At 42.6% G+C, this 57,671-nt stretch carries 55 protein-coding genes, 1 other RNA gene and 2 pseudogenes (1 of these 58 running past the window's edge); 27 read left to right on the top strand and 31 right to left on the bottom strand.

Annotated elements, in window-relative coordinates; all coding sequences use genetic code 11:
* From ACQEXU_RS11090 to ACQEXU_RS11100, 3 genes and pseudogenes are all read right to left on the bottom strand, one after another.
* Window positions 1–662, bottom strand: a pseudogene (locus ACQEXU_RS11090) (hypothetical protein); the annotation flags it as partial.
* A gap of 951 nt (window positions 663–1,613) precedes the next feature.
* An RNA gene (gene ffs, locus ACQEXU_RS11095) (signal recognition particle sRNA small type) lies at window positions 1,614–1,710 on the bottom strand.
* A gap of 180 nt (window positions 1,711–1,890) precedes the next feature.
* A complete protein-coding gene (locus ACQEXU_RS11100; protein WP_427010871.1) occupies window positions 1,891–2,631 on the bottom strand; it encodes a hypothetical protein in 741 nt (246 codons plus the stop codon).
* Between the two features lie 94 nt (window positions 2,632–2,725).
* On the opposite strand from ACQEXU_RS11100, the gene ACQEXU_RS11105 reads away from it, so the two are divergent.
* Entirely contained in the window at window positions 2,726–3,028 is a 303-nt protein-coding gene (locus ACQEXU_RS11105) for an MGMT family protein (protein ID WP_427010872.1), read from the top strand.
* Window positions 3,029–3,061: 33 nt separating this feature from the next.
* Here the strand turns inward: ACQEXU_RS11105 and ACQEXU_RS11110 are convergent, their stop codons facing one another.
* On the bottom strand, window positions 3,062–3,493 hold the full coding sequence (locus tag ACQEXU_RS11110) for a YbaY family lipoprotein (RefSeq protein ID WP_367988680.1): 432 nt from the start codon (window positions 3,491–3,493) through the stop codon (window positions 3,062–3,064).
* Between the two features lie 217 nt (window positions 3,494–3,710).
* On the opposite strand from ACQEXU_RS11110, the gene tesB reads away from it, so the two are divergent.
* Entirely contained in the window at window positions 3,711–4,574 is an 864-nt protein-coding gene (tesB, locus tag ACQEXU_RS11115; protein WP_367988679.1) for an acyl-CoA thioesterase II, read from the top strand.
* Between the two features lie 30 nt (window positions 4,575–4,604).
* Here tesB and ACQEXU_RS11120 read toward each other — a convergent pair whose 3' ends face one another.
* Window positions 4,605–5,063, bottom strand: coding sequence for an Lrp/AsnC family transcriptional regulator (locus ACQEXU_RS11120; RefSeq protein ID WP_427010873.1), 459 nt, complete (start codon window positions 5,061–5,063; stop codon window positions 4,605–4,607).
* Window positions 5,064–5,187: 124 nt separating this feature from the next.
* Between ACQEXU_RS11120 and ACQEXU_RS11125 the strand changes: the two genes are divergently transcribed.
* The 3 genes from ACQEXU_RS11125 to ACQEXU_RS11135 all read left to right on the top strand — a co-directional run bounded on the left by ACQEXU_RS11125 (window position 5,188) and on the right by ACQEXU_RS11135 (window position 8,101).
* The gene (locus ACQEXU_RS11125) at window positions 5,188–6,258 is read left to right on the top strand and encodes a PLP-dependent cysteine synthase family protein (protein WP_427010874.1); all 1,071 of its coding nucleotides are present in this window, start codon (window positions 5,188–5,190) and stop codon (window positions 6,256–6,258) included.
* A 390-nt stretch (window positions 6,259–6,648) separates the two neighbouring features.
* On the top strand, window positions 6,649–7,599 hold the full coding sequence (locus tag ACQEXU_RS11130; RefSeq protein ID WP_427010875.1) for a copper resistance protein NlpE N-terminal domain-containing protein: 951 nt from the start codon (window positions 6,649–6,651) through the stop codon (window positions 7,597–7,599).
* A gap of 160 nt (window positions 7,600–7,759) precedes the next feature.
* A complete protein-coding gene (locus tag ACQEXU_RS11135; protein ID WP_427010876.1) occupies window positions 7,760–8,101 on the top strand; it encodes a hypothetical protein in 342 nt (113 codons plus the stop codon).
* A 63-nt stretch (window positions 8,102–8,164) separates the two neighbouring features.
* Here ACQEXU_RS11135 and ACQEXU_RS11140 read toward each other — a convergent pair whose 3' ends face one another.
* Together ACQEXU_RS11140 and ACQEXU_RS11145 are read right to left on the bottom strand one after the other, a co-directional pair.
* Entirely contained in the window at window positions 8,165–8,482 is a 318-nt protein-coding gene (locus ACQEXU_RS11140; RefSeq protein ID WP_367988672.1) for a DUF1244 domain-containing protein, read from the bottom strand.
* A 115-nt stretch (window positions 8,483–8,597) separates the two neighbouring features.
* Window positions 8,598–9,467 carry a Tim44 domain-containing protein gene (locus ACQEXU_RS11145; protein WP_367988671.1) on the bottom strand — a complete coding sequence of 290 codons (870 nt, stop codon included), beginning with the start codon at window positions 9,465–9,467 and terminating at the stop codon, window positions 8,598–8,600.
* A 186-nt stretch (window positions 9,468–9,653) separates the two neighbouring features.
* Between ACQEXU_RS11145 and ACQEXU_RS11150 the strand changes: the two genes are divergently transcribed.
* The 3 genes from ACQEXU_RS11150 (at window position 9,654) to ACQEXU_RS11160 (ending at window position 13,155) form a co-directional block, all read left to right on the top strand.
* Window positions 9,654–10,244, top strand: a complete 591-nt coding sequence (locus ACQEXU_RS11150; RefSeq protein WP_367988670.1) for a TetR/AcrR family transcriptional regulator — start codon at window positions 9,654–9,656, stop codon at window positions 10,242–10,244.
* 15 nt (window positions 10,245–10,259) lie between these two features.
* Complete coding sequence (locus tag ACQEXU_RS11155; RefSeq protein WP_427010877.1) at window positions 10,260–12,134, top strand: MFS transporter; 1,875 nt, start codon at window positions 10,260–10,262, stop codon at window positions 12,132–12,134.
* A gap of 97 nt (window positions 12,135–12,231) precedes the next feature.
* Complete coding sequence (locus ACQEXU_RS11160; protein ID WP_427010878.1) at window positions 12,232–13,155, top strand: YeiH family protein; 924 nt, start codon at window positions 12,232–12,234, stop codon at window positions 13,153–13,155.
* Here the strand turns inward: ACQEXU_RS11160 and ACQEXU_RS11165 are convergent.
* Both ACQEXU_RS11165 and ACQEXU_RS11170 read right to left on the bottom strand, forming a co-directional pair.
* Window positions 13,141–13,314: a hypothetical protein gene (locus tag ACQEXU_RS11165; RefSeq protein ID WP_427010879.1), complete on the bottom strand. Its 174-nt coding sequence runs from the start codon at window positions 13,312–13,314 to the stop codon at window positions 13,141–13,143. The genes ACQEXU_RS11160 and ACQEXU_RS11165 overlap by 15 nt on opposite strands.
* 99 nt (window positions 13,315–13,413) lie before the next feature.
* Entirely contained in the window at window positions 13,414–14,295 is an 882-nt protein-coding gene (locus ACQEXU_RS11170) for a LysR substrate-binding domain-containing protein (RefSeq protein ID WP_427010880.1), read from the bottom strand.
* A gap of 175 nt (window positions 14,296–14,470) precedes the next feature.
* Here ACQEXU_RS11170 and nagE point away from each other — a divergent pair, with 175 nt between their 5' ends.
* The gene (gene nagE, locus ACQEXU_RS11175) at window positions 14,471–15,931 is read left to right on the top strand and encodes an N-acetylglucosamine-specific PTS transporter subunit IIBC (protein WP_427010881.1); all 1,461 of its coding nucleotides are present in this window, start codon (window positions 14,471–14,473) and stop codon (window positions 15,929–15,931) included.
* Between the two features lie 60 nt (window positions 15,932–15,991).
* On the opposite strand, the gene menE is transcribed toward nagE, so the two are convergent.
* The 5 genes from menE to ACQEXU_RS11200 form a co-directional block, all read right to left on the bottom strand.
* Window positions 15,992–17,362 carry an o-succinylbenzoate--CoA ligase gene (gene menE, locus ACQEXU_RS11180; protein ID WP_427010882.1) on the bottom strand — a complete coding sequence of 457 codons (1,371 nt, stop codon included), beginning with the start codon at window positions 17,360–17,362 and terminating at the stop codon, window positions 15,992–15,994.
* Entirely contained in the window at window positions 17,362–18,348 is a 987-nt protein-coding gene (gene menC, locus ACQEXU_RS11185) for an o-succinylbenzoate synthase (protein ID WP_367989155.1), read from the bottom strand. The genes menE and menC overlap by 1 nt, the downstream gene beginning before the upstream one ends.
* Before the next feature lie 125 nt (window positions 18,349–18,473).
* Window positions 18,474–19,268 carry a 2-succinyl-6-hydroxy-2,4-cyclohexadiene-1-carboxylate synthase gene (gene menH, locus ACQEXU_RS11190; protein WP_427010883.1) on the bottom strand — a complete coding sequence of 265 codons (795 nt, stop codon included), beginning with the start codon at window positions 19,266–19,268 and terminating at the stop codon, window positions 18,474–18,476.
* Window positions 19,258–20,967 carry a 2-succinyl-5-enolpyruvyl-6-hydroxy-3-cyclohexene-1-carboxylic-acid synthase gene (menD, locus tag ACQEXU_RS11195; protein WP_427010884.1) on the bottom strand — a complete coding sequence of 570 codons (1,710 nt, stop codon included), beginning with the start codon at window positions 20,965–20,967 and terminating at the stop codon, window positions 19,258–19,260. Before menD ends, menH begins: the two co-directional genes overlap by 11 nt.
* A complete protein-coding gene (locus ACQEXU_RS11200) occupies window positions 20,964–22,271 on the bottom strand; it encodes an isochorismate synthase (RefSeq protein ID WP_427010885.1) in 1,308 nt (435 codons plus the stop codon). Before ACQEXU_RS11200 ends, menD begins: the two co-directional genes overlap by 4 nt.
* A gap of 218 nt (window positions 22,272–22,489) precedes the next feature.
* Between ACQEXU_RS11200 and ACQEXU_RS11205 the strand changes: the two genes are divergently transcribed.
* From ACQEXU_RS11205 to ACQEXU_RS11220, 4 genes are all read left to right on the top strand, one after another.
* Complete coding sequence (locus ACQEXU_RS11205) at window positions 22,490–23,704, top strand: pyridoxal phosphate-dependent aminotransferase (protein WP_367988659.1); 1,215 nt, start codon at window positions 22,490–22,492, stop codon at window positions 23,702–23,704.
* Between the two features lie 76 nt (window positions 23,705–23,780).
* Window positions 23,781–24,380 (top strand): 5'-deoxynucleotidase, encoded by a 600-nt coding sequence (yfbR, locus tag ACQEXU_RS11210; protein ID WP_367988658.1) that lies wholly within the window; start codon window positions 23,781–23,783, stop codon window positions 24,378–24,380.
* 39 nt (window positions 24,381–24,419) lie between these two features.
* The gene (locus tag ACQEXU_RS11215; protein ID WP_427010886.1) at window positions 24,420–25,742 is read left to right on the top strand and encodes an anti-phage deoxyguanosine triphosphatase; all 1,323 of its coding nucleotides are present in this window, start codon (window positions 24,420–24,422) and stop codon (window positions 25,740–25,742) included.
* Window positions 25,743–25,877: 135 nt separating this feature from the next.
* Window positions 25,878–26,459 (top strand): C40 family peptidase, encoded by a 582-nt coding sequence (locus ACQEXU_RS11220; RefSeq protein ID WP_427010887.1) that lies wholly within the window; start codon window positions 25,878–25,880, stop codon window positions 26,457–26,459.
* Window positions 26,460–26,466: 7 nt separating this feature from the next.
* Here ACQEXU_RS11220 and ACQEXU_RS11225 read toward each other — a convergent pair whose 3' ends face one another.
* Complete coding sequence (locus ACQEXU_RS11225; protein ID WP_427010888.1) at window positions 26,467–27,078, bottom strand: tRNA-uridine aminocarboxypropyltransferase; 612 nt, start codon at window positions 27,076–27,078, stop codon at window positions 26,467–26,469.
* Between the two features lie 3 nt (window positions 27,079–27,081).
* On the opposite strand from ACQEXU_RS11225, the gene rrtA reads away from it, so the two are divergent.
* Window positions 27,082–27,633, top strand: a complete 552-nt coding sequence (gene rrtA, locus ACQEXU_RS11230) for a rhombosortase (RefSeq protein ID WP_367988651.1) — start codon at window positions 27,082–27,084, stop codon at window positions 27,631–27,633.
* An 11-nt stretch (window positions 27,634–27,644) separates the two neighbouring features.
* On the opposite strand, the gene sohB is transcribed toward rrtA, so the two are convergent.
* Window positions 27,645–28,706, bottom strand: a complete 1,062-nt coding sequence (gene sohB / locus ACQEXU_RS11235; RefSeq protein ID WP_427010889.1) for a protease SohB — start codon at window positions 28,704–28,706, stop codon at window positions 27,645–27,647.
* An 89-nt stretch (window positions 28,707–28,795) separates the two neighbouring features.
* Here sohB and ACQEXU_RS11240 point away from each other — a divergent pair, with 89 nt between their 5' ends.
* The 4 genes from ACQEXU_RS11240 to ACQEXU_RS11255 all read left to right on the top strand — a co-directional run bounded on the left by ACQEXU_RS11240 (window position 28,796) and on the right by ACQEXU_RS11255 (window position 34,831).
* A complete protein-coding gene (locus ACQEXU_RS11240; protein WP_427010890.1) occupies window positions 28,796–29,539 on the top strand; it encodes a YciK family oxidoreductase in 744 nt (247 codons plus the stop codon).
* A 127-nt stretch (window positions 29,540–29,666) separates the two neighbouring features.
* Window positions 29,667–30,344 carry a translesion DNA synthesis-associated protein ImuA gene (gene imuA / locus ACQEXU_RS11245; protein ID WP_427010891.1) on the top strand — a complete coding sequence of 226 codons (678 nt, stop codon included), beginning with the start codon at window positions 29,667–29,669 and terminating at the stop codon, window positions 30,342–30,344.
* Window positions 30,345–30,346: 2 nt separating this feature from the next.
* Window positions 30,347–31,747, top strand: a complete 1,401-nt coding sequence (locus ACQEXU_RS11250; RefSeq protein ID WP_427010892.1) for a Y-family DNA polymerase — start codon at window positions 30,347–30,349, stop codon at window positions 31,745–31,747.
* Window positions 31,748–31,759: 12 nt separating this feature from the next.
* Window positions 31,760–34,831, top strand: a complete 3,072-nt coding sequence (locus ACQEXU_RS11255) for an error-prone DNA polymerase (RefSeq protein WP_427010893.1) — start codon at window positions 31,760–31,762, stop codon at window positions 34,829–34,831.
* A 51-nt stretch (window positions 34,832–34,882) separates the two neighbouring features.
* Here ACQEXU_RS11255 and ACQEXU_RS11260 read toward each other — a convergent pair whose 3' ends face one another.
* Both ACQEXU_RS11260 and mlc read right to left on the bottom strand, forming a co-directional pair.
* Complete coding sequence (locus ACQEXU_RS11260; RefSeq protein ID WP_367988645.1) at window positions 34,883–35,830, bottom strand: chemotaxis protein CheV; 948 nt, start codon at window positions 35,828–35,830, stop codon at window positions 34,883–34,885.
* A gap of 132 nt (window positions 35,831–35,962) precedes the next feature.
* Window positions 35,963–37,180 carry a sugar metabolism global transcriptional regulator Mlc gene (gene mlc, locus ACQEXU_RS11265; RefSeq protein WP_367988644.1) on the bottom strand — a complete coding sequence of 406 codons (1,218 nt, stop codon included), beginning with the start codon at window positions 37,178–37,180 and terminating at the stop codon, window positions 35,963–35,965.
* A gap of 267 nt (window positions 37,181–37,447) precedes the next feature.
* Between mlc and pyk the strand changes: the two genes are divergently transcribed.
* Window positions 37,448–38,890: a pyruvate kinase gene (gene pyk, locus ACQEXU_RS11270; protein ID WP_427010894.1), complete on the top strand. Its 1,443-nt coding sequence runs from the start codon at window positions 37,448–37,450 to the stop codon at window positions 38,888–38,890.
* Window positions 38,891–38,957: 67 nt separating this feature from the next.
* Here pyk and topA read toward each other — a convergent pair whose 3' ends face one another.
* Window positions 38,958–41,585: a type I DNA topoisomerase gene (topA, locus tag ACQEXU_RS11275; protein ID WP_427010895.1), complete on the bottom strand. Its 2,628-nt coding sequence runs from the start codon at window positions 41,583–41,585 to the stop codon at window positions 38,958–38,960.
* A 320-nt stretch (window positions 41,586–41,905) separates the two neighbouring features.
* On the opposite strand from topA, the gene ACQEXU_RS11280 reads away from it, so the two are divergent.
* Window positions 41,906–42,154, top strand: coding sequence for a YciN family protein (locus tag ACQEXU_RS11280; protein WP_367988641.1), 249 nt, complete (start codon window positions 41,906–41,908; stop codon window positions 42,152–42,154).
* A gap of 90 nt (window positions 42,155–42,244) precedes the next feature.
* On the opposite strand, the gene aroA is transcribed toward ACQEXU_RS11280, so the two are convergent.
* Together aroA and ACQEXU_RS11290 are read right to left on the bottom strand one after the other, a co-directional pair.
* On the bottom strand, window positions 42,245–43,525 hold the full coding sequence (aroA, locus tag ACQEXU_RS11285) for a 3-phosphoshikimate 1-carboxyvinyltransferase (RefSeq protein ID WP_427010896.1): 1,281 nt from the start codon (window positions 43,523–43,525) through the stop codon (window positions 42,245–42,247).
* A gap of 162 nt (window positions 43,526–43,687) precedes the next feature.
* The gene (locus tag ACQEXU_RS11290; RefSeq protein WP_427010897.1) at window positions 43,688–44,143 is read right to left on the bottom strand and encodes a glycine zipper 2TM domain-containing protein; all 456 of its coding nucleotides are present in this window, start codon (window positions 44,141–44,143) and stop codon (window positions 43,688–43,690) included.
* 23 nt (window positions 44,144–44,166) lie between these two features.
* On the opposite strand from ACQEXU_RS11290, the gene aat reads away from it, so the two are divergent.
* The 3 genes from aat to infA all read left to right on the top strand — a co-directional run bounded on the left by aat (window position 44,167) and on the right by infA (window position 45,884).
* Window positions 44,167–44,889: a leucyl/phenylalanyl-tRNA--protein transferase gene (gene aat, locus ACQEXU_RS11295; protein WP_427010898.1), complete on the top strand. Its 723-nt coding sequence runs from the start codon at window positions 44,167–44,169 to the stop codon at window positions 44,887–44,889.
* Window positions 44,886–45,584 carry an arginyltransferase gene (locus ACQEXU_RS11300; protein WP_427010899.1) on the top strand — a complete coding sequence of 233 codons (699 nt, stop codon included), beginning with the start codon at window positions 44,886–44,888 and terminating at the stop codon, window positions 45,582–45,584. Before aat ends, ACQEXU_RS11300 begins: the two co-directional genes overlap by 4 nt.
* Before the next feature lie 81 nt (window positions 45,585–45,665).
* Entirely contained in the window at window positions 45,666–45,884 is a 219-nt protein-coding gene (gene infA / locus ACQEXU_RS11305; protein ID WP_001040192.1) for a translation initiation factor IF-1, read from the top strand.
* Between the two features lie 94 nt (window positions 45,885–45,978).
* On the opposite strand, the gene ACQEXU_RS11310 is transcribed toward infA, so the two are convergent.
* Both ACQEXU_RS11310 and cysS read right to left on the bottom strand, forming a co-directional pair.
* Window positions 45,979–46,557: a thymidine kinase gene (locus ACQEXU_RS11310; protein ID WP_427010900.1), complete on the bottom strand. Its 579-nt coding sequence runs from the start codon at window positions 46,555–46,557 to the stop codon at window positions 45,979–45,981.
* Between the two features lie 80 nt (window positions 46,558–46,637).
* Window positions 46,638–48,020: a cysteine--tRNA ligase gene (cysS, locus tag ACQEXU_RS11315; protein ID WP_367988635.1), complete on the bottom strand. Its 1,383-nt coding sequence runs from the start codon at window positions 48,018–48,020 to the stop codon at window positions 46,638–46,640.
* Window positions 48,021–48,221: 201 nt separating this feature from the next.
* Between cysS and ACQEXU_RS11320 the strand changes: the two genes are divergently transcribed.
* The 4 genes and pseudogenes from ACQEXU_RS11320 (at window position 48,222) to ACQEXU_RS11335 (ending at window position 51,359) form a co-directional block, all read left to right on the top strand.
* A complete protein-coding gene (locus ACQEXU_RS11320; protein ID WP_367988634.1) occupies window positions 48,222–48,716 on the top strand; it encodes a peptidylprolyl isomerase in 495 nt (164 codons plus the stop codon).
* Window positions 48,717–48,775: 59 nt separating this feature from the next.
* The gene (lpxH, locus tag ACQEXU_RS11325) at window positions 48,776–49,504 is read left to right on the top strand and encodes a UDP-2,3-diacylglucosamine diphosphatase (protein WP_427010901.1); all 729 of its coding nucleotides are present in this window, start codon (window positions 48,776–48,778) and stop codon (window positions 49,502–49,504) included.
* A 79-nt stretch (window positions 49,505–49,583) separates the two neighbouring features.
* Window positions 49,584–50,798 (top strand): annotated as a pseudogene (locus tag ACQEXU_RS11330) (EAL and HDOD domain-containing protein).
* A gap of 60 nt (window positions 50,799–50,858) precedes the next feature.
* Window positions 50,859–51,359 carry a YchJ family protein gene (locus ACQEXU_RS11335; protein ID WP_427010902.1) on the top strand — a complete coding sequence of 167 codons (501 nt, stop codon included), beginning with the start codon at window positions 50,859–50,861 and terminating at the stop codon, window positions 51,357–51,359.
* Between the two features lie 252 nt (window positions 51,360–51,611).
* Here ACQEXU_RS11335 and ACQEXU_RS11340 read toward each other — a convergent pair whose 3' ends face one another.
* The 8 genes from ACQEXU_RS11340 to ACQEXU_RS11375 form a co-directional block, all read right to left on the bottom strand.
* Window positions 51,612–52,139, bottom strand: coding sequence for a hypothetical protein (locus tag ACQEXU_RS11340; RefSeq protein ID WP_427010903.1), 528 nt, complete (start codon window positions 52,137–52,139; stop codon window positions 51,612–51,614).
* Window positions 52,140–52,157: 18 nt separating this feature from the next.
* Entirely contained in the window at window positions 52,158–52,337 is a 180-nt protein-coding gene (locus ACQEXU_RS11345) for a hypothetical protein (RefSeq protein ID WP_427010904.1), read from the bottom strand.
* Between the two features lie 544 nt (window positions 52,338–52,881).
* On the bottom strand, window positions 52,882–53,175 hold the full coding sequence (locus ACQEXU_RS11350; protein WP_427010905.1) for an RHS repeat-associated core domain-containing protein: 294 nt from the start codon (window positions 53,173–53,175) through the stop codon (window positions 52,882–52,884).
* Window positions 53,176–53,306: 131 nt separating this feature from the next.
* Complete coding sequence (locus ACQEXU_RS11355) at window positions 53,307–53,774, bottom strand: hypothetical protein (RefSeq protein ID WP_427010906.1); 468 nt, start codon at window positions 53,772–53,774, stop codon at window positions 53,307–53,309.
* Window positions 53,775–54,366: 592 nt separating this feature from the next.
* Window positions 54,367–55,128 carry a hypothetical protein gene (locus tag ACQEXU_RS11360; protein WP_427010907.1) on the bottom strand — a complete coding sequence of 254 codons (762 nt, stop codon included), beginning with the start codon at window positions 55,126–55,128 and terminating at the stop codon, window positions 54,367–54,369.
* Window positions 55,129–55,795: 667 nt separating this feature from the next.
* Entirely contained in the window at window positions 55,796–56,152 is a 357-nt protein-coding gene (locus ACQEXU_RS11365; RefSeq protein WP_427010908.1) for a hypothetical protein, read from the bottom strand.
* A gap of 255 nt (window positions 56,153–56,407) precedes the next feature.
* Window positions 56,408–56,875, bottom strand: coding sequence for a hypothetical protein (locus ACQEXU_RS11370; protein WP_427010909.1), 468 nt, complete (start codon window positions 56,873–56,875; stop codon window positions 56,408–56,410).
* Window positions 56,872–57,671: the final stretch of an RHS repeat domain-containing protein gene (locus ACQEXU_RS11375; protein WP_427010910.1), read on the bottom strand. It continues 2,758 nt past the right edge of the window; only the last 800 of its 3,558 coding nucleotides appear in the window; the start codon falls outside the window, past its right edge; its stop codon occupies window positions 56,872–56,874. Before ACQEXU_RS11375 ends, ACQEXU_RS11370 begins: the two co-directional genes overlap by 4 nt.

The raw sequence follows: 57,671 nt of genomic DNA on the forward strand, positions 1-57,671 counted from the left end.
TCGTATTCCCAACGATCTCCAATGCCATCATTATCACTATCTTGGTTACATGGGTCACTGACATAACGACCTGTCTCGACTCCCATCTCTATGCCATCCGACAAACCATCGCCATCACTATCGGCATTATTTGGATCGCTGCATATTGATTGTTCCACATGATCTAGCAGTTGATCTCTATCACTATCCAGAGGTATTAGTTTTTTCACTTTCGAAAACAGTTTTTGTCCAAAATTATTAGTCGCAACGATTTGAACAAAAAGTGGAGAAGTATTTGAAGACAAATTTAAAGTAATTGGACCTGATTCGGTTACACTTTTATATAATAATGGGGAGGTATCCTCGGATATATATATGTCATACATCAAATCTAGATAGTAGTGATCTACATTAAAGTTTATGACCACATCACTGTAATTCTGGGTTGTATCGAAATCTAAACTCAATTTAGCATCTTTAAAATGTCCATGAGCATTATCATTAGAAACTGAAAGCAGATTAGATGAGCCGTCATAGTGATAAAAAAATGCTTTATCAACATGATTCAGTGGATTTTCTGCAACATTGGTTAAGCGACCTATTGCGTCATAACTAAATTGAACGGCATGTGCTTGGCTTAGCACACTTATTATCACATTCGCCAAAAATATTCTAAAAAACACAAACAAAGCTCTTAAAATATATTATAAACAATCACTGATTCAACACATAAGAATGCCAAACCCGCTCCAGACCTAAGCTAATTTAACATTCTATCTAATCTAGCCAGATAAAATAACAATTACTATTTTATGAGGAAATAAAATATATTTATACCAGCATTAATTGAAAGTACTGACGTTTAACTAAAACAGAACTATGATATACACAATAAAAGTCCAACTCCTTGATACGAAGTGGTGTATAAGCTTTGGAACATTAAATTCAAAGACGAAAGGCGCTTGTGTTGTATTTGTCAATTAGACAAAAAGCCAGCTTTTATATAGTTGCCAATTACGATTTTAAGATAGATTTTTAAATCTTGATTTCTGATAATAATCTAAGTTGATAAATGGTGGGTTACCGGATTTTGAAGATTTAGGAAAGTTGAAATCATAACCATACCTTCTAGTTTGTGAGAGAAATCTAATGCAAATCTCATCGCAAAATAAATAGACTGACCAAGATTTTGCTTAATATGTCGTGCCATACTCCTTACGCTGATTAACGACTTTTCTTTCTGAATGTTGAGCAAAATAAGTTCTAACATGTTTAAAAGTAAGCGATAGCTGGTTCGAGATTATTTCCTTAACTGTACGATAGGTCTTAGCAAACAAGCTTTGACCCAGCGAAAGAAGATAGATCAACGTTGGCCGAAAGTGCGCCAACAAACAAGATACGTGACTCGTAAACTGGACAAAAACAACTCGCCACAACAACATATGCTTGAAAATAAAAAAACCACCAAGCCAAAAACTTAAACTTGATGGTTTTGATTCTTAACTGCTTGTTCGGCAGGTAGGTTGCTTTCTTCCTAACCTACTCTTAGTTGCCTATGCGGCAGGACACTAACACAGCAACAAATTGAAGCCAGCAATATATGTTCACATAAATTGCTGGCTTCAGATGGGCGAAGGCCCCAGCCACATCCCGGCACACAAGTCACACGCTGCGGCTGCTTCCTTCCGGACCTGACCGAGTTCACGAGCTATTGTTGCGGGAGGACCAGGGCCTCCATCGATTTGTTTTCTTCAGTTTCCCGAAGAGTGCGGAGATTATTCATTATCACGTGATGCAATGCAAGGGCTCAATCGCAATAAATGCCTAATTCAGCGCTAAGTGGGCAGCAAATAAGCAAATTAGACTAATCTAACCACTTCTCGCATGAAACACAGCCGGTATTCAAAAGCATTATTCCCCATCGTACTCTTCAGCAGAGCGCAAAATATAGTCTGTCATCCATGCCGTGCCTAATAAACACAACCAAACAACAAACACGGGATTAGGAACATCGATTGACGGAGTCACAACAAGTGCGGCAAAGCCAACGGTAGGAAGCGTCCAGCACAACAGTTTGTTCCATCGAAAGCTGGTTAGTTTTGTCAAACTTTCCATTGAGGCCATCATACCTGTAATACTTAACGCGACTAATACCGCATAAGACAAATCAGCCAGCCATAAAGGGATTATCAGAGCTAACACCCACCAACTGTGTTTGTATGAAGGCTTCCAATGAGAAGCGGCCCACCAGATCACGATAACAGACGCTACCTGCAATACTGTTACCACTGGGGTACCTGATAATTTTCCCGCAGATTGTGTCACCATAATGCCCACTTCCAACGTCAACACTATTAATGCAGCCGTTAACACAACACCAATGCTACTGCGCCTAGAAAAAACCACCATCAATAATGGGAATAGAATCCACACACTCACAGAAAGGGGAATAGGTTGATAAGGTAGGGTTAGTCCATATAACGTCATAGCCGCAAGCAACACCAAGCCTTTAATACCGCCATAGGGCAGCATCCACAAAGCAGGAATGACCATCGCCAGTACTGGGATATCTCCCTGACTGAGACTAAAAGCTCGAGCACACACGATAGCAAGTAACGTGGTTATCACAAATTGCAGTGTAGAAAATACCATGCCCTCTCCTTTTGATACCCTTTGTGCTTCAATATTCCATCAAAGCGACAAGCCAAGTATCCTTACTTGGTTAACGACTTAGGACAAAACCAGTATGGATCAATTTCTCTCACAAATCTTTGCTGTGATTCACCAAATTCCCTATGGGAAAGTAACAACTTACGGTGATATTGCAAAAATGGCCGGCTATCCGGGCTACGCTCGTCACGTTGGTAAGGCATTGGGAAACCTTCCTAAAGATAGCAAGTTACCGTGGTATCGAGTCATTAATAGTCAAGGACAGATCTCTTTGACCGGAAGCGCAATGGAACGACAAAGAAATGCGCTACAAAGCGAAGGGGTTGAAGTCAGTGAAGTGGGAAAAGTAAGGTTGAAAAACTACAAATGGCAGCCCTAGAGCTGCCATTTTATATCGAAGTAAGGTGTGAGGTTAGCCTCGAACACCAACCAGACGTAAGTCTACTTTCTGCGTCTGGTTTGCATCTGTGATCACAGGGTAAACCGTATCAGTTGTGAAGCGAAGTTTTCCATCAACTTCGATGCGAGCTCGAACGCTGTATGTATGACGCGCTTCGATTTTGTTCTGATCATAAGCAAGATCAAAATTGAAAGGCACCTGCGCACCATTTGTTTCAAAACGATGTTTAGCAATCACTTTTGATGGTGCATCTGCTAAAGAAATATCTTCAAGGGTAACAGTGACGATAGCGCTATCTGGTAAAGCAATACGCTCACGGTATGCAATCGTACCTGTAATAGATTGTACTTTCGCCTCATCAACATTTGAGTCTGATGATGACTGACAACCAAATAGAGCCAAACCAAATACAACCGACATTATTGCTACTAGTGCCTTTTTCATAAAGCCTCTCTTCAATTATTTAATTCAGGCAGATTATAGGTAGAGAATTTGCTCTTGTCATGAACAGTTTTTATCTATTGACGAGATTTTGACTCTGTTATTTTTCTCGTATCAAAAATAAGAACATTCAATCCTGCTACTTATAAATCAAACATTTGTTTTCAACTCGTACAAAACCGTACAATAATAAATAGGTAAAAAGCAAACGAGAATCGACATGAGTAAACCACTAACCGAACTGCTAAACCTGTTACAACTAGAGAAACTGGAAGAAGGTTTATTTCGTGGCCAAAGTGAAAACCTTGGCTTGCCTCAGGTTTATGGTGGGCAAGTCATTGGACAAGCACTTTCTGCTGCCCGTTATACCGTCGATCCCGATCGCACTGTACACTCATTTCATAGCTACTTTCTCTATCCTGGCGATCCTGAAAAACCCATCATCTATGATGTTGAAAATTTAAGAGACGGGAAGAGCTTCAGCACAAGACGAGTAAAAGCAATTCAAAATGGCAGACCCATTTTCTATCTCACGGCCTCTTATCATGGCGAAGCACCTGGATTTGAACACCAAAATGCCATGCCTGATATCCCCGGCCCAGAAAACTTTGCATCAGAATCTGAGCTAGCAGCCCGGATTTCTGATTATTTACCAGAAAAAATCAAGAAAGTATTTTGTGGTGAAAAGCCCATTGAAATGCGTCCTGTAACCGTAGTTAATCCGCTCAAGCCTCATAAGGCGGAACCAAAACAGTATTTATGGATCCGTGCAAATGGCGAGATGCCAGACAACCAATTGATTCATCAATACTTGTTAGCTTACGCATCCGATTGGGGATTTCTGGTCACAGCACTACATCCACATGAAGTGTCATTGATGACACCAAATTTTCAGGTGGCAACGATTGATCATTCTATTTGGTTCCACCGCCCGTTTAAGCTAGATGATTGGCTGCTTTACGCGATTGAAAGCCCGACGGCCAGCAATACCCGCGGTTTAGTGCGAGGTGAAATATACAATCGTCATGGTGACTTAGTTGCGTCTGCCGTTCAAGAAGGTGTTATGCGCTTCAATCATAAATAGACAACGCCCGGCTCATAGCTGGGCACTTTTTTATATCGGCAGTGCGGTGGTGTATTTGAGAGGTTCCATAGCGAATGTTGAAGTTACATTAGAAATTCCGTCTACCGAATTAACCAACTTTTTGTAAAATTCATCAAAACACTTCATATCTCTAACCAGCACCTTCATCATGTAGTCGTATTCTCCTGCCATACGATAAAATTCCATGACTTCGGGGAACTCGGAAGCCGTTGCCACAAATTGGCTATACCACTCGTGTGAATGATCACTTGTTTTTACCAAAACAAATGCTGTAAAGGATAAATCTAGGAGTTCAGGATTCAACAACGCAACCCGCTTTGCAATGACGCCAGATTCTTCCAATTTTTTCAACCGCTTCCAGCAAGGCGTGGTGGTTAGATTTACTGATTCAGCAAGCTCGTTCAGCGACAAAGTACCGTCGTCTTGCAATAGTGCGAGTATTTTTCGGTCAATCTTATCCAATTCCATTCTTCACAACCTCAATAAAAGAGAATATTTTTCTCCATTTAAACCAAACAACAAACAAAGAAGCAAAGTTTTTCTCTACAAGAATAGGTAAATTATCATCATAACGAAGCTTGAGGAAAACATCATGTGTACCGATCATAACTGGATTAACAACGCCGTTCGTAAAATTGAAGCAGATTATCAGCGCTCTGCCGATACTCACTTGATCAAGCTCGACCTTCCTTGCGTCGATGGCATCGACATTTATTTAAAAGATGAAAGTACCCATCCGACAGGCTCTCTCAAACACCGACTTGCACGTTCACTGTTTCTATACGCAATTTGTAACGGTTGGGTTGGTCCAAATACACCGATCATTGAGTCTTCTTCAGGTAGCACAGCTGTTTCTGAAGCGTATTTTGCTCGCTTATTAGGGTTGCCTTTTATTGCCGTCATGCCTAAATGCACTGCCCGTAAAAAAATTGAACAGATTGAATTTTACGGCGGTAAAGCTCATTTAGTTGATCGTTCAGATCAAATCTATGCTGAATCTCATCGCTTAGCGAAAGAATTAAACGGCCATTACATGGACCAATTTACTTATGCTGAACGAGCAACTGACTGGCGTGGCAACAACAATATTGCCAACTCAATCTTTAACCAGATGGAAATGGAAGATCATCCTATTCCAACTTGGGTTGTGATGAGCCCGGGAACAGGAGGCACATCAGCAACCATTGGCCGTTTTATTCGTTATCAAAAACATGATACTAAGTTGTGTGTGGTTGACCCTGAAAATTCGGTTTTCCACGACTATTACAAAACAGGAAATGCTCAGCTTACCGGTCAGTGTGGAAGCAAGATTGAGGGTATTGGCCGCCCACGAGTTGAGCCAAGCTTCATTCCCGGTGTCATTGATGAAATGCGCACTATTCCAGATGCCGCAAGCATCGCAACCATCCACTGGCTAGAGAAAATTTTAGGTCGGAAAGCAGGCGCATCCACCGGAACCAATTTGTATGGTGTATTACAGCTTGCGAGTGAAATGAAGCAACGTGGCGAAACTGGCTCGATTGTCACCCTATTATGTGACAGTGGAGAACGCTACCTCGATACCTACTACAACGATGAATGGCTCAATCAGAATATTGCCGATCTTCAGCCATATATGGCTAAGTTGGAAGTGTTTCAAGCAACAGGACAACTGGAACAGTAAATCACAAGTTTAGTCCTAAAAGGCTCCCTACTGGGAGTCTTTTGTAAAAAGCCCTAACGCCTAAATTCCATAATAGCTAGCCCTACCAATATCCTTTCAGACATTTTGTTCGAAAACTACCACTTCCAAAATCACGCACATAAATTAAACAACAAGCCTACTTTGGCTTTATGAATCAACTAGACTAGTAACATCTAACCAAACATTTCAAAAGTGATACTCTCTGCAGTTTTTACAACGCCTCGCTTTTCTTGACATTCACTCACAACAAACTGACAGGCTCAGAATAATTAATGACAAGCGCATGACGCTGCATATGCCTTCATATAGATAATAAAGTCAACACAATCCATATGATTGGAAATCATTAATAGAATAAGAGGAATGAAGATGAAAAAGCATGCTCTAGCCCTTGCAGTACTGACAATTGCAATTGCAGGTTGCGACACCGCAGCAGATAAACCAGAAGCGCCAGCGACTGAGTCTTCAACAACCATCCTTGAGCAAACACAAGAGATCGCAACCATTTCTGCTGAAAAAGCCAAAGAAGTAGCAGGTGACTCAGTGGATGTGATCAAAGAAGCGGCATCGGATACAGCAACAGCGGTAAAAGATGGTGCAGAAAAAACAGCAGAAGTACTGAAGGAAGGTACGACGACAACGGTTGATGCTGTTGCAGAAACAACATCGGCAACAGTCGACACTGTATCGGAAGCAACAACCAATGCTGCGGATGCAGTTAAAGACACAGCAACAAGCGCAGTAGAAACAACAGCAGCAGCTGTAGGCTCTGTATCAGAAGCGACAGCAAACGCTGCCGATTCAGCACAAGAAACCGCTTCAAACGCAACACAAGCGGTAGCAGAAACAACCGCAGCAGCAGTCGATGCTGTGGCTGAAACCACGACAAATGCAGCAGATGCAGTGGCAGAGAAAGCAGCAAATGTTCAGGAAGCCGTTGTAACAGAAACCGATCAGGTGATTGATAAAATGACACTTGATAATTCAGCGGACTCGGCACGTGTGAGCATCGATTGGGACGGAACATACACAGGTACTGTACCTTGCGCAGATTGTGTAGGTATCCAAACAACATTAACACTAAACCCTGATATGACTTACTCTTTAACTCAAGTTTATCAAGGTAAAGAAAACGCAGAGTTCAAATCACAAGGCCACTTCACTTGGAGTAAACAAGGTAACATCGTGACACTAGAGTCTGAAGACCAAGCTGCAAACCAGTACTTGGTTGGTGAAAATTCACTGATGAAACTAGATGTGAACGGTGAGAAAATCACAGGTGACCTAGCTCCGCTTTACAATCTGAAAAAGCAAAAATAATCATCAAAAAAACGCCGGCATGTCCGGCGTTTTTTCTCTCATAGAGCCACAGGTAAATAATACAAACGGCAGATAACAACAAAAACAAAATAATCCGCATTTATATATAATGCCTTTTTCGCTAATCTGTATGTTCTTACATATGACAAGAACAAAATCTATGCGTCTACTAACCTTAATTTTGGCTTTTCTGATCACTGGCTGCTCTGATGTTGTGACCAGTCACTACAATACTTACCAACAAGCTAAGGAAGATAAGCTATTTGAACGGGGCTGGGTGCCAGATATATTGCCACCAACCGCAGCCCAATTAGAAATTCGTAACGACCTAGACTTAAACACTTCCACTGGCCATTTTACTATTCCTCCTTCTGGAGTCGCTGATTTCCTGAGTAAACTCAAGCCAGTATCAAACAAACCTGATACTTATTATTACCAAAATTGGCAGTTTGAGCTCACTACCTCAGGTGTTTTCGAATATACCTACCCTATAATCCAGTAATGCTGTTGGTGACGACAAAATATACGTTCGCAAACCAAGTTCACTGATTATATAGAGAGGGAACTATTTCTTCTGACGGGCTTCGAATGCAGCAAGCTGCTCTGGTGTGGCTGCAGGTTGATGGTTTTGTTTCCACTCATCATAAGTCATGCCATAAACTCGTTCTCGCGCATCATCAATATCAAGTGATAAGTTTTGCGATTCAGCCTCTGCCTTATACCACTTACTGAAACAGTTACGACAGAAACCAGCTAGGATCATCAAATCAATATTCTGGACATCCTTATTGTCATCAAGATGTTTTAGCAAACGGCGAAACACGGCAGCATCTAGAGAATCCTGTTGTTGTTGAGACAAGTTTTTGTACTTAAATTCAGCCACTTTACTTTCCTTATTTGTTTTGTGTTCTTATTCAGTATGACTAAGCCGTAAAAATACTCAATAAAAAAACGCCCGGATATCTCCGGGCGTTTTTATCACTAACTATCTGCCAAATTTAGCCTTGAATACCAACAATCAACCAAGGTGCATTTGGAGTTGTGAGATCACGCTCTAGGTGCCAAATATCTTCAATATTCTCTTCGATACCTTCAACCGCATCACGGTAGCGGCCACTAAACTGCAAACTCAGTTGGGCTTTATTTGCATCGTAATCAGCACGAACAATGTCCGCATCAACATACATGACGTCAGTATGCTGTTCACCATCAAGTTTTGCACGTTCTGCCTTAAGATCTTCTAATAAGCTCGGCGAAACGTATTCTTCAATTTTTTCTAACTGATTGTGGTTCCACGCACCTTGAAGAATACGGTAATGCTCACGAGCACCTTCAACGAAAGCTGCTTTGTCAAAACCTGGTGGGTAGTTATGTGGAACATCCGTCGTACCACCAAAACCACCGTTTGAAGCACCAGCATTCTGTTCGAAATTATGCACATTTGGCTGTTCAAATTTTGGTGATTGACCACCAAATGCAGGCTGCTGACGATGCTGATTCATACTACCTTGCTTAGCACCTAGCATTCCTCTCATCAATTTAAAGATGACGAAAGCAATCAAGCCAATGATCAGGATATCCATAAACTGGATTCCTTCAAACGCACCACCGAAGAATGCAGCCAATAGACCGCCAGCAAGCAATCCGCCTAGCAAGCCTCCCATCAACCCTTTTTTCGTTGAGCTTTGGGTTTTCGTTGTTTGATCTTTTCCGATGTTATTTGTGTTTTGTTGTTGCTGCTTAGGGGCAGGAGCGGTTTTATAGCTCTTACCAAATGATTTACCACCACCAAACTTCTTCGCTTCAGCGATTGGAGTTATGGCAACTGAAACCATCAGCAAGGCAACAAGGGAAAAAAGCCGTTTCATATTTTTCCTTAGGGTTTAGGTTTACTTTTAGAGGCAGGGTAATCATAGCCCCACACGCTTGATAATGAAATATGCGAAAAGCCAATACATGTATCAGAATATTGCAAAGATTACACTATTCAAGTTGACGCTTCTCTTGATCGGTCATTAAAATATTGAACGTTGTTCATTATTAATAATTTAACCATGGCGCGTAGAAACGATCATACTCGTGAGGAGCTTATTGCCCTTACACTAGACACTGTCAAAGAATTTCTCAACGAACACTCTTATCATGAGCTGAGCTTGAGAAAAATCGCAAATATGATTGGCTATGTACCTAGTACTTTAGTGAATGTATTTGGGAACTATAATCTTCTGTTGCTCCATGCCGTCGCGCAAACATTAGACGAATTATCACAAGACGCACGTAAAGTGGTTGCTGGTTGCCAAGATCCACAATCGGCACTTTATGAACTGGCATATTGCTACCATGATTTTGCCCAGAAGCACCCACATCGCTGGCAGCTGATCTTTGAACACAATATGAATGGTGAGGCATTGCCTGAATGGCAAGCGGAACGTATTGATCATATGACGGCAATGCTGGAAGGGCTATTGAAAGTACTCGCTCCTCAGCGTACCGATTCAGAAGTGCTTCAAGCAAGCCGCGTTTTATGGTCTGGCGTTCACGGTATTACACTATTGAGTGTTGATGATAAGTTCTTTGCCGCCGAACCAATTGATGGAAAAGAGTTAATCGAAAATCTGCTCTCGAATTACTTGGCTAATTGGTAAGCATAAGGAAATGCAATGCCACACCACAATCAAGCCTCTCTGTTAGCGCAAAAGCGCTTCTTACCCTATTTTATTACGCAGTTTTTTGGCGCATTTAACGACAACATTTTTAAGAATGTTCTGTTGTTATTTGTTGCCTTTGCGGGAGCAAATGCACTGCCCGTCTCAAGCCATTTATTTATCAATCTTGCTGCTGGCTTATTTATACTGCCCTTTTTCTTATTTTCAGCCTCAGCGGGTGTTTTAGCCGATAAGTACGAAAAGTCTTGGTTTATTCGCAAAGTCAAACTGGCTGAAATTGGCATTATGTGCCTTGGTGCCATTGGTTTCATCACCGAAAGTTACGCTATTTTATTGCTGCTACTTTTTTTGATGGGGACGCAATCTGCTTTTTTTGGCCCAGTGAAATATGCACTACTACCCCAGCAGCTCAGCCCAAAAGAACTGGTTCCCGGTAATGCACTGGTCGAAACCGGTACTTTTCTCGCCATTTTACTCGGTACTATTGGTGCAGGAATCATTGCCTCCGCCGATAACGCAAAATACATAGCCGCTGGATGTGTAATTTTATTTGCGTTGCTCGGCTACCTATCCAGTCGTTCAATTCCATTAGCACCTGCTTGTGCACCTGAATTAAAATTCCGCTGGCAACCGATTCAACACACCAGAAAAACCATCTCGATTGCCAAATCTGATCGAGTGGTCTTCCAGTCAATCATGGCCATCAGCTGGTTTTGGTTCTTGGGAGCGGCATACTTAACTCAGTTTCCAAATTTCACCAAACTTTATCTCAATGGAAATGAGAGTGCGGTGTCGTTTTTACTCGCACTCTTTTCTATTGGCATTGCCGCGGGCTCATTGGCATGCGACAAACTGTCGAATCATCGTATCGAAGTCGGCATCGTGCCGATTGGCAGCTTTGGCATCACGGTATTCGGTTTTTTAATGGCCACCAGCATTCCTGAGCAACTCCCGACCTTTCAGAGTTTCTCTGATTTTGTCAGTTACCAAGATTTATGGCCACTATTTGCATACCTATTATTACTTGGCGCATCAGGAGGCGTATTTATCGTTCCCTTATATGCACTGATGCAACAACGGGCAAAAGTTACGGAACGTGCACAAGTTATCGCTGCACTCAATATTTATAACTCTCTGTTCATGGTTGGTAGTGCGGTTTTAGGTATTGTCTGTTTAAGCCTCCTTGAACTGTCTATTCCTCAGTTATTTATCACGCTGACATTTTTAAACTTTCTTGTCGCGAGCTATCTCTTCTTGCAAGTTCCTGTCTTTGTGGTTCGTTTCTTGGTTTGGATTCTTACCCATACCATGTACCGCGTGAACCACAAAAATCTACACCACTTACCCGAAAAAGGGGGCGCTCTTGTCGTTTGCAACCATGTAAGTTACATGGATGCATTATTATTAAGTGCCGTGTGTCCTCGATTGATCCGCTTTGTGATGGAAGAAGATTACGCCAACCTCCCTCCTTTAAGGCGCTTTCTTAAGCGAGCGGGGGTTATCCCAATATCAGCGACGCGCAAAGGCTCCATAAGAAAAGCCTTTACTGACGTAGAACAAGCGCTTAAAGAAGGGCACATTGTGTGTATTTTCCCTGAAGGACGTCTCACCGCTGATGGCGAGATGAATGACTTTATGCGAGGAATGGACATCATATTGCGTCGCAGCCCCGTTCCGGTCATTCCAATGGCGTTAAAAGGACTGTGGGGTAGTTATTTCAGCCGCTATAAAGGCAGTGCTTGTAAAGGGCTTCCTACTCGCTTCTGGTCTAAGCTAGAAATTGAAGCAGGGAAACCAGTTCAACCTGAGTTGGCAACCACACAAGTCATGCACGATAAAGTCCTCACCCTACGAGGTGAATGGCGATAACGTTCAGTGTTCCTGAACATTTGTTCAAAACATTAATACTTACTGATTGTATGGCCCTCTGTACAATCGCGTCTCTTTTAGTTTTAGTAATAAGTTAATGAAATCATTAAAACAAGCCATTCCGTTTGTCCTTGCCATCGGGTTTTGTCTTTCGCCCTACGCTTCTTCACCGATGGCATTGGTCATTGGTTTTTTTCTTGCCAGCCTTGGATTGATACCAAGCGGAATCGCATTGTCATCAATCACTAAAAAACTTTTAGCCTACTCCATTGTTGGGCTAGGTTTTGGGATTCACTTTGATCAAGCGCTAGCCGTTACTGAAGATGGTATTGGCTTAGTAGTTGCAACTATTATTGGAACACTTATCTTCGGCTGGGAACTTGCAAAAGCCTTAGGACTGGATAAAAAAACGGGCTACCTTATTTCATCGGGTACCGCAATTTGTGGAGGAAGTGCTATTGCAGCCATTGCCCCAGCAATCAAAGCTGAGGACGAGCAAATTGGCTTAGCCTTAGCCACCGTATTTGTCCTTAACTCTATCGCCCTTTTTGTCTTTCCTGTAATTGGTCATGCGTTAGCTCTCGACCAGCAAACATTCGGGACTTGGGCTGCTATCGCAATTCACGACACATCTTCAGTGGTTGGAGCGGCATCTGCATATGGGGAAGAAGCTTTAACAACAGCGACGACACTCAAACTGGCACGCGCATTGTGGATTATTCCCGTCGCACTGGTGAGTGCCATGATTTTCCGTAATGATTCAAAGAAAATCACCCTACCTTACTTTATTCTTTTTTATTGCATCGCCATCGCGATTAGTGACGTATTACCGCAATTTGAACAAACCTATCAATTGATATTTAGCTTCGCAAAAAAAGCGTTGATTGTTTGTTTATTTTTGATTGGTTGTGGAATTTCAGTAGAAAAAATTAAATCGGCAGGAACCAAACCGCTTATTTTTGGCGTAACGATGTGGGGACTTATCTCGAGTGGCTCATTAGCATGGTTACTCTTCGCTTAACACGCGTTCAGATTGGGGTGGTGTCGTTTTCTTTTTTTCTAGCACCAACATCACTACCAATATAAAGGCCGTCAGTTCGGCAAGCGCGCGCGCAAGCCCTTCGCTCTGAATCGCAATCACAATTTGAATGAGTACCGCCACGATAATCATTGCTTTCATATCCCTGACTCTTATATCTGATTCCATTAAATTTCTAAATCATTATGAGTCAGGGTTATAAGGTTACAAAATTCGCTTTTGTACTATCAAATATCAAAATTAACTAAGTTGTTCCTCCAACCAGTTAATAAATACCTTCACCTTAGGTCTTCCGTCCGCACCCACTGGGTACATCACATCATAACCTAGCTCCGTATCCATATAAGGATAAGGGGAAACTAACTCGCCTGATTCAATAAGAGGCTTTACAAATTGATATCGCCCCATTGCAACACCCAGATGATTGCGGGCACATGTGATCCCCATTTCACGATAACTTACGCTGTATGAATGCTTAAATACGTCCACCTTTAGTTTCATGTGCTCAACCCATTGTTGCCACACTTCCGAGCCTAATGCATGAATGAAGTTCACCTCATGGAGTGACTCTAATCCTTTTTTATATAAACCTAATTCTTCAGCATATTGTGGGCTGCATACTGGGATGTACTTTTCATTCAATAAGCGCTTACGATGCATATTGGCATGATGTTCCGAGGCATAAAAAATCGCAACATCAACGTTATTTCCGACCAAGTCTTGATTGTTTTCCTGCGCAAAGATATTCAGATTGAACTTGGGGTATTGTGCTTTAAAGTCTGCAAGCTTTGGTAACAACCAACCATTTGCAAAGCCGAGAGAGGTCGCAATGTTCAATTCCCCCCCCTCATCTAGCGATTTAATGTCATTTATTTCAGTAAAAATTTTATTTAATGAACTAGACAAGGTGGCCTGAAATCGTTTCCCTTCCTCGGTCAACTCTAATTTACGAATGCCTCGAACAAACAAATTAAAACCTAATTCTGATTCCAGCACTTTTATCCGATGGCTTACTGCACCTTGCGTTAGGTGAAGCTCTTTTGCTGCAAGCGTAAAGCTGAGTGTTCGTGATGCCACATTGAATGTGTGTAGATTTCTAAGAAGTGATTGTTGCTTTGCCATGACATTAACACATTAAAAATTTTAATCCATATTACTCTTTCTTTCGTTTGTTTACAGCGCGAAAAATGTTTCAAATATGCGCCGTTATTAATTTAGCGATGGGTAAAAATCAAAACCAACATTATTACTCATTAGAAAAATAAATGAATAAACAAATAATTCATTAGGGGTAAACATGAATATTCTTGGGTATATGCAAAAAGTCGGCAAGGCGCTGATGGTCCCTGTGGCCACACTGCCTGCAGCGGCAATATTAATGGGGATCGGTTATTGGCTCGATCCAACAGGTTGGGGAGCGGATAATGTATTAGCTGCTTTCTTGATCAAATCTGGTGGTGCCATTATCGACAACATGGCCATCCTATTTGCCGTCGGTGTCGCATTTGGCTTAAGTAAAGACAAGAATGGTTCCGCAGCGTTAGCTGGCTTTATTAGCTTTATGGTTTTGACCACGTTGCTATCCCCTGATTCAGTAACTCAGCTGCTTGGCGTTAGCGCAGACGAAGTTCCAGCAGCGTTCAATAAGATCAGCAACCAGTTTGTCGGTATTATCGTTGGTATTATCTCAGCAGAAATTTATAACCGTTATTCTTCCGTTGAATTACCAAAAGCATTGGCGTTCTTCAGTGGTAAACGTTTGGTGCCTATCCTAACGTCAATTGCTGGCATGGTTTTGGCGTTTATCTTGCTGTACATCTGGCCAATCATCTACGATGGCCTCATCGTCTTTGGTACTCAGCTAGAGTCTATGGGTGCTGTTGGTGCGGGCCTGTTCGGCTTTTTCAACCGACTAACTCTGACTATTGGCATGCACCATGCGCTTTACCCTGTTTTCTGGTTTGATGTGGTTGGTATTAACGACATTCCAAACTTCTTAGGTGGCGCTCAGTCGATTACTAATGGAACTGCCGTTATTGGTAAAACTGGTATGTATCAAGCTGGTTTCTTCCCAATTATGATGTTTGGTCTACCGGGTGCGGCTCTGGCGATGTACCACTGTGCAGACAAAAAGAATAAAGACAATGTCTTCTCTATTATGCTTGCAGGTGCAATGGCGTCTTTCTTCACAGGCATTACTGAACCACTTGAATTCAGCTTTATGTTCCTAGCGCCAGCATTGTACTTCGTTCACGCGGTGCTTATGGGTATTTCAATGTACATTGCGGCAACAATGCAATGGATTGCTGGCTTTGGCTTCTCAGCTGGTCTTGTTGACTTCGTTTTATCAAGTCAAAACCCGTTGGCGACACAGTGGTACATGCTAATTCCACTGGGCCTTGTATTCTTCGTGGTTTACTACTCTGTATTCCGCTTCGTGATCATCAAGTTCAACCTGAAAACTCCAGGTCGTGGTGAAGACATGGCTGGAGACAAAGACGAGTCACCAGAGCAACTTGAAGATCTTGCGAAACAATACATTGCAGCCATTGGTGGTGCGGAAAACATCACAGAGGTGGACAACTGTATTACTCGTCTTCGCCTTGGCGTGAAAGATTCATCACTCGCTGATAGCAATAAACTTAAACAGTTGGGTGCTGCTGGGGTCGTACCGGTCGGTAAAACTGGTCTTCAAGTTATCGTCGGCTTAGGTAAGGTAGATAAAGTCGCTGAGCAAATGAAAAACGTTCTTGCGTAACCATTAAATAAAAATTAGGGCGAGTCACCTTCGCCCTTCCCCCCTGAAGTGCAACTACAACTAGTCACTGTTTTGCACTTCTTTTTCCAACCAATCTTTAACCGCTTGTCGAGATACTTTTATTCCCGTTTCCAATAACGATTTTGGCATGACATAGTACGCCATCGGCCATTTAAACTTCACCAATTTGTCAGAAAGAAACGCATCGAACTCTGCTTTCACTATAGGCATTGGTGTTTGCACAACCGCCACAGGACGAGTACCAAACTCTATATCAGCAACTGGAATCACGATCGCTTGGGCAACCTGTTCATGTGAATTCAATACTGCTTCAATTTCCTCACAGTGGATATTCTCGCCACCAGAAATAAATTGGTTGTCAGCTCGGCCAATGATCACTAGCTCATTATTTCGCCATTCCCCTAGGTCTTTAGTATCGAACCATTCATCAGAGGCTAATGGCGTCACCATACCTTGGTGATAGTAGCCCTTTGCTAACGTCTCACCTTTGATAAAAATGCGTTTTTCCTTCAGCTTGACTCCTCTCCTTGGCAACACGCAACCTGCACTGTGATGATCATTGATTTGCTTTGCTGTCACCGTTGAAGCAGCCTCAGTCATACCGTAACCAAGCCAAGTTTCAATTCCACGCTCCGCCGCGGCTAAACTAAGCTCTTGAGGAACATGACTCCCCCCGAGTAAAACATGGCTCAGTTCGGTGTCGATACCACTTTCTAGCAAACGTTTTAACTGGGTAGCAACCAAGGATGCATGAGTTACGCCCTGAATATCTTTGAGCAATTCCCCACAACCTACCTTTAAGCAGGCTCCAGCAAATAACCAGCGATACACAATCGCCAACCCGGAAACGTGATACAGAGGAAGGCTCAACAACCAAGTGTGCTGCTCAGTAAATCGAAATCTTTCTAATAACCCCGAAGCAGACGCCAGATGTTGTGCCGAAGTATGAAGCACCGCTTTCGGTTTACCCGTAGATCCTGAGGTAAATACTATCGAAGCAGGATTGTCTGGCAGATAACTATTGAATGAAGAATGAGCCGATGATGAGCTGCTAAGTTCAATGCTGTTTGATGTGTTACGAAGAGAAGCGTGCCCCGACCACCATAAATGTGGCGGTCCTGAATAGAGAGTGTCGAGCTTGTTTTGTAGCACTTCATCGGGTTGTGGCATGGTCAGCGCGCAAATCACACCAAGCTCAAGACACGCCAAATAAACCATCATCATTTCAGGCGTATTTTTTCCAATGCAGGTCAGCACATCCCCTTGCTTTAGTCCACGCAGAGTTATTTGCGCAGCATAGGCATCCACCCGCTCCTTCAGCTCCTGCCAACAATACTGGTGGTTTTCTGTGAGCAATGCTAATGAAGATGGGCGCTGTTGCGCCCATTTTGTTAGAGGAGATGTACTCATTAAGACTGCCAAATTAGCGTTTGTTCTGCCAATGGAGAGAGCGGAAGCTCACACCCTGGCCATTCCACTTCAAGCTGCTGAGCAAACAAGCCTACGGTATCTAAACCTGGCACTTCATCTGGCAGTTGCCATTTAGCCAAACGTGCCAGTTGAGTCAGGCCAAAACTTGATTCAATGCTTGAACTGATCACCGACGTGATCCCCAACTCTTTCGCTCTTTCAATAAGTGCAATACAGCGCTCTACTGAACCAATCAAGGTGGGTTTGATCACGATCGCTTTGGCACCTGTTAGATTTTCTAAACGAAAATCATCGCTGCGAATCGCATGCTGCAACGTTTCATCCCAAGCGATTGGAATGCCGGTATCAATCGCAAATGAAAAACTGTCGCCCGGCACTTGGCATGGCTCTTCTATGAACGCTATGCGTTGACGTAATGTAGGAACAACGTGCTTGGCAAATTGCTGCGCTTTCTCTGCCGTCCATGCGCGGTTAGCATCTAAGCGCAATGTTAAGTCTGGAATCGATTCTAAAAACAGAGAAACAATCAAACCATCACGAATGGCTTCATACAAACCTACTTTGATTTTAGCGACCTTCTTGCCCTGCATCTGATCTAACTTAGGAATCAGTTCGTCAGGATCACCACTGCAAAGTGGCGCAGCCGTATAATTGCCTTCTGGCGGTAATTGACCACTTAGCTCAAGCTCTGCCATCGACAAACCAAATGCAACCGATGGATAAAGCTCTTCATAGTCAAATGCCTCGCCAGCAGCCCAGCGCTTAAGTTGCTCAAGAGTCTGAGTACATGCTTCTTCTGCACTTTCAATACTGAAACCAGGTAGAGGCGCAATCTCTCCTCTCCCTATTTTTCCTTCATGTTCTAACTGAACAATAAAGCCTTCTCGTTCAGTTAGTCTTTGTTCTCTAAGTATCACACCGCTGTCCATAGGCAGCAGGTAACGGTACAGTTTCGCTGACTTTATCATTTCTCTTCCCCAATTCTATTGTTGTAGTAGACCTAACGTTATTTATCTATTTTTCATCGAAGGTCTCGAGGGAGGAAAAGAGGATGGTATGGTGGTAGCTCTTGTCATGGAATGTCCCATTTCTATCTGATTGACTCATACGTGAGTCTTATGTGATGGCGAATAATCTCAGAAAAAGCTGCGGGTTGCTCTTGATGAGCATTGTGTCCTGCAGCATTCACTTGAGTGAAGGCAAGTCCGCTCTGTTCTGCCATTTGGCGGAACTTCACGTCTTTATCGCCGAAAATATAATGGATAGGTACCGAAGTTAACTTTAACCTATCCAACAAATAATCCTGTTTAGCCAATGAGGTCGCTTTTAGCATGCTGGCAACTTGAGCCGCATTATTCTTGCTACGTTTAGCGATAACCGCTTGTCTTCGCTCGCAAGTGAGTTCTGCAAATACCGCTTGTTGATACCAATCAGCAAGCACTTGCTCGATAGGCTCACGGCAAAAACGTTCTGCCCAACGCACATCATTTTCCCAACGCGCTTGTTTATCAGACACCGTATCGAGACCAAAGTTGCCGCCCTCAAGTAGTGATAAGCAAATATTGAGCCTTGAAAAGCAATCATGAGCTAAACCATGCATCGCGATGCGTGCTCCCATAGAATAACCCACCAGAATGATGGGCATCTCAGGGGGAAAATGAGAACTGATTGCGTCAACAATCATGTTGCAACAATGCTCAAAGCCTTGGCAGACTACATCATTACTTTGTCCGTGACCCGGCAGATCAATGCATAGGCAAGCATAGTCAGGAAGAAGGTTTAATGTCTCTAGCCAGTCATCACCACTTCCCAATAAACCATGTAGGAATACAACCGCTGGCTGCTCCTGATCCGCTGAAAAATGGTGAAGCTGACTATAGAGCATGGAGATGACGTACCACCTGTTTAATATGGTTTGAAGCTTGTTCAGGAGGCGTCATTACCTCAATTAATAGTGGTCCGTGGCCTGTCCCTAGATGTTGTTCGATCATACTTGAACATTCATCTAATGTTTGAGGACAGCGATAAGGGATCTGAAACTGATTCGCCGCACCAGCAAATTGGTAACCATGAGGCATCTGATACAACGCTTGCTTTTGCACGTTTGGTACTGGCAGCAAATCAAAAATAGCACCGCCATCATTATTCGTGACCACAATAACCGTTGGTGTTGGTTCATGAGTAAACAACGCCAAAGAGTTGAGATCATACAGTAGCGAAGTATCGCCCACTACCACTAAAGTCGGCACTTTAGTATGTCGTACAACCCCACTTGCCGTCGCGATAAGCCCATCAATACCCGAAGCGCCGCGATTGCTGTATACCGCCCTCCCCGGCAACCGACTAAACATGTCGGTTAATCGTACAAACAGGCTATTGCCAATAAAGAGTTGTGCATGAGGAGGCACATTGGCTAAAGACAGTGCCAATACCGCTTCAGATAATGAAGATTCATCCGCTAGCATGGTTTTGGCGGTACTGAGGGTAGCACTGGCAACCTTACGAAGGTCATCAGCCCAACCACGAGTCGTAACACCTTGTTGCCAGTTGTCATTCGCTGCAAGCCATTGCTGGATATCACACACATGATGGTACTGTGGCAGATGATCTTGATTATTTCGACCATGAGCGTGCTCGATGTAATGGTACTCACAATCGCTATTTTCAACTCGCTGTTTGAGCCAGTGATTTAGCCTTTTTGATACCAACCGAGAACCAAACTGCACCACCAAATCACACTCATTAAGCTTGTCAGCCCATTCTTGCCGTTGCAACCACAAATCAAAATGTGCCCATTCACTCGAAATACCAGATTGTGGATCGCACAATAGAGGCCAGCCCGCTTCATTCGCAAGTTGCTGCACTCGCTTCGCTTCCTCAATTGAAACACTACCGACAATCAATAAACCTTTTTTGTCGGCAAATGAAGCCGTATCAAAGAACTGACCGGACTCCGCCAATATACGCTGACAGTAAGGCTGGTTACTTTGCCACCAATGACTAACGGTATCTAAATAGTGTTGAAATATCGATTTAGATTCCGAGCTGTATAACGGCTCAGGAAAAGGACAATTGATATGGATACTGCCACTGTCTTGTGCTTGCTTTTGCATGACTTGATCAATCGAAGTGAGCAACCATTTCAACGGTGTATGCAAAGCTGGGGTTGGCAAATTAAGGGCTGCTGTCACATGAGATGAATAAATGCCTTGTTGGTCGATGGCTTGATTCGCGCCGCACCCGACTAATTCCACGGGGCGATCGGCAGTCAACACAACTAACTTCTCACCCGTTAGATGTGATTCCGCAATCGCTGGTAATAAATTAGCTACTGCAGTACCGGATGTGACGACAACTGCGACAGGACGCTGACTTGATTTGGCAAGCCCTAACGCTAAAAAGCCTAAACCACGCTCATCAAAATGTGTGTGCATGGTTAATTTGGGGTTTGCAGCCGCTTCCAAAGTAAGAGGGGTTGAGCGAGAACCTGGCGCCACACAAATATCACAGACACCTAATCGACTTAACTCTTCAAGAATGGTTTGTGACCATATACGGTTTAATACCGCTTGGTTGGTACTCATGAAGCCACTCCCAGCGGGGCATTCTCCGAGATCAGCGACAATAAGGTCGACATTTTTTTATCTAATTCCTGCCATTCATGCTTCGCAACCGAGCCGGGAACAATGCCAGCTCCGGCAAACAATTGGAGCTGCTCATCAACAATCAACGCACTTCGGATTGCGACGCAAAATTCTGCTTTTTTATGACTGATATAACCAATCGAACCTGCATACCAACCTCTGGCAAAAGGTTCATTCTGACGAATAAAATCGATAGACTCTTGCCGAGGTAAGCCAGCAACAGCTGCCGTTGGTTGAAGCGCACTAAGTAGCTGAACACCATTCACCCCAGGATTAAGTGTGGCATGAATACTGCGTTTTAAGTGCTGCACTTTGCGCAAACGAACCAAGCGAGCTTCTGATTCAACATGAACCTTTTCTGAGTGTGGCGTAAGGCGCTCAATAATATCATCCACCACATACTGGTTTTCATTCAAATTCTTACTGTCTTGCGACAACCAGTTGGCCAGATCCATATCTTGTTGCGCATTCACCCCACGACCAATCGTGCCAGCCAACGCTTCAGTATGTAATTCTTGACCTTGACGAGAGTATAGACGCTCAGGCGTTGACCCAATAAAAGCATGTTTTTGGTCAAGAGCCAGAAGAAAGTGGAAACTATGATGGTTATTTTGATAACTGGCTTTCAACAGTTGAGCCGGACACAGTGGGCCATCGAGATCAACGGTTGTTTTACGTGCCAACACCACCTTTTTAAACGCCTGTTGCTCAATCCCGGTTAATACACGTTCCACTAACTCGTTCCACTGTGGCTGTTGTGGTACATGCGTAATATTGCAGATATGTGCGGAAACAGGAGCCAGAGGGGTCACATCAACTTGTAGTTTATTCAGACTTGATAAGGTGCGATGCCGCTCTCCATTGAGATTCACCGCAATAGACCATGTATCATCAAAGCGGATCAACTCCACTTGCGGTAAGAAGAAAAATGAAGACATGCAGCGGCGATTTTTATCTGTCTGACCGTCGAAGGAACGGCCTCCCCAAACTCGCTGATCTTCAGCAAGTACAGTATAAGCTGGTGCAGGGTCAGTAAATGTGTGCAGTTGTCCTAGTGCAACAACCTCTTCACGAGTATCACGAGATTGCCAGTAAAATTTGGGAAATATCGGTTGCGCGTCCAACCAATCAATAAAGGCAAAGTCAGGTTTTTCCTTAAGAACTTGAACCAAACGGCTAGTGCCGTCTTTTGCATCCTTTACACGCTCAATAAGTTCAATGACGGCTTGATGAAAGTGTGACAAATCAGCCTCGTCTTACAGGAGATTTCGATAGAATTTGAACGCTACTCTATTGTTAGACCCTTCTCAAATCAAGGATGTACTCAATCTTTTGCAGAATCCTGTGATAGCCACCAGATAAAGGGACGTTTAAATAACGCTACAAAGTAGATTTTTATTCTATCAAACCTTTTTTTGTTGTAGTTTAATAAAGAAATTAATTCATTTTTGGGTTTTACACAATGCAAAATATCGGAATGTCGTCAAAACTCGACAATGTCTGCTATGACATCCGCGGACCAGTATTGAAACATGCTAAGCGCATGGAGGAAGAAGGGCATAATATACTGAAGCTAAATATAGGTAACCCTGCCCCATTTGGTTTTGACGCCCCTGATGAAATCTTGGTTGATGTCATCCGTAACCTCCCAACATCTCAAGGTTATGCGGATTCGAAAGGCCTTTATTCTGCGCGTAAAGCCGTTGTGCAATATTACCAACGTCGAGGTATCCGCTCTTTAGACGTGGAAGATGTTTACATCGGGAACGGAGCATCTGAGCTAATTGTGATGGCGATGCAAGCTCTGCTCAACAACGGTGATGAAATGCTGGTACCAGCACCAGATTACCCACTTTGGACTGCCTCAGTTTCGCTTTCTGGTGGTAACGCCGTTCATTACCTCTGTGATGAAGAATCTGACTGGTATCCCGATCTCGACGATATCAAAAAGAAAATCACACCGAAAACGCGTGGCATCGTCTTGATCAACCCAAATAACCCAACGGGTGCGGTATATAGCCGTGACTTCTTATTGGAAGTGATCGAAATTGCTCGCCAACATAAGTTGATCATTTTTGCAGATGAGATTTACGACAAGGTTCTGTACGACGGTGCGACCCACACTTCTGTCGCTAGCCTTACAGACGATGTACTCGTCGTCACATTCAACGGCCTATCTAAAGCCTATCGCGTTTGTGGTTTTCGCAGCGGCTGGATGTTCCTAACCGGACCAAAACATTTGGCCCAAGGTTATATTTCTGGCTTAGAAATGCTGGCATCCATGCGTTTGTGTGCCAATGTTCCGATGCAGCATGCAGTGCAAACGGCACTGGGTGGTTACCAAAGCATTAATGAATTGATCTTGCCTGGTGGTCGCTTACTTGAACAACGCGATCGTGCTTGGGAGCTGGTAAATCAGATTCCGGGGATCTCTTGCGTCAAGCCCAAAGGGGCAATGTATCTATTTCCTAAAATTGATACCAAGATGTACAACATCAAAGATGACCAAAAAATGGTCCTCGATTTCTTGATTCAAGAAAAAGTACTGCTGGTACAAGGCACTGGCTTCAACTGGCCAAAGCCGGATCACTTCCGTATTGTGACATTGCCTCATGTTGAGGATCTCGAAATGGCGATTGGTCGCTTTGAGCGCTTCTTGTCAACTTATCGCCAGTAGTATTCAGATTCGATCTCTCATATGCTAAAAGGATACTCTTTGGAGTATCCTTTTTCGTTTAGAAGGGAGTCAAACGATGTCCGAACCCACACTGAAAGAAAGCCATTTTTTTGCCCACCTTGCTCGTATGAAGCTTATCCAGCGCTGGCCCCTTATGCGCTCAGTTTCCAGTGAAAATATCTCTGAACACAGCCTGCAAGTTGCATTTGTTGCTCACGCTCTGGCACTCATTAAAAACAAAAAATTTGGTGGTAATCTGAACCCGGAACGAATTGCCATTTTAGGCATGTACCACGACACCAGTGAAGTCTTGACGGGCGACCTTCCCACTCCAGTAAAGTATTACAGTCCTGAGATCGCCAAAGAATACAAAAAAATCGAAGCTGCAGCGGAAAAAAAACTACTTGGTATGCTGCCTGATGAATTCAAAGATGATTTCGCACCCTTTCTGCTCAGCCATCAAGCAAATAGTGAAGACGCTGCAATAGTGAAACAAGCTGACACCATTTGTGCATACCTAAAATGCCTAGAAGAGCTCAGCGCTGGGAACCACGAATATGCACTGGCCAAAAAGCGCCTTGATATTTCGCTGAAAGAACGTGAAACAGAAGAAATGCTCTATTTTCTTAATGTCTTTGCACCAAGTTTTGAATTATCACTAGACGAAATCAGCTAACAGGTTGTACCGTAAAGAAAAAGAGTCAGGAGATGATTCATGACGTTTAATATCAGTGCACGTTGGCAAGAAAGACACGATGACGAACATAAAATTCGTCGTGATGACCACCGCAGTCCATATCAGCGCGATCGTGCCCGTATTCTGCACTCGGCGGCTTTTCGTCGTTTACAAGCAAAAACCCAAGTACATGGTAAAAGTGTCGATGATTTCCACCGCACTCGGCTCACTCATTCATTAGAGGCGGCACAACTCGGTACAGGCATTGTGGCACAACTGAAAAAGAAACAGCCTGAGTTCCGTGATTTGCTCCCGAGTGATAGCCTGATTGATTCCCTGTGCTTAGCTCACGATATCGGCCACCCTGCTTATGGCCATGGTGGTGAAGTAGCGCTCAATTACATGATGCGCGACCACGGCGGCTTTGAAGGCAATGCACAGACTTTCCGTATCGTCACCAAACTTGAACCTTACACCGAGCATTTCGGTATGAACCTCGCTCGCAGAACTTTACTTGGGCTAATCAAATACCCCGCCTTGCTTAGCCAAGTTTGTGCTTCCCAACAACCTGAACCAGCCCTCCATCAGCGCAAACTTAAAGCAAAAGATTGGATGCCTGCCAAAGGAATCTACGACTGTGACAGTGCGTTGTTTGAATGGGTTCTTGCCCCGCTTTCAGACAGTGACAAAGACGCGTTTAGTCAGATGCGAGAAGAAACGCTCCCCGTAACTCAACACCATAAAACACGTTATAAATCTCTCGATTGTTCAATTATGGAGCTTGCGGACGATATTGCTTACGGCGTGCATGATCTCGAAGACGCAATTGTGCTTGGCCTTGTCACTCGCAATCAATGGCAAGAAGTCGCAGCTTGTGCTCTGGCAGAATGTGGCGACCCTTGGTTCGAAGCGCATATTGATTCTGTCGGCGATATGCTCTTTTCTGATACGCACTATCAACGAAAAGACGCCATCGGAGGCATGGTCAATGCGTTATTAACCAGTATCTCTATCAAACCGGTTGAAGCCGCTTTTCATTCTGAGTTACTCGCCTTTAATGCCTTTCTTGAGCCGACCATGGCAAAAGCGCTAGAGATACTGAAACACTTTGTTAGTCACTATGTCATCCAGATCCCACAGGTTCAAATGGTGGAATACAAAGGCCAGCAAATTATCATGGATATCTTTGAAGCACTCAGTGCCGATCCTGAACGTCTGCTACCTGAGCAGCCACGCCAGCGTTGGCAAAGCAGTAGTGATGAAACGCATGGCCTGCGAGTGATCTCTGACCACATTTCATCCATGACTGACGGTCACGCTCAAAGACTGCATCAGCAGCTGTTTTCATCTCATGGATACTAGGGTCTGTTGAACTTATCGATAAGAGTGGTTCATGCCACTCTTTTTCCAATCGACATTTTGACAAAACTCTTATCAACCGACTGCTCGTCTCGTGTTAGTTTATTGCGCAGAAATACCGTCATTCGATCTCGCTCTATGAACTTAAAACACTTAATACTGCTTCCATTTCCCTTACTTTCTGTCGCTTGCTCTGCCGTTCCAACGGCTTCAGAGCCAACCAGTCACGTAGAAACTAAACATGCAGCAGAACCAATGTTTACTCAATTACAGCCAATTGAGATAAGTGAAAGTGTGGATACAGTCAAAACACTTGAGAAAGAGCAGCCACAAACGGAAATGATCGATTATGCACGGCGCTTTTTGGGTACTCAGTACATCTACGGCGGCAGCACGCCGAAAGGATTCGATTGCTCCGGGTACATCCAATACGTCTATCGAAAGTTTGATATCAACATACCTCGCACAACGGCGGCCTACCCGAGCTTGTATGCCAATAAGGTGTCGTTAGAAGATGCAAAAGTTGGGGATTTAATTGTATTTACCGGTACCAACCCTAACATTCGAAAACCGGGTCATGCTGGCATTATTACCGAAATTGGCGATGGAAAGCTCAGCTTCATTCATAGCTCGTCTTCCAAAAAGCACTTTGGCGTCACTGAAACCAATTACTACAAGAGTGGCTATCCTAGACGCTTCCTCACTGTGGTAAGTATGTAAGCTCTGCCTAGTTTTTCTGATAATTGCGTTCAAAAACACCAGCGGGCATCTGTTGGATTTGGTATTCGATCATCTGATCAAAAACATGTAGAAGCGGTGTAAAATCTTGCTCAGGTTGTAACAAACTTAAAATATGGAAACCCGCTTCCACGGTAGAAAGTGCGTTATCACTCGGTGCTTTTCGAATACGGTAATTCCCTGCAAGGTTACTCGGCAACTTGAGCAATGGTAAAGCATGAAGATTGGTTGATAGCTGCCACATCTTGTATGCTTTTTTCCACGTCCCATCAAGTAAGATAACCCGTAAAACTGCCTTTTCATCCGTGTGACTAAAACCCTCATTCACTTCAATCGCATTCTCTCCCGGATACAACACAAAGTGCTGCATATCCGCTTGATTTAGCAATGCATTTAGCTCAGCATGTTGACTAAAGTCTTCTCCAACAAAGCAATGGCTATTTGGCAGAGATAAGGTCAGTATTCGAGCGGTACCCATCGGTCGTTTCGTTTCACTCGGATGCTGTAAAATAATCAGCTCTACATTCGATGGTAAGCTTTTTATCCATTGGCAAATACAGGCTTTGTGTGGTTTTCCACACTGAGTACAATATCGAGACATAAAGTGAATTTGTATCTTCTGTTATCCGTTATCAGCTTAATTTGTTTAGGCTTACAGTTCGAGCCATTGGCTACATTGAGTGAATGGAATCGTCACGCTCTAAACCAAGGAGAGTGGTGGCGCATCCTAACAGGAAATTTCACCCACACCAACTTTCCGCACCTTGGAATGAATCTCGCGGGGCTTTGGGTCATCAGCTATATTTTCAAACCTTCAACGAAAGCGCTGTTGTTTGCCTTATTCACCACCAGCCTTGGTGTCGGCTTTGCCATTTTTCTATCCAATATGAACATCTACGTTGGATTATCTGGTGTACTGCATGGGCTGTTTGGCTATTTTGCCATTCAAGAGGTGATTCAAGGACGCAAAAGCAGTTGGTTGCTTCTCATTGGTCTTGCGGCAAAAGTATTATGGGAACAGTTTGCTGGCCCGTCCGCCTCCACGGCCGCATTAATTGAGGCGAGAGTTGCGGTTGAAGCTCATCTTGCTGGCGCTGTCACTGGGGTATTATTTGCATTAATAGAAAAACGCCTGTCACTACTGGACAGGCGTTAGTCGTAACGCGATTAAACGATAGGTCGTTGACCGCGACTGATTAGTTTCATCAGTACGTTATCAGCGGCCTCACCAGCAACACCGGCTAGCTTGTCAGCCAATTTCTTCTTCGCAACGTAATGAATCGCCAATACGGTTTTGTCTTTACACGCTTCTACAACGATGTCGTCCGATGTTTTGATTTCATCCACAAGACCAAGTTCATGTGCTTGGGTACCAAACCAATGCTCACCCGTTGCAACTTTATCTAGTTCCAACTCAGGACGACGCTCACGAATAAAGTCTTTAAATAAACCATGCGTCTCTTCCAGTTCTTGTTTGAACTTCTCACGAGCTTTGTCTGTGTTCTCACCAAACATAGTTAAAGTACGTTTGTATTCGCCAGCCGTCAGTTGTTCAAACTCAATATCATGTTTTTTCAGTAACTTGTTAAAGTTTGGCAACTGAGCAATCACACCAATTGAGCCAACAATAGCAAACGGTGCAGACACAATTTTATCGGCGATACACGCCATCATATAACCGCCACTCGCAGCAACTTTATCAACGGCAATCGTCAAAGGCAGGCCAGCCGCTTTAATGCGGTCAAGCTGAGAAGAAGCCAAACCATAACCATGGACCATACCACCACCAGACTCAAGGCGAAGCAATACTTCATCCCCTTCTCGTGCCACAGCTAAAATCGCCGTCACTTCTTCACGCAGCGCGGCAACTTCTTTTGCATCAATACTGCCATTGAAATCGAGAACGAACAGGTGTGGTTCACGCTTACTGTCCAAGGCACCTTCTTTTGAAGCTTGCTTGATCTCTTTTTCGCGAGCCTTATTTTTTTCTTTCTCGCTTTTCTTTTCTGCTTTATCTCGCGCTTTAATAAAGGCTTCATCATGAAGGTGATGTTCTAATTGCTCGACTGTCTGTTTATGCGCTTCCGTCAGGTTGGTGATTTCCAATTCACCTTTCGCACCACCGCTTTTTCCGCTAACCGCTTTGGCAATCACCAAAATCGCTACAAGCGCGACCACGACGGTCACAATCTTGGCCAAAAACAGGCCATAGTCCAATAAAAATTCCAACGTCTTTATCCCCAAATGAACGAATTGGTGTATTGTAACCACCTTGCCATAAATACTTAAAGTAGAACATAACGATAAGGACACAAACTGTGGAGTATTCAGTTTCTGAACAAGCCCTAAAGGACAAAGTAATCTTAGTCACTGGTGCAGGTGACGGTATCGGCAAACAGGCAGCATTGTCATATGCACAACATGGGGCAACCGTTATTCTTCTTGGCCGCACAGTGAAAAAGCTGGAACAAACCTACGATGAAATTGAAGCGGCTGGTTACCCACAAGCAGCAATCATCCCACTGGATATGAAAGGGGCAACCAAACAGAATTACCTCGATATGGTCGATACCATCGAAGGACAGTTTGGCCGCTTAGATGGCGTGTTACACAATGCCAGCTTACTTGGTGTGATCAGCCCATTTGATCAAATTGGCGAAGACACTTATGACGATGTCATGCAGGTCAACGTTAAAGCTCAGTTTATGATGACTCAAGCGGTGTTGCCTTTATTGAAAAAATCAGACGACGCTCGCCTTGTGTTCACCTCTTCAACGGTTGGTCATGACGGCCGTGCTTTTTGGGGCACGTACGCTATGTCTAAATTTGCAACCGAAGGCATGATGCAAGTTCTGGCAGATGAACTGAGCGACTCCAGCGTACGTGTTAATGCAATTAATCCAGGTGGCACCCGTACGGGAATGCGTGCTAAAGCCTACCCAGCAGAAGATGCTGAGTTGTTGAAAACACCACTGGATATCATGCCACTTTACCTTTATTTGATGGCACCAGAAGGCCGTGACGTACATGGCCAGTGCATTGATGCTCAGCCAAAGAAATAACTAAAAAGATTTTCCGTTTATTCAACGCCTTGCTTTTTTGCGAGGCGTTTTTGTATTTATTCCTCTCTTTTCCTCTTGCCGCTTCTTTATAATGAATTATACTGTATAAATATACAGGTATTTTGTTATGTACGAATTGATTGAGCATCTGAAAAATAAACAGTGGGTTTGGCAAGGGTCATACCATCAAACCACGCAAGAATTCTTCTCCACTGGCTTTCGTCTGTTGGATGAAAAATTACAAGGTGGTTTTCCTAAACAAGGTGTTGTTGAGGTGGACTCCCCTTCAGGCATTGGTGAACTACGCTTGCTCATGCCACACCTTCGCCAGAATCAACAACAACGATTGAGTGTATTTATTCAGCCGCCAGGTTATCTTTGCGCTGAACAACTCGAAAGCGAAGGGCTCGATCGTAACCACATTCTCTTTATCAACCCAAAAACCGAACGTGAAGCGTTATGGGCAGCAGAACAGTGCCTAAAAAGCGGAGCCTGTGACAATGTATTGCTGTGGCATTCAGAGCTTGAGGTGCATCAGGCGCGTAGACTTCAGGTTGCTAGTGAGACTGGGCGCTGCTTACAGTTTCTATTCAAAGCTCAGCGCAAGCATGTGTTTTCACTTCCCGTAAGTTTAAGCCTTCGATTACAACCCCATGAACAGGGACTCGAGATCAGTATCACCAAGCGGCGTGGTGGTTGGCCACACAGCAGCTTTATTTTAGATATGAGTGAGCGCTGGCCTTCGCTGTCATTACAGCGCAAAACGCCCGTCGTTATTCCTTTTCCCATGCAAAAACAAGGCTAAACATGCAACTCTGGTTATATTTATATTTTCCGGCGTTGCAGTTGGACGCCTTATTTTCTGACCAAACTCAATCCCCTTTAGTCATTGTGGATGGTCGAGCGCATCACGTGGTTCAAGCAAACCCAAACGCACTGGATCAAGGCATAAAAATAGGCATGGGCCTCGGCAGCGCTGCGGCAATGTGCCATTCCCTGCAAGTCCATCCTTATGATGAAAAAGTGGAAGCACAAACCTTAACGGACATCGCTCAATGGCTCTATCTGGTGACCTCTGACATCGTACTCATACCACCACAGGGGATCTTGTTAAAAGTGACGGATATGCTGTCTCTTTATGGTGGCCTAATGAAATATTGGGATACCCTCTCTCAGCACCTGAATACCTTGCAGGTACGCTATCATTTTGCATGCGGTTTTTCCCCCTATTCTGCAATTTTGCTCGCGAAAGGACAGCAAGATTTCCTCTCTGAAGATAAGCAGCAGCTACTTGAACGCATACAGCCGTTCCCACTGGCTGTCACTGAGTTAACGATAAAACAAGTAGAGAAACTATCCCGAGTAGGCATCCAAACACTTGCTGATTTACTGGCGCTACCGTTACAGGAAGTCGCGCGACGTTTTGATATTGATCTTGTCAATTACCTTGGTCGCTTAATGGGCCAATTTAAACATCCGGTGACGTACTATCATCCTCCTGAACATTTTCAAAGTTATCTAGCGCTGCTGTTCGATATCGAGAATATTCAGTGGCTAGAGAAGCCACTTACTCTTTTATTGAATAAGCTGGAACATTTTCTCAACCTGCGTAATCAAGTCGCTTACGAGCTCTCTTTGCAGCTACATCAGAGAGATGGCCAATCAAACCAGATAACCTTCACCTCCGCGTGTGGTGATTATCAAGCAAGTCGTTGGATGACCTTATGCCAACTCACACTTGAATCCGTGCAACTCGAAGCGCCTGTTCAAGGGTTAACGCTCAAAATTGAGCGTAGCGGCGAACTTGAGGCCAACGCACAAGATTTATTTTGTGGTCATCAAGGGCAACAAAGTGAGCTAGAACTCATTGCATTGTTGCAAGCCAAATTAGGTAAGGAGCAAGTACGAAAAATTGCACGAACCGATGATCCTAGACCAGAAAAAGCCACTGTATTGTGTGCTCCAACTCATACCCCGCCTCAAATACGCCGTGTAACGCGGTTACGGCCGAGCCTTATGTTGCCAGAACCAGAGTCGTTAACAGAAAAAGTCACCTTAATACAAGGACCAGAGCGACTAGTGACCGGTTGGTGGGATGGCGATAGTGTTATTCGTGATTACTTTGTTGCTCGAAGCCAGCAAGGCCGGTGGCTATGGGTATTCCGCGATCAAGACAAACATTGGTTTCTTCATGGTCAATTCAGTTAAGGAGCCTAAGTAGTGAATTATGCCGAGCTGTTTTGCCAAACTAATTTCTCATTTCTTACTGGTGCTTCCCATGCAGAGGAGCTGATCTTACAAGCGGATTTTCTGCGTTATCACTCACTGGCGATCACCGATGAATGCTCTGTCGCAGGAGTTGTCCGTGCTTACAGCGCCATTAAACAACATCAATTAGGGATTAAGCTGATTGTCGGCAGCATGTTTTGGCTCAATCAAGAATGCCAAGTGGTTCTCCTCTGCCCTAACAGGCAAGCCTATGCAGAGCTGTGTCGGATCATCACCAATGCAAGACGGCGCTCTGAGAAAGGGCAATACCAGCTATCTGAATGGGATCTCATGTCCATCAGACACTGCTTCATAATCTGGCTTCCCAGTCATAAAGAAGATGACCTCAAGTGGGGCCAATGGCTCGGTCAACATCATCACTCCCGGCTGTGGCTTGGTGTACAGCGTCACCTCAAAGATAGCGACCAAACCTACCTTCATCATTGCCAAACGTTGGCCAGCGAATTGCACCTTCCTATTACGGCTTGTGGTGGTGTATTAATGCATACGGCCAATCGGTTACCCTTACAACATGTCTTAACCGCTATTCAGCAAGGCAGTAGCGTCGAGAAAGTGGGTGCTCATTTAATCTCTAATGCAGAGCATGCACTACGCAGTAAAGAAAAACTCCACCGCCTGTTCAAACCGCAATGGTTAGAAGAGAGCGTACGTATTGCCACCCGTTGTGAGTTTGACCTAGGCTCACTACGTTATGAATACCCTAGTGAACTGATCCCTGATGGGGAAACGCCAATCAGCCACCTAATCAATCTGGTTAATCAAGGGAAAAGGCAACGTTTTCCCAAAGGTGTACCAGAATCGATCCAGCACACTATTGATAAAGAATTGGCTCTGATAGAAGAGCTCAACTATCCATTTTATTTTCTCACCATTCACGACATTGTGATGTTCGCTAAGCGTAATGGCATTTTGTATCAAGGCCGGGGGTCTGCAGCTAATTCTGTCGTATGCTATTGCCTCGAGATAACTTCAGTCGACCCAAGGCAGATTTCTGTACTGTTCGAACGCTTTATCAGTAAAGAGCGAGATGAGCCACCCGATATCGATGTCGACTTCGAACACGAGCGACGTGAAGAAGTCATTCAATACATTTATCAGAAATATGGCCGTGAGCGTGCCGCGCTCGCGGCGACTGTGATTTCTTACCGTTTTAAAAGTGCGATTCGTGATGTAGGGAAAGCACTGGGAATCGAACAAACACAGCTGGACTACTTTATAAAAAATGTTAATCGACGCGATCGATCCCAAGGCTGGCAAGCGCAAATTGTTGAACTTGGCTTACAGCCAGATTCATTAAAAGGCGAACAATTTATCCAATTAGTGAATGAAATTATGGGATTCCCACGCCACCTTTCACAACACGTTGGGGGCTTTGTGATTTCATCAGGCCCGCTATACGAACTGGTGCCTGTTGAGAATGCATCGATGCAAGATCGTACCGTCATTCAATGGGATAAAGATGACTTAGAAAGCCTTGGCCTACTCAAAGTAGACGTGTTGGCTCTGGGTATGCTCACCGCTATACGTAAATGCTTTGGCCTTATCAAGCAATATCACCACAGAGAACTTTCCATTGCAGCGATCACCGCCCAGCAAGATGACCCAAATGTGTACGCAATGATCCAAAAAGCAGACACCATTGGTGTGTTTCAAATTGAGTCACGTGCTCAAATGAGCATGCTGCCAAGGCTAAAGCCAAACAGCTATTATGATTTAGTCATCCAAATTGCCATCGTCCGTCCGGGGCCAATTCAAGGCGATATGGTTCATCCTTTTCTTAAAAGACGTAATGGCGAAGAGCCTGTGACCTACCCATCTGAAGACGTGCGAGACGTACTGTCGCGAACGATGGGAGTGCCTATTTTTCAAGAACAAGTGATCAAATTAGCCATGGTAGCTGCTGGTTTTAGTGGCGGAGAAGCCGACCAACTTCGCCGAGCCATGGCAGCATGGAAGAAAAGCGGCAGTGTTTTTAAATTTAAAAACAAGCTGATTGATGGCATGAAAGAACGCGGTTATGAACAGCAATTTGCAGAACGTATTTTTGACCAAATCTGCGGTTTCGGAGAGTACGGTTTTCCAGAAAGCCACTCGGCCTCATTCGCGGTGCTGGCTTATTGCTCGGCGTGGCTAAAATATTATTACCCAGAAGCGTTTTATACTTCTCTCCTTAATAGTTTGCCCATGGGATTTTATAGCGCTTCTCAGTTGGTTCAGGATGCCAAGCGACACGGTCTTAACATTTTGCCTTGTTGTGTGAACCAATCAGATTTCCACCATCAAGTAGTAAGAATGGGTGACCAACTAGCCATTCGGCTTGGCCTGAGACAAATTAAAGGATTCAGTGAGCACAGTTTTCATCAACTCTGGAAAGCCAAGCCTTCACAAGGTTACCAACACCCTTCTCAGCTTAAACACATTGGTTTAAGCCAGCGCGATATTGAGTTATTGGCTTCAGCCAATGCCATGCAGGTTTTTGCTAATAACCGTTACCAAACACGGTGGGCGATGATGGATTCTGTGTCTGATCTTCCTCTTTTCCAAGGCGTTGAAGAAGAGAGCACCACACACTTGTATCAACCCAGTCCGGTACAGACATTGGTCGAAGATTACGCAGCAACAGGGCTATCACTCAACGCCCACCCTATTACTTTACTTGAACAAGCAAGGCGACTACCCAAATTTACCCGAATGAAAGAGCTATTGGCAAAACCACATAAATCTTTGGTCACTGTCGCGGGGGTTGTCACTGGTAAACAATCACCCGGCACAGCAGCAGGCGTCACTTTTTTCACCTTAGAAGATGACAGTGGCAACATTAATGTCGTCGTTTGGGGCGCGACAGCCCGAGCACAAAAACAAGCGTATCTCACCGCAAAAATTCTAGTCGTAAAAGGAATTTTGGAGCGAGAAGGTGAAGTAACCCATGTTATCGCAGGTAGGTTGATGGATGTGACGGATCATTTAACGGGATTGAAGACAAAATCACGAGATTTCCACTAACTGAGAAAAGAAAAAGGGAGCATTGCTCCCTTTCGTTATTATTGATTTATTTTAACGATTTAACACCTCACGCAAGCGATCTTGCGCCACTTGCACCAACAAATCAGGCTGGAATTTAGAAATAAACCTGTCACATCCCACCTTCTTCACCATCGCATCGTTAAAACTTCCGCTAAGAGAAGTATTGAGCGTAATGTGCATGTCTTTCATTCGCGGATCATTACGGATTTCATAGGTTAATTTATAACCATCCATCTCTGGCATCTCTGCATCAGTGATCATTAACAGCAGTTCTTCTGTGACTTTCTTGCCCTCATCACACCAAGTTTTAAGTAAATTCAATGCTTCTAACCCATCTCGGCATTCGATAATGTTAAGGCCGAGCTGAGATAACGTCCCTTTAACTTGCGCTCTCGCAGTCGATGAATCATCCACAATGAGTACATTGCGTCCAGCCATCTGAGAGACTAAATCATGGTCAAGCACACCTTCAGAAATCGACACATCGTAATCGATGATCTGAGCAAGCACTTTCTCAACATCAATGATTTCAACGATTTTCTTCTCGTCACCTTCTTTAAGTTGAGTGATTGCCGTAAGGTAGTTTGCACGACCAGCTGTCTTTGGTGGCGGCTGAATTTCAGTCCATGCGGTATTGACGATATTACGGACCTGGCCAACCAAAAAGCCTTGAACCGTTCGGTTATATTCTGTGATGATCAGGTTTTCTTCCGTTTCTTCTAGGCGTGAAGCTGGAAAACCAATGGCACTACGTAGATCAATGACAGGAACTGAAACGCCACGAAGTGATGCTACTCCCGTAATATGATGATGAGAGCCTGGCATTTTAGTAAGCGGGGGAACTTTTATCACCTCTCTCACCTTAAACACATTAATGGCGAAGATCTGACGACTGTTCAGGCTAAACAGTAATAGCTCTAGGCGATTCTCACCCACCAGATTGGTACGCTGGTCTACTGTATTTAATACTCCGGACATAAGGCTTCCCGAAAAACTTATTTATATCAAAAATAGTCTATAGCGAGTCACTAAGACAAAAATAAACCCATATAACCTTAAAGTTATATGGGTCGTTTGTAAAAAGAAACCTTAGTTGCAGAAATAAAAGTGTTAACCTTCAATCACTTTCATTAGCAATAAGCCATCAAATAAAGCTTGTTTGATCAACGCTGCCCCCGGCATTGTTGCTTGTTTATAAAAGCGGGACTCAACCAACTCCAAATCCTGATAGTAAACAGGTAGGCTTTGCTCTTCGATGCACTTTCTGATCTCAGGATATAAAACATCTTTCGCTTGATTGATAACACCACCAATCAACACTTTTTCTGGGTTAAACAAGTTCACTACAATCGCAATAGCAGAGCCAAGGTAGCGCCCTAGCTTTTCAATAACATCCACAGCAAGCGCATCACCGTTAGCGGCGGCTTCACAAATGTCTTCAACAGACACTTCTTCAATATCAGCTAAGATAGAGGCTTCACCACCAGCAATTCGTTCGCTCACTTCATTACGAATGGCTTGTGAGCTAGCCACTGTTTCAAGACAGCCATAATTACCGCAATGGCATTTTTTACCCTTCGGGTCGATTTGGATATGGCCTAACTCACCGATATTGCCATGTCGCCCCTGTAACACACGCCCATCAAGTACAATCCCGGCGCCAAGCCCATGATGGATAGAGATCAAAACAGAGTTTTCGTTGTTTTGAGAGTGACCAAACAGCTTTTCAGCCAGTGCCCATGCTCGAGTATCATTAGCAATAAAAACTGGCAAACCGGTTGCTTTAAAGATTTCAGGCCCTAAAGCTAAGTTTTCCACATTGTAATGAGGCATCTGGAGCACAATACCTTGCTCGGAATTGACTAGACCAGGCAATGTAATAGCGATACTTGTTACCCGATCAAGCTGATCAGAATACGTTTGGAAAAATTCTTCGATTTCATGCAGAAGACGTTGAAGTACATCTTCTTGATCAATTTCATGAATATCTATTTTGGTGTCGATCAGTACATCGCCACCCAATTCATGGAGTGCAATGGTTAAGTAACCACGCCCAAGGCGCATGGAAAGAAATTGCCAACCTTCATTATTTACTTGTAGGCCAACAGCAGGACGACCACGACTGGTTGCTTCCTGAACAGTCGTCTCATGGATAAGATGAGCTTCAATTAATTCACGCGTGATCTTAGTAATACTAGCGGGGGCAAGTTCACTTTCCTTCGACAAGTCGATACGGGAAATTGGACCTTTTTGATCAATGAGTTTATATACACGGCCAGCATTGACCTGCTTGATATGATCAATATGGCCAGGTTGAGCCATGTACATAGAGCACTCCGAATATCAATGACATGGTAATTTTTTTACTTTGCGAAGTAATTGTGAAGACCTTTGGTAGATTGCCGTGACAAGCATCACGCATAAACATGATTCTTTGCGTACTCAGTCAAATAGAGAACGATTAATCTCATAATCGATAGCATTTTTTTGCTCTGATAAATATCTACAATACAGGTATCAAATTCCGGTTATTTTTCTCTCAATTATCGAGGCCTTGCGTATACTTACTTCAGTGTCCTACCGATGGAGAAGCGCATGACTGCAATTCAAAGAAGAACGAAAATTGTCACTACTCTCGGTCCTTCTACAGATAAAGATGACGTATTAGAGTCCATTATTACTGCGGGTGCTAACGTCGTCAGAATGAACTTTTCACATGGCAGTGCTGAAGATCATAAGCTTCGAGCCACCAGAGTACGTAACATTGCGGCAAAATTAGGGACGCATATTGCGATATTGGGAGACTTACAAGGACCAAAAATTCGAGTCTCCACATTTAAAGATGGAAAAATCCACCTCAATGTAGGTGAAAAATTCACATTAGACAGTGAATTACCTGCCGGTGAAGGCCACCAGCAAGCCGTTGGCTTGGATTACAAAGAACTTCCTGATGACGTCTCCAAAGGCGATATTTTGTTACTTGATGACGGACGCGTACAGTTGGAAGTCGTCCAAGTTGAAGATTGCAAGGTTCATACAAAAGTTATCATTGGTGGCGCCTTGTCGAATAATAAGGGCATCAACAAAAAAGGCGGCGGTCTTTCTGCCGACGCTCTGACAGAGAAGGATAAAAAAGACATTCTTCTGGCCGCTGAAATTAAAGTGGACTACCTTGCTGTCTCATTTCCTCGTAATGGCGAAGACATGAAGTACGCTCGAAGACTTGCAAGAGATGCTGGCCTTGAAGCGAAACTGGTCGCCAAAGTGGAACGAGCTGAAACGGTAGAAAGCGAAGAAAACATCGACGATATTATTCTCGCCTCTGATGTTGTCATGGTCGCACGTGGTGATCTTGGAGTAGAAATTGGCGATCCGGAACTTGTCGGCGTGCAGAAACAATTAATTCGAAGAGCACGCAGCCTAAATCGAGCGGTCATCACTGCTACGCAAATGATGGAATCGATGATGGAAAACCCGATGCCAACCCGAGCAGAAGTCATGGATGTTGCCAATGCGGTACTCGATGGAACTGATGCAGTCATGTTATCTGGAGAGACTGCTGCCGGTAAGTACCCACTAGAAACAGTCCAATCGATGGCTAGTGTCTGTCTCGGCGCAGAAAAAATGGCGGCTATCAACCGTTCTAACTATCGGATGGATCATGTATTCGAGACAGGCGAAGAAACTATTGCTATGTCAACCATGTTTGCAGCGAATCACATGCGAGGCATCAAAGGGATCGTAACCTTGACTGAGTCAGGCAGAACAGCACTCATGACCTCACGTCTAAGTTCTGGGTTACCTATTTTCGCACTCTCCCGCAACGAGGGAACTCTAAACCGTAGCGCACTATATCGTGGAGTATTCCCCGTCTACTTTGACTCTAAAGGCGATGTAGGCCTTTCTACAGCACAAGCAGCAGTAGACCGACTCAAGCAGATTGGTTTTTTACATGAAGGAGATCTCGTGATTATCACACAGGGTGATGTGATGGACGTTGTCGGCTCCACGAACTGCATGCGTATTCTCTCGGCATAATCTATCCGCTTTCGAAAAAGAAAAAGCCAGTCATCTGACTGGCTTTTTACTTATGCTTAAATCGAAATTACTTCTTTGGTTTCTTACGCTTGTCAGTGATGTCCCATTTGCCATCAATGTACAATGCAGTCCAACCAGAAGGCTTGCCATCAATCTCTGAACGCACATAGTTTTCTTTAGACTTACGACTAAATCGAACCACAGTCGGGCGACCGTCTGGGTCATGAGTTGGTGCTTCCGCTAAATAATGGAACTTAGGAGATAAGCGCTCTTTAAAGCGAGCCAACTCTTCAACAAGTGGCGCACGTGTTTCACGAGATTTAGGGAAGTTGTGCGCTGCCATAAACAGGCCGGATGCCCCATCACGTAAAACAAAGTAAGCGTCTGAGTTTTCACACGGTAGTTCAGGGAAGTGAACTGGATCTTCTTTCGGAGGAGCCACTTCGCCATTTTTTAAGATCTTACGAGTGTTTTTACAATCGTCACTGGTACAGTCCATATACTTACCAAAGCGACCATTCTTAAGCACCATGTCACTGCCACATTTGTCACACTCGACAACCGGGCCATCGTAACCTTTAACCTTGTATTCACCGTGTTCCACAACAAAGCCATCACAGTTTGGGTTATTACCACAGACGTGAAGTTTGCGCTTGTCATCAATCAAGTACGCATCCATTGCTGTTTCGCAAATAGGACAACGTTTCTTCGCACGTAGAGCCGCCGTTTCAACATCTTCTTCTAGAACGTTGATAATGCCTTCTTCGTCACCTAAATTAATCGTTGTTTTACAACGCTCTTTCGGTGGCAATGCATAACCTGAACAGCCTAGGAAGACACCTGTTGAAGCAGTGCGAATCCCCATTTGACGTGAACATGTCGGACATTCGATGTCTGTCAGAACAATATGGTTCGGCTTCATGCCACCATGTTCTTCGTCTTGCTCTGCTTTCTCTAAATCACCAGTAAAGTCACTGAAGAAGTTATCTAACACCCCTTTCCAGTTCGCTTCACCTTCTGCAATTTGGTCAAGTTTTTCTTCCATACGAGATGTGAACTCATAGTTCATCAACTCGTTAAAGCTATCATCTAAACGGTCGGTAACAATTTCACCCATTTTTTCTGCGTAAAAGCGACGTTGTTCTACTTTGACGTAGCCACGATCTTGGATCGTTGAAATGATAGATGCGTAAGTAGAAGGACGACCAATTCCACGCTTCTCTAGCTCTTTAACCAAGGCGGCTTCTGTAAAGCGCGCTGGCGGCTTAGTGAAATGTTGCTTAGGATCAAGTGTTACCAAGTTCACTCGGTCGCCAACCTGAACAGCGGGAAGAATTTGGTCTTCGTTTTTGCCTAAAGGACGTTGAACACGAGTCCAACCATCAAATTTCAGGATACGGCCTTTTGCTTTCAGCGTGTATTCAGCGGCTTTTACACTCACGGTTGTTGAATCATATTTTGCCGGTGTCATCTGACAAGCCACAAATTGATTCCAAATTAATGCATACAGCTTGTGAGCGTCCGCTTCCATACCTTGAAGATCATCGGCTTTTACTGCGACATCTGAAGGTCGAATCGCTTCGTGCGCTTCCTGTGCGCCCTGTTTACTGCCGTAAACATTCGCTTTTTCAGGAAGATAAGCGTCACCATACTCAGTACCGATAAAGCTACGAGCCGCTTCCACCGCTTCTGCACTCAAGTTGGTTGAGTCGGTACGCATGTAAGTGATGTAACCCGCTTCATACAGACGCTGAGCAAGCATCATTGTTTTCTTAACACCGTAACCAAGGCGCGTACTTGCTGCTTGTTGCAGTGTCGATGTAATGAATGGTGCTGACGGTTTGCTCGATGTCGGACGATCTTCACGCTTGCAAACTTCGTAATCTGCTTTTTCCAAAACAGACATCGCCGCTTTTGCTTCAGCTTCATTTACTGGTTTGAAAGCTGTCCCATCTTTTTGGGCAACCAGCAAACGGAAATCAGATTTATCTTGAGTCTTGGTGTCAGCATGAATGTCCCAGAATTCTTCAGGAACAAACGCTTTGATGGCACGCTCACGCTCAACCAGCAACTTCACGGCTACAGACTGTACACGACCAGCAGACAAACCACGCGCTACTTTTTTCCAAAGTAACGGCGACACCATAAAGCCCACTACGCGGTCCATGAAACGTCGTGCTTGCTGAGCATTCACACCATCCATGCTTAACTCACCAGGCTTTTCAAATGCCTGTTGAATAGCGTTTTTGGTGATCTCGTTAAACACCACTCGTTTGTATCGCTCTTCATCGCCACCGATGATCTCACGAAGGTGCCAAGCGATAGCCTCTCCCTCGCGGTCTAAATCGGTTGCGAGATAAACGCTGTCTGCGTCTTTCGCGAGTTTTTGAAGCTCGGCAACCACTTTTTCTTTACCGGGCAGAATTTGATAGTTCGCTTCCCAACCATCGTATGGGTCAATACCCATCTTTTTGATCAGAGCTTTGCGATCTTTCTCTTTCTTAATACGTGCTTTTTCTTCTACGCTTAAGCCCTTAGTCGACACCGCTGCGGCCTTTTGGCCAGAACTTTGCCCTGCTGTAGGAAGATCACGCACGTGACCCACACTGGACTTAACGATAAAGTCTTTACCGAGATACTTATTGATGGTCTTCGCCTTCGCAGGAGACTCCACAATAACGAGTGACTTACCCATAACTGACTCAAATGCCCTCAATCACTGCCGATTATTTATAGAACGGCATACTTAAAATATTGCTTCTTTTTTTACTATTGAGCGAGATTCCCAGAAGATCAATATCTTTTTTGAAAATATCCTTTGATTGCTCGACAATTCAACGATGAGTGAATTATCAAAAGAGGCGCCATACTATACGGGCAGACCAAATCACCCTAATCGAAGCGATGATTTTCAGTCTTCGATCACAAAACCTTTGAATGAGTCCATCATATGGTAATTGATCTTTGCTCCCAGCACTCTACAATCGCAGCAGAAAACCATACTGGAGTACCCAAATGAGTGATAAAAAAGCCATCTCAGAATTTGATTTACTACTGATCGCAAACCAAATCATCCAAGAACATGATGATTATATTGAGGGCATGCGTGCAGATTCTGTCGAAGAAAAAGAAGGCGTTTTAGTATTCAAAGGAAACTACTTCCTTGATGACAACGGGCTGCCAACAATGAATACCACGGCAGTATTTAACATGTTCAAATACTTGGCTCATCACCTTTCAAAAGAATTTACGTTAGACAAATAAACCGCTAACGAATGATGCTTTCTTACAATAAGAAAGCAAAAAGTTCCAATAATAAAAAAGCCAGAGTCAAACTCTGGCTTTCAACAAAATTTAACGACTGAGAGACGCTAATTTCTCAAAATAGTCCGGAAAGGTCTTTGAGGTACATTTAGGGTCATTAATCGTGACGGGCGTGTCACTCAACGCCACAAGGGAAAAACACATAGCCATGCGATGGTCATCATAAGTATCAATTGCCGCGTGTTTTAACTGCTGCGGTGGAGTGATGACGATATAGTCTTCACCTTCTTCCACTTCGGCTCCCACTTTGCGAAGCTCTGTTGCCATCGCAGCTAAACGATCCGTTTCTTTGACGCGCCAATTATATACATTGCGAATTGCCGTTGTTCCCTTCGCAAATAGCGCTGCAGTGGCAATGGTCATCGCTGCATCGGGAATGTGGTTGAAATCCATATCAACAGCCGTTAGCTGTCCCACACGAGAGATAACGTAATCGTCTCCCCATTCAATTTCAGCCCCCATTTTTTCTAGCGCATCTGCAAATTGAATATCACCTTGAATACTTTTTTTGCCAATCCCAGTGACTTTAATTTCTCCACCTTTTATAGCTGCCGCAGCTAAAAAGTATGAGGCAGATGATGCATCGCCTTCAACTAAAAAGTCTCCTGGAGCTACGTATGATTGGCCTGCACGAATAACAAATTCTTGATAGTTTCGGTTTTCAACTTCCACGCCAAACTGAGCCATGATATGCAATGTGATATCAATGTATGGTTTGGAAACCAGTTCGCCTTCAATCTTAATCGTCACGTCATCTTGAGCAAGAGGTGCCGACATTAGAAATGCGGTCAAAAATTGGCTCGAAATCGACCCGTCAATAGAAACGACGCCCCCTTTCAAGCCAGTACCGGTAATTTTTAATGGTGGATAGTCGTCATTCTCAAGATATGTAACTTCAGCACCAGCTTGGCGCAGCGCGGTTACCAAATGCCCAATTGGGCGCTCTTTCATGCGAGGTTCACCCGTCAGGACATATTCGCCTTCACCCAAGCATAAGGCTGCCGCAAGTGGGCGCATCGCTGTTCCCGCATTCCCGAGAAATAACTCCGTTGCTTGTGACACCGAAAATGGCTGGCCTAATCCCTCAACTTCGCACACAGTTTTATCTTCAGACAAACGGTAGCTCACACCCAATTTAGTGAGTGCGTTCAGCATATGACGAATATCGTCACTATCGAGCAAATTAGTAAGACGAGTTGTCCCTTTTGCAAGCGCCGCTAGAAGCAACGCTCGGTTAGAAACACTTTTTGAACCCGGTAAATTAACTTCACCGTTAACTTTATTGATAGGTTGTAACGTAAGGCTTTCCATTACAGTTGTTATTCCTTGACTCGCTTTGGCATCCTACTAAAGCGATGAAAAATTCTTCGTACTTGCAGCCTATCTAAAAAGCTCTGTTAAAACCAGAGTAAATCGTGGATAAAAACGCGATTTTTATCGCCCTTTCAGTGAGAGCGGTATAATTCCGTATTTCTAGTACTCCTTATCAACCCTCACGCCATCATTAAAATACAAAACTCTCACCCGGTCCCCACGTGAGAACAGCATGGAACTATCGACATCTTGAATAATGTCGATTAGTTTCCCTTTTTCAGTTTTGACCAACAATTCTACTAATTGATATTCAACTCGGTAGCGGTTATTTACTTGATTTCTTGCAATCCCCGCTCCAGCAACAGCTCCAACTGCTGTCGCAACCTCTTTGCCGGTACCATCACCAAACTGATGACCAATTACGCCACCAACTACAGCCCCCAGTAATGTCGTCCATCCATTCCCTTTGGACTCAATGATTTCTTGTTGAGTAATGTAGCGAACCGAATCTATTTTACCAAAAACCACCTCATTAACCGGTCTTGCTTGATTTCGTTGATAGCTTGCGTTGGCAAACAGCGGAAAAATCAATAAGATCCACAACCACTTTTTCATAATGCTCTAAACTCTCTTAATAAATGGCGATTTATTTAACCGAACTAGACTGCGATAATTTATGGTTTCCGTCACCTTTTGAAGCATTGGCAGATCCCAATGGTCTCTTAGCTTTTGGCGGCGATCTCAAACCCGAGCGCATTCTAGCTGGCTATCAACAAGGAATCTTCCCTTGGTACGGACCAGGGGAACCCATCCTGTGGTGGAGCCCCTCTCCACGTGCAGTCTTTGATCCTAAGACATTTAAAGCGGCAAAAAGTCTCAAAAAGTTTCAACGAAAGCATAAATATCGCGTCAGTATCAATCATGCTACTGAGCAAGTAATTGAGCTTTGTGCAAAGACTCGCACCGAAAGCGAAACGTGGCTAAATGAAGAAATGCGCACCAGCTATAATGCCTTAGCTAACGCAGGGCACTGTCACTCCGTTGAGGTCTGGCTCGACAAAACTCTGATTGGTGGCTTGTATGGTATCTCTGTTGGTCAGCTTTTTTGCGGTGAGTCGATGTTTAGTTTGGAAACCAACGCGTCAAAGATCGCCTTATGGTATTTTTGCCATCATTTTCAACAACATGGTGGTCAGCTTATTGACTGCCAAGTGATGAACGATCATTTAGCCTCTCTAGGAGCTTATCAACTGGAACGCGAAGAGTTTATGAAAAGCCTGCTATCCTTTAAACAAAATAAATTAAAAGAACATTGCTACACATCTCAGTGGTTGGAATCGCCATTAGAGGAACGCCAATGAATCCGGAATTGCAGCAAATCCGAATTGGTTTAACTGATAGCCATCCTTGCAGTTATCTAAAGGAGCAACAAGAGCGGGTAGCCGTGGCGTTAGATTCGGCAATGCACTGCGCCTCAAGCTATGAAGTGCTGCTGGCCAATGGTTTTCGTCGTAGTGGAGACACCGTTTACAAACCGCACTGTACCCACTGCAACGCATGCAATGCTTTGCGAGTAGCAGTGCCTGAATTTTTTCCTTCCAAGAGCCAAAAGCGGCTATTAAACAAGGCTTCTCACCTCAGCTGGCGATTGAAAGAGACAATGGATGAGAATTGGTTTGCGCTGTACTCGCGCTATATCGAAGCGCGCCATCGTGATGGGTCGATGCACCCACCTAAAGAGAAAGAGTTTGCGCAGTTTGCTATGTGTTCGTGGTTGAATACGCAGTTCCTCCACATCTATGAAGATGACACGCTTATCGCCATTGCAGTGACCGATATTCTTTCTAACAGCGTGAGCGCTTTCTACACATTTTTCGATCCTGACTATGCCTTATCTATCGGTACTCTGGGCGTCTTATTTCAGCTTGAATATTGTCGTCAACAAGGCAAGCAATGGCTGTATCTTGGTTACCAAATTGATGAATGCTCCGCGATGAATTACAAAGTCCGTTTTAACCGACATCAAAGGCTAGTAAATCAGCGTTGGCAAGGGTAGAATACGCCCCAACTTTACATAATTCATTTTTAAGGGCATTATACGCCGCTTAAAAACGCCCATTTTTTAAAAGAGGATTAAATGGCTAAAGAAGACGTAATTGAGATGCAAGGTACTGTCCTTGATACTCTACCAAACACCATGTTTCGCGTTGAACTTGAAAACGGTCACGTAGTTACAGCTCACATCTCAGGTAAGATGCGTAAAAACTACATCCGCATCCTGACTGGCGACAAAGTAACGGTAGAAATGACTCCATACGACCTATCTAAGGGCCGCATCGTCTTCCGTGCTCGTTAATCTCTGATTGCGAATACTAAAAAACGGAGCATGATGCTCCGTTTTTTTGTTGCCGTCAGTCACTGTAAAGGCGCCGATACTACGGCCCCTCTTTTTACTTACCTAATGCTTCTTTGTAGTGCTGTCGGCATACTGATACATAACGATCGTTCCCACCAATAGCGACTTGATCACCTTCTTTAATCGCATTTCCATGTTCATCAGTACGAATCACCATGTTCGCTTTGCGTCCACAATGGCAAATGGTTTTAAGCTCTACCAACTTATCAGCCCAAGAAAGCAGGTACTTACTTCCTTCAAACAACTCCCCTAAAAAGTCAGTACGTAAGCCGTAACACAGTACAGGGATACCAAGCTTATCAACCACTTCTGTCAACTGATAAACCTGCTCTTTAGATAAGAACTGGCATTCATCAATCAATATACAGTGACGCTTTTCTACCTCATTTAACGCTGCAATTTCTTGGTGGAGGTTAGTGTCTGGCCTAAAAAGCTGAGCATCTGACTGAAGACCAATACGCGAACTCACTTTACCAATACCATAACGGTCATCTAAAGCTGCGGTGAAAATAACTGGCGTCATGCCACGTTCTTGGTAGTTAAAAGAAGATTGTAAAAGAGTGGTGGATTTACCCGCATTCATTGCGGAGTAATAGAAGTACATCTGGGCCACTGATTGTTACCTATAACGAAATTGATAAGAATTTAAAGAAAAGGGCTGAATCAACAGCCCTTAATAAAATAAAAATGGTATTACTTACGACGCCACGTTGTGCCTTCTGGACCATCTTCGAGCACGATGCCCATTTCGGTCAGTTTATCACGCGCCATGTCTGCATTAGCCCAATCTTTAGCCGCACGAGAATCATTACGTAGTTTAATAAGCGCTTCAATTTCTGCCACTTCATCATCACTACCTGCGTCTCCCTTCAAGAAAGCTTCTGGCTCTTGATGCAAAATACCAATAACCTCAGCCAGTTCGCGCATTTGAGCACCTAACGCACTTGCGGCCGCCAAATCGTCAGCTTTAATGCGGTTGATTTCACGTGCCATGTCAAATAGCACAGAATATGCTTCAGGCGTGTTGAAATCATCGTTCATCGCTTCAGTAAAGCGTGATACGTATTCTTCTCCACCTGCAGCCGCAGTTTCTAAATCCAGGCCACGTAGCGAAGTGTACAGGCGCTCCAATGAAGCACGAGCTTGATTTAGGTTCTCTTCACTGTAGTTAAGCTGACTACGGTAATGGCCCGACATCAAGAAGTAGCGCACCGTTTCTGAATCGTAGTGCTCTAACACGTCACGAATAGTGAAGAAGTTACCTAGTGACTTCGACATTTTCTCTTTGTCTACCATCACCATGCCACTGTGCATCCAAGTATTTACATACTGAGTACCATGTGCACAGCACGATTGTGCGATTTCATTCTCGTGGTGTGGGAACTGAAGATCGGAACCACCACCGTGGATATCAAAATGATTACCCAGAATGGATGAGTTCATCGCTGAACACTCAATGTGCCACCCTGGACGGCCCGGCCCCCATGGCGATTCCCACGTAGGTTCGCCTGGCTTAGACATTTTCCACAACACAAAATCTAATGGGCTGCGTTTAGCGGTTTCAACGTCAACACGCGCGCCAGCTTGAAGTTGTTCAAGATCTTGCTTAGACAACTTACCGTATTCATCAAATTTGCTGACTTCAAACATCACGTCGCCATTGTCTGCAACGTACGCGAAGCCACGTTCAATTAGCTTCTCAACTAACTCAATGATTTCTGTAATAAACTGAGTAGCACGTGGCTCTATATCAGGGCGTTTCATATTCAATGCATCAAAATCTGCGTGCATTTCACCAATCAAACGCTCTGTTAATGAATCGCATGATTCACCATTCTCAGCTGCACGTTTGATGATCTTATCGTCAATATCAGTAATGTTGCGGACAAACGTTAGGTCATAACCTAGGTAACGTAGGTAACGTGAGACGACATCAAAAGACACAAATGTGCGACCATGACCAATGTGACAGAGATCGTAGATGGTTACTCCACAGACATACATGCCAACTTTACCGGCATTGATTGGTTTGAATTCCTCTTTCTGTCTTGTGAGTGTGTTATATATCTTCAACATGATCTCTGTGCTTTATCGGATGAAACAAAATAGTGGTGCAGTATATCAATTTGCGTGCCGCTAGGTAATCCCCGACATGGACAAAAAATCCGCAACAAAGCCTATACTCAAGTCTCACGCTTCACTTTTCACGTATAAATGTTAGAAAAGTTAAGATAGAATCCGACTCTCAAATCAAAAACATATGTAAAGGTACTAATCATGATCACCCTTCACACTAATTTTGGTGACATCAAAATTCAGCTAAATGAAGAGAAAGCACCAGAAACAAGCGCAAACTTCCTACAGTACTGCCGTGATGGTTTCTACGACAACACACTCTTCCACCGTGTTATCGATGGTTTCATGATTCAAGGTGGTGGCATGGAATCTGGTTTACGTGAGAAACCAACTCGTGCACCAATCAAAAACGAAGCAAACAACGGCCTTAGCAACAAAGTGGGCACACTTGCTATGGCACGTACGATGGAGCCGCATTCTGCAAGCTCACAGTTCTTCATCAACGTGAACAACAACACTTTCCTAGATTTCCGTAGCGAAAGCCTTGACGGTTGGGGTTACTGTGTATTTGCTGAAGTTGTTGAAGGCATGGACATCGTAAACAAAATCAAAGGTGTCAGCACTGGCTCTTACGGCATGCACCAAGATGTTCCATTAGAAGATGTTGTGATCACTGGCACAACCATCGAAGAATAAGTCATGCAGAGAAGAGCCTTGGCGCTCTTCTCTTTTATTCCTTCAGCTATAAAACACCTATGACTACTCTATTCATTTCTGATCTACACCTCACTCCACAAGCCCCTGAAATTACAGAATGCTTTACTCATTTTATGCAAACACAAGCCATCAAGGCCGATGCTTTGTACGTGTTGGGTGATCTGTTTGAATTTTGGGTCGGTGACGATGATAAATCCCCTTTCGCCCAGCAAATTCGTGACGAATTCAAACGCCTTACTGATACTGGTGTGCCAGTCTTTTTTACCCAAGGGAATCGAGACTTTTTAGTCGGAAAACGGTTTGCCCAACAAACTGGGGTTACGCTGCTCGGTGATGAAACAGTGATCGATTTATATGGCCGTAATGCCGTTGTGCTACATGGTGATACCCTCTGCACTCAAGATACCAAGTACCTAGAGTTTCGAGCGAAAGTGCATCAACCCTGGTTACAATGGGTATTTAACCGTATCCCTATGTTTATCAAACAAAAGATTGTTGCCAAAGTTCAGTCGGATATTCGAGATGACAAAAGCACTAAATCACTTGAAATTATGGATGTGACACCAAGTGAAGTAGAAAAAGTCATGCAGCAACATCATGTTGATTTGATGATCCACGGGCATACCCATCGACCAAACATCCATTCATTGGAAACAGAAGATGGCAACAAAACTCGCATTGTTTTAGGAGACTGGTATACGCAAGGTTCCATCTTGGTCTATGATAAAAATGGTTACGAGTTACAAGTTTTAACATTTAACCAATAGCGGCTATTGATATTTATCTTTGAAAGATATCAATGCTTTATTATCATCCGACTGGTTAATCTAGCTAAGAATTATTCCATTGAAATATTCCTATATTGCTCGTCAGCCGATCCTCGACTGCGAGAAAAAAACGATTGGCTACGAACTATTGTTTCGTGATGGGCCTCAGAATACTTTTCCAGAAATTGAACCCGAACTCGCCACCAGCCGCTTGCTTTCGGACCACTTTCTCTCAACTCACTACAGTACACTTGGTGAGAGCTTAGGTTTTGTTAATTTTCCTTATCAGAGCTTATTGAACCGTATCCCTACCCTATTCCCGTCAGACAATTTAGTAATTGAAGTACTGGAAGATTGTCCCCCGACACCAGAGTTGCTTGAAGCAATAAAAGAAATGGCGCAAGCAGGCTACAAAATCGCATTAGATGATTTTGTTCCAAGTGTCGAATGGAAAGCATTTTTGCCTTATATCTCAGTGATTAAGTTTGACATCCGAATCGTGCCGATCGCAAAAGCAGCGATATTCATTCAAAAACTTAAAACGAGCAAAATTCTCTTTTTAGCGGAAAAAGTCGAAACGCATGAAGAGTTTCAACAAGCTAAAGATGCAGGCTTTGATTACTTTCAAGGGTATTTCTTCAGTAAACCTGAAATGATTGAGCGTAAGGCCCTCGAACCGTCTTTTGTAACTCTTGTTCAGTTGTGTATGGAAGTAGCAAAAGAAGAAATTGATTATAAGGCGATAGAGTCGTTGATCAGCACCGACCTTACCATGTCCTATAAATTGCTTACCTTTGTTAACTCTTCCTACATGGTGAGCACCAAAATACGGTCGTTCAAACAGGCGGTTGTTTATCTGGGTGAAGATAAACTGCGTAAGTTTGTTTCTTTGGTAGCAATTGCTTCAACCTAAGACTCTAAACCCGATTACCTTTATAGCCTTTCCATCCAACGAGCCAGATATTGTGAATTGCTAGCAAAACATTTCTCTTCATTTTTAGAACCAGGCTCGGCTTTTCTAACCGGAATGTTCTCGCTTCTAGATAGCCTACTCGACCAGCCATTTGATCAACTAGTGGATTCCATGCCAATCGCCGAAGATGTCAAACTCGCGTTAAGCAATGGCGAAGGAAGACTTGGTCAAATACTCTCGTTAACTCAAGCTTATGAGCGAGCTGATTGGGATAAGGTGAGCGAGATAAACTCCGAATTAGAGTTACCAGAAGAGATGCTCAGTCAAGCCTACGATGCTTCAGTCAAATGGACAGCTGAGTTGCTAGACGTAACGATGTAACATTTACTTGCCTTGAGACTGGCTATACACTGCTGGCATTTGATAAAACCGAGACATTTTATGCCTTCTTGCCCATGCTATAGCCAGTCTGATTATTCTGTTTGCTGTGAGCCTATTCATAAAGATCACCACAACGCCTTAAAACCAGAGCAACTAATGCGTGCTCGATATTCAGCGCACGTCTTAGGACTGGTGGACTTCGTCATTAACACCTATCACCCAAGCTGCCAAGCTGAAAACCAACGACAAGGTATTGAAGAGTCGATAAATTCTGAATGGAAAAAACTAGAAGTCACAAGTACCGAGGAAGGCAGCCATGTAGATGAAGGTTACGTGACATTTAATGCTTACTTCATTGACGAAGGCTCTGAATACTGCATGACTGAGCGCTCTCGCTTCATCCGAGAAAAAGCGCTTTGGTACTACATTGACGGTGAGTTTCCACAGCAAAAAACTAAGCCCGAACCAAGACTAAGCCAGCCAATCAAAGCTTTGAAAGTTGGCCGCAATGATCCTTGCATTTGTGGCAGTGGCAAAAAATTTAAGAAGTGTTGTGGATGAACTAATGCCATCAAGCTTTGTTTGATGGCTAATTTAGGCTAGCTCCAATTTTATCATTCATATAAATTAATTCTATCTTGTTCTGGAGTGGTTCTTGGTTTAACCAGCAACCAAGTTTGGAACATAAAAACGATAACTTAGTAGAGAATCGCTGGAAAAGTGACTTGCTGGTTAGCTATAAATAAGGTTTCAATACACGAATAAATAATTAAAAACTCATGCCATGAACTTCCTTTATTAAAATATCCAAATTTAACTTTCTAGCAAATCTAAAAGATACTCTAAATCGGAAATATATAACTCATCATCTTCATTCAAATGTTTCTTATTTTTACGTAAATAATATTTCTCTTCTACCATACGCTTACATTTGAATTTTGTGTCATGATCTATAAATCCATCTATATTCTCTATTGCATCCAAGGCATTATTTCTTGACTCTAACGTATCATTTACTACATAGTGAGTTAGCTCATACAAGTATTCTTTAGCATTAAACTTTGAAATAGCGTAGAGAACTGTTCCTCTTCTTCTATAATTCTCCTCTGACCTTATACAGGCAAATAGACACTCTAAGAAACTATCATCACCAATATCTCTCACTATCAATGCCATATTGTGTTTTACCAGATGTGAAGTGTTATAAATTATATTTTCTTTAATAAAATCTCCTATTTCAACTCTATCAATACATTTCAAATCATCTAATTTTTTTTTCAAATCTATATAACGAGCGTCTTCACTACATAGACTGTTCTTGAATTCAGAAACTATATTCATAACAATTCTGCTTGATACTTAGTATCCCCTAGGTTTTCCAAGAGTTTTCCAAATATCATACAATTCCTCAACCTTAGCTCTTGAATCTAAATCAAATCCATCATTAAAATCGTACTTACCTTCTTTCTCAACCCATTTGTTGAAACTTTCGGTCTTTATTGCCATACCATTTATGGAGCTGTTTCTTTTTCCTCTCAACATCATCACTTATAAGTAATAGAAACCAGAAGCAAGACTTGGTCTACTTACTCTTTTTTTTGATGTTATTGTCTTAATATCTTGTTTAAAATAACAAAGTAATTTCAAATTTAATGATTCACACTAGAAATATCTTGCGATTAAGTATTCAAAATAAATGACAAATTTCATAGAAAAGAAAACAAAACCATAAAAAGATACAAATAGAAGAATATAGGAATAACATACCGCTTTCTTCCCCTCATGAACTTTACTTTTAATCGGTATCCAAGATTCAGGATAAGGGTACCTTCCTACGCTCCTAGAAAGAAAAGCTACCAATAATCCATAAAGGCAACTGATAGAAAGTATTAAGTTACTAATTATTGCTCCAGACTTCCCAAAGAAAGAAGTAAGATACAATAAGGCAATTATAATAGTTAATATAATTAAAGGAATTTTGTTTATTTTATCATTCATAAAAATTATCTATATGGAATTGGTAGTGCCTAAGCAGTTGCACATAAGCTAGTCCAAATTATTCCATCCATTAATGAGCCAGCCTCTATTTTATTATTATTTCCTGCATACTCCTCTCGGCTTCCAATGTCAGAGATAGGATAATTTTAAATATTAGATGCACTCTTTCTATTAAGTCATCTAATATTTCATTATCAAAACCATCAAAACTATTCCAAGTATCAGAAGTAGCTGCTGCCGTGCAAATAAATCCTAAAATAATCTCTCTAGCATTAGGATCTATATACCTTAACGGGTCACCATTTATATAAGCATGGAGATTAATTCCACCTTGTTTTTGGAGTGGATCTCGGTTTAACCAACGGCCAAAATTTGGCATGTAAAAGCGGTACCCTAGACTAAACCACTGTCAACGTCATTACGCTTAGCCGAAATACCAAAAGGTTGTAGTGAAAATTCCTCACTTATATGGCGAAGAGTAAGAATCAAAGCATAACCCTATTTCTATAGTTATTTTTGTTTAAGGATGCAGTTAGATAACGCTGATGGTAAATAATCATCATATCCCATGACAAAAGTGTTTCCACTCCACCAAATATACTTTACATCATCATTGTTAAATACATACTTAGAGTAACTAATTCCTTTCTTATCATACTTTAATGGAATACGAACATAATCATCACTTTTATAATAATTAGCAGGGCCAGTATTATTATATAAACTTTCTGAATTTCCAATTGTATATATTCCGACATTAAGTAAATATCCATCAATATATATATGAAATACAGAAATACTAGCATCATCCGATTTTTTATGAAAAATATTTATTGGAAATTCACAGTCGTGGTCTTTAAGATAAATTGTAGTACCATTTTTTAATAAAAAATATGCAGCCACAGATATATCAGTACCTCCCCAAAATAAAATTATAAATATTATTGTTACAACTGTATTTTTTATTTTTATTCTCATTTATCAATCATCTCTAGAATAGCTTGTCCCGTAGTAGTTCCAGCTCCAATAACTAGATCCCTACGCGAAGAGGGAAGTGATCCTGAGCTAGATGTTCCTGGAACACTGCTTGCTGCGTATGGAACTGTTGGCAATAATTCGTCTTTGAATGCTTTATTATTTTTATACATTTCATCACAGGCAGCTTCATAATCACCACTTTCTCACAGTTTCTTTACTTTAAAATGTTTGTTCTTGTATTTATTGAGCCTTATCAAGGAGATCATCGTCATTGAACCAACTATCATAAAAGTTATAAAAAGAATAAAGTACAAATGCTCCTGCAATAATATTTAATGCATAACGCCAGGATCCACATATCCTAACGGGTCACCATTTACATAAGCATAGAGGTTAATTCCACCTTGTTATTGGGGTGGATCCCGGTTTAACCAACGGCCTAAATTTGGTATGTAAAAGCGGTACCCAAAGTAGACTAAACCACTATTAATTGGTCGACATATCAAAAGGTTGTAGTGAAAATTCCTCTCCCATAACTTGACTGTAAGACAAAGAGCAAGAATCAAGATCTGACCCTATTTAACTCTTTATTTCAGTTACTCAGCTCTACGTCTTCCTCCTGACCAGAATACTCTATATATATTATAAAAAGCAAAGCTCCCCATATAACTTCCATAACTAGCCTGATTATCATCATTTCAGGAATACCTATTCTTATACCTGAGAAAATAGAATAGAATAAATAGTAAACAGTCATAATATAAAAGAAATTTTTGCTCCATTTCTTTTTAAGATATATACTTAATAGAGACAGATGGATTAATACAATACCTAAAATGAAAAAATTTTCATTTATTGCAGGAGCATCATATTTTGCCCATTCATAATACATATCACCATCAAATGTAGGACTATAAGATAAAAACAGCTGTAGATTGAATAGAAAAACAATTGAATATATTAGTATGTTTTTATTATAAGCATTAGATTTATTATTAAATTTTTCATTTTGATCGACATGAATACAACACAGTATGCTCCCCCAAAAAAAAGTACTTATTACTCCTACCAAATCTATAGATGATGATATAAATCTAACTCCAGAAAGGAAATAGGATATACATATGAATATGATAGAACTCAGTAATATGACCTTTCCAAATTTTTTATCTATATAAATCAAAAAATATGACAATAAAATCATAATATATACAAAATAATAATACAAATCTGGCAGTATATAGATAAATTCAATGCCATCATATTTAAGTAAATGACGGAAAATCGGGTCAACATAGTCTAGATCAAGGTAATAAATAAAATACTCAATTAATAATAGAGCTAACGAAAGCAAAAGCATTTTCTTCAAAACTACATTAGTATTATATTTATTTATAAAAAAAATAACGCAATTTTAATACATCTGACCTACTCCATAATGTAATTAAAGAAAACAAAAAATAGCTATTTATTTTTTAATTATTTTATTTCATAGATATAAATTATAATTAGTTTTTTTGAAAAAAATTATATATGGGCCATGTAAAACAAGACAGTATAAAGTAATAAAATGGTATAGATATAAAATTGAGAAATGGAACTATAATAATCGGTAGTTCAATACCATCCATTGCAATATAATAAAAGTCTGAAGCAAATTCATAAGTTGCTTCTACCATCGCTAACCACATAGCTAATGTTGTAAAAGTTTTAAAATTCATTATTTTAAATTTAACCCCGTGTCATCTGGACAACATAATAATAGGGAATATTATCATCATAAGGGAAAAAGTACCTTGAATAATAATTACCATTAATCTTCTAACTTTAATTCCCTTTTTATCTAAAAAATCTTTTTTACTAAATAATATTGTAAAATTTTTAGGTCCAACTTTTCCTTTATCAAATCTAAACTTTCTTAAGATGATTGGAGATAATGTGATCATCGACGAGAAAATAAAAAAAAGAAACAGAAAGAAAAAAACCAAGATATCAATATAACTCATTCTACTGCCCTTTAACTAAAACACTATTCCACCAAATAGAAATACGCCTGCTCCTGCGGAAATAGATAACTCATTAATTCCCATAACATCTGTAGATAGATCTGGATCAAACAAATTATTTTCTTCTGAATCATCTACGTTCAGACCATCCGATTCAGTTTTACCACCAACACCTACTCCACCTACTTTCAAATCCCATTGAGCCCTTACTCCACCATATGACCCACATTTATCTCTACCATTATCATTAGGATCAAATCCTATATGTCCACCCATACCGAAACCAATTTGAAATTCGATCCATCCTTTACCTGATTCAGGATTGTACCCAAATGAGGTTCCTACACCAGCAGGGTAATAGCTTAAAGTCATTGACCAACGCCCATCAGGATCTATATACCTTAACGGGTCACCATTGACATAAGCATAGAGGTTAATTCCACCTTGCTCTTGGAGTGGGTCTCAGTTTAACTAACGGCCTAAATTTGGCATGTAAAAGCGGTACCCAAAGTAGGCTAAACCACTGTCAAAATCGCTACGTTTAGTCGACATACCAAAAGGTTGTAGTGAAAAATCCTCACTTATAGGGCGAAGAGTAAGAATCATAGTATACCCCTATTTCTATAGTTATTTTTGTTTAAGGATGCACTTAGATAACGCTGATGGTAAATAATCATCATATCCCATGACAAAAGTATTTCCACTCCACCAAATATACTTTACATCATCATTGTTAAATATATACTTAGAGTAACTAATTCCTTTCTTATTATATTTTAATGGAATACTAACATAATCATCATTTTTATAATAATTAGCAGGACCAGTATCACTATATAAACTTTCTGAATTTCCAATTGTATATATTCCGACATTAAGTAAATACCCATCAATATATAAATAAAAAACAGGAACAATAATATCATTCGGTTTTCTATGAAAAATATTTATTGGAAATTCACAGTCGTGGTCCTTAAGGTAAATTGTAGTTCCATTTTTAAATAAAAAATATGCAGCCACAAATATATCAGAACCACTCCAAAATAAAATTATAAATATTATTGTTATAACTATATTTTTTGTTTTTATTCTCATTTGTCAATCGTCTCTAGAATAGTTTCTCCCGTAATAGTTCCAGCCCCAATAACTAGATCCCTACGCGAAGAGGGAAATGGTCCTGAGCTAGATGTTCCTGGAACACTGCCTGCTGCGTCTGGAACTGTTGGCAATAATTCGTCTTTGAATGCATTATTATTTTTATACATTTCGTCACAGGCAGCTTCATAATCGCCACTTTCCCACAGTTTCTTTACTTTAAAATTTTGTTCTTGTACTTCTTGAGCCTTATCAAGGAAAGCATCGTCATTGAACCAACTATCATAAAAATTATAAAAAGAATAAAGTACAAATGCTCCTGCAATAATATTTAATGCATAACGCCCATCCGGATCCACATATCCTAATGGGTCACCATTGACATAAGCATAAAGGTTAATTCCACCTTGCTCTTGGAGTGGGTCTCGGTTTAACCAACGGCCTAAGTTTGGCATGTAAAAGCGGTACCCAAAGTAGGCCAAACCACTTTCAAAGTCACTACGTTTGGTCGACATACCAAAAGGTTGCAGTGAAAAGTCGTCGCCTGTCACTTGACCGTATGGAGAATATGCCCTTTGACTTAGTCTTTGGCCTTGCTGATCGAGCACTCCATACACATGACCAAGATGATTGGTTAAGTAATAATAGTTTTGGCTATTTTGCTGACGCATTAATAAACCACCAACACCGCCGGGTCTATCTGGTCGCCAAATATTTCTCGCAAGTGTATTATCCTGAGCATCTCGCTCTTCAAGCTCAATCAGTCCAAGCCTCACAAACCGTTTCTCAACCACTT

The sequence above is a fragment of the Vibrio sp. TRT 21S02 genome (genome assembly GCF_050113675.1).
GTDB lineage: Bacteria > Pseudomonadota > Gammaproteobacteria > Enterobacterales > Vibrionaceae > Vibrio.

Excerpts from the sequence above, each read along its gene's own strand:
- ACQEXU_RS11100 (WP_427010871.1), bottom strand. The coding sequence starts at position 2,631 with ATGGTATTTTCTACACTGCAATTTGTGATAACCACGTTACTTGCTATC.
- ACQEXU_RS11105 (WP_427010872.1), top strand. The coding sequence starts at position 2,726 with ATGGATCAATTTCTCTCACAAATCTTTGCTGTGATTCACCAAATTCCC.
- ACQEXU_RS11110 (WP_367988680.1), bottom strand. The coding sequence starts at position 3,493 with ATGAAAAAGGCACTAGTAGCAATAATGTCGGTTGTATTTGGTTTGGCT.
- tesB (WP_367988679.1), top strand. The coding sequence starts at position 3,711 with ATGAGTAAACCACTAACCGAACTGCTAAACCTGTTACAACTAGAGAAA.
- ACQEXU_RS11120 (WP_427010873.1), bottom strand. The coding sequence starts at position 5,063 with ATGGAATTGGATAAGATTGACCGAAAAATACTCGCACTATTGCAAGAC.
- ACQEXU_RS11125 (WP_427010874.1), top strand. The coding sequence starts at position 5,188 with ATGTGTACCGATCATAACTGGATTAACAACGCCGTTCGTAAAATTGAA.
- ACQEXU_RS11130 (WP_427010875.1), top strand. The coding sequence starts at position 6,649 with ATGAAAAAGCATGCTCTAGCCCTTGCAGTACTGACAATTGCAATTGCA.
- ACQEXU_RS11135 (WP_427010876.1), top strand. The coding sequence starts at position 7,760 with ATGCGTCTACTAACCTTAATTTTGGCTTTTCTGATCACTGGCTGCTCT.
- ACQEXU_RS11145 (WP_367988671.1), bottom strand. The coding sequence starts at position 9,467 with ATGAAACGGCTTTTTTCCCTTGTTGCCTTGCTGATGGTTTCAGTTGCC.
- ACQEXU_RS11150 (WP_367988670.1), top strand. The coding sequence starts at position 9,654 with ATGGCGCGTAGAAACGATCATACTCGTGAGGAGCTTATTGCCCTTACA.
- ACQEXU_RS11155 (WP_427010877.1), top strand. The coding sequence starts at position 10,260 with ATGCCACACCACAATCAAGCCTCTCTGTTAGCGCAAAAGCGCTTCTTA.
- ACQEXU_RS11160 (WP_427010878.1), top strand. The coding sequence starts at position 12,232 with ATGAAATCATTAAAACAAGCCATTCCGTTTGTCCTTGCCATCGGGTTT.
- ACQEXU_RS11165 (WP_427010879.1), bottom strand. The coding sequence starts at position 13,314 with ATGAAAGCAATGATTATCGTGGCGGTACTCATTCAAATTGTGATTGCG.
- ACQEXU_RS11170 (WP_427010880.1), bottom strand. The coding sequence starts at position 14,295 with ATGGCAAAGCAACAATCACTTCTTAGAAATCTACACACATTCAATGTG.
- nagE (WP_427010881.1), top strand. The coding sequence starts at position 14,471 with ATGAATATTCTTGGGTATATGCAAAAAGTCGGCAAGGCGCTGATGGTC.
- menE (WP_427010882.1), bottom strand. The coding sequence starts at position 17,362 with ATGAGTACATCTCCTCTAACAAAATGGGCGCAACAGCGCCCATCTTCA.
- menH (WP_427010883.1), bottom strand. The coding sequence starts at position 19,268 with ATGCTCTATAGTCAGCTTCACCATTTTTCAGCGGATCAGGAGCAGCCA.
- menD (WP_427010884.1), bottom strand. The coding sequence starts at position 20,967 with ATGAGTACCAACCAAGCGGTATTAAACCGTATATGGTCACAAACCATT.
- ACQEXU_RS11205 (WP_367988659.1), top strand. The coding sequence starts at position 22,490 with ATGCAAAATATCGGAATGTCGTCAAAACTCGACAATGTCTGCTATGAC.
- yfbR (WP_367988658.1), top strand. The coding sequence starts at position 23,781 with ATGTCCGAACCCACACTGAAAGAAAGCCATTTTTTTGCCCACCTTGCT.
- ACQEXU_RS11215 (WP_427010886.1), top strand. The coding sequence starts at position 24,420 with ATGACGTTTAATATCAGTGCACGTTGGCAAGAAAGACACGATGACGAA.
- ACQEXU_RS11220 (WP_427010887.1), top strand. The coding sequence starts at position 25,878 with ATGAACTTAAAACACTTAATACTGCTTCCATTTCCCTTACTTTCTGTC.
- ACQEXU_RS11225 (WP_427010888.1), bottom strand. The coding sequence starts at position 27,078 with ATGTCTCGATATTGTACTCAGTGTGGAAAACCACACAAAGCCTGTATT.
- imuA (WP_427010891.1), top strand. The coding sequence starts at position 29,667 with ATGTACGAATTGATTGAGCATCTGAAAAATAAACAGTGGGTTTGGCAA.
- ACQEXU_RS11250 (WP_427010892.1), top strand. The coding sequence starts at position 30,347 with ATGCAACTCTGGTTATATTTATATTTTCCGGCGTTGCAGTTGGACGCC.
- ACQEXU_RS11260 (WP_367988645.1), bottom strand. The coding sequence starts at position 35,830 with ATGTCCGGAGTATTAAATACAGTAGACCAGCGTACCAATCTGGTGGGT.
- mlc (WP_367988644.1), bottom strand. The coding sequence starts at position 37,180 with ATGTACATGGCTCAACCTGGCCATATTGATCATATCAAGCAGGTCAAT.
- pyk (WP_427010894.1), top strand. The coding sequence starts at position 37,448 with ATGACTGCAATTCAAAGAAGAACGAAAATTGTCACTACTCTCGGTCCT.
- topA (WP_427010895.1), bottom strand. The coding sequence starts at position 41,585 with ATGGGTAAGTCACTCGTTATTGTGGAGTCTCCTGCGAAGGCGAAGACC.
- ACQEXU_RS11280 (WP_367988641.1), top strand. The coding sequence starts at position 41,906 with ATGAGTGATAAAAAAGCCATCTCAGAATTTGATTTACTACTGATCGCA.
- aroA (WP_427010896.1), bottom strand. The coding sequence starts at position 43,525 with ATGGAAAGCCTTACGTTACAACCTATCAATAAAGTTAACGGTGAAGTT.
- ACQEXU_RS11290 (WP_427010897.1), bottom strand. The coding sequence starts at position 44,143 with ATGAAAAAGTGGTTGTGGATCTTATTGATTTTTCCGCTGTTTGCCAAC.
- aat (WP_427010898.1), top strand. The coding sequence starts at position 44,167 with ATGGCGATTTATTTAACCGAACTAGACTGCGATAATTTATGGTTTCCG.
- ACQEXU_RS11300 (WP_427010899.1), top strand. The coding sequence starts at position 44,886 with ATGAATCCGGAATTGCAGCAAATCCGAATTGGTTTAACTGATAGCCAT.
- infA (WP_001040192.1), top strand. The coding sequence starts at position 45,666 with ATGGCTAAAGAAGACGTAATTGAGATGCAAGGTACTGTCCTTGATACT.
- cysS (WP_367988635.1), bottom strand. The coding sequence starts at position 48,020 with ATGTTGAAGATATATAACACACTCACAAGACAGAAAGAGGAATTCAAA.
- ACQEXU_RS11320 (WP_367988634.1), top strand. The coding sequence starts at position 48,222 with ATGATCACCCTTCACACTAATTTTGGTGACATCAAAATTCAGCTAAAT.
- lpxH (WP_427010901.1), top strand. The coding sequence starts at position 48,776 with ATGACTACTCTATTCATTTCTGATCTACACCTCACTCCACAAGCCCCT.
- ACQEXU_RS11335 (WP_427010902.1), top strand. The coding sequence starts at position 50,859 with ATGCCTTCTTGCCCATGCTATAGCCAGTCTGATTATTCTGTTTGCTGT.
- ACQEXU_RS11340 (WP_427010903.1), bottom strand. The coding sequence starts at position 52,139 with ATGAATATAGTTTCTGAATTCAAGAACAGTCTATGTAGTGAAGACGCT.
- ACQEXU_RS11350 (WP_427010905.1), bottom strand. The coding sequence starts at position 53,175 with ATGCCAAATTTTGGCCGTTGGTTAAACCGAGATCCACTCCAAAAACAA.
- ACQEXU_RS11355 (WP_427010906.1), bottom strand. The coding sequence starts at position 53,774 with ATGAGAATAAAAATAAAAAATACAGTTGTAACAATAATATTTATAATT.
- ACQEXU_RS11365 (WP_427010908.1), bottom strand. The coding sequence starts at position 56,152 with ATGACTTTAAGCTATTACCCTGCTGGTGTAGGAACCTCATTTGGGTAC.
- ACQEXU_RS11370 (WP_427010909.1), bottom strand. The coding sequence starts at position 56,875 with ATGAGAATAAAAACAAAAAATATAGTTATAACAATAATATTTATAATT.